This is a genomic window from Nocardia sp. NPDC058518, assembly GCF_042719655.1.
Taxonomy (GTDB): Bacteria; Actinomycetota; Actinomycetes; order Mycobacteriales; family Mycobacteriaceae; genus Nocardia.
This window is the reverse complement of the sequence record NZ_JBHXNJ010000027.1, coordinates 1-57671: the sequence shown is the minus strand read 5'-3', so window position 1 is coordinate 57671 and position 57671 is coordinate 1. Positions and strand designations below refer to the sequence as shown.

50 protein-coding genes (1 of these 50 running past the window's edge) are annotated in these 57671 nt (G+C 66.9%); 19 read left to right on the top strand and 31 right to left on the bottom strand.

Annotated elements, in window-relative coordinates:
- From ACFWPX_RS32385 to clpB, 6 genes are all read right to left on the bottom strand, one after another.
- Positions 1-115, bottom strand: partial view of a beta-ketoacyl-ACP synthase III gene (locus ACFWPX_RS32385; protein ID WP_378922718.1) — the beginning only. It extends 944 nt beyond the left edge of the window; 115 of the gene's 1059 nt are visible here — the first part of the coding sequence; the start codon lies at positions 113-115; the stop codon falls past the left edge of the window.
- Positions 116-184: 69 nt separating this feature from the next.
- Positions 185-748, bottom strand: a complete 564-nt coding sequence (gene pyrE / locus ACFWPX_RS32380) for an orotate phosphoribosyltransferase (protein ID WP_378764439.1) — start codon at positions 746-748, stop codon at positions 185-187.
- Between the two features lie 5 nt (positions 749-753).
- Positions 754-1560, bottom strand: coding sequence for an SDR family NAD(P)-dependent oxidoreductase (locus ACFWPX_RS32375; RefSeq protein ID WP_378931849.1), 807 nt, complete (start codon positions 1558-1560; stop codon positions 754-756).
- Positions 1561-1614: 54 nt separating this feature from the next.
- Positions 1615-2817 carry a hypothetical protein gene (locus ACFWPX_RS32370; protein WP_378931846.1) on the bottom strand — a complete coding sequence of 401 codons (1203 nt, stop codon included), beginning with the start codon at positions 2815-2817 and terminating at the stop codon, positions 1615-1617.
- Between the two features lie 68 nt (positions 2818-2885).
- Positions 2886-3701, bottom strand: a complete 816-nt coding sequence (locus ACFWPX_RS32365) for a DUF5666 domain-containing protein (protein ID WP_378931844.1) — start codon at positions 3699-3701, stop codon at positions 2886-2888.
- Between the two features lie 63 nt (positions 3702-3764).
- The gene (gene clpB / locus ACFWPX_RS32360; RefSeq protein WP_378931841.1) at positions 3765-6341 is read right to left on the bottom strand and encodes an ATP-dependent chaperone ClpB; all 2577 of its coding nucleotides are present in this window, start codon (positions 6339-6341) and stop codon (positions 3765-3767) included.
- Positions 6342-6554: 213 nt separating this feature from the next.
- On the opposite strand from clpB, the gene ACFWPX_RS32355 reads away from it, so the two are divergent.
- The 3 genes from ACFWPX_RS32355 (at position 6555) to ACFWPX_RS32345 (ending at position 9407) form a co-directional block, all read left to right on the top strand.
- On the top strand, positions 6555-7544 hold the full coding sequence (locus ACFWPX_RS32355; RefSeq protein WP_378931839.1) for an NADP-dependent oxidoreductase: 990 nt from the start codon (positions 6555-6557) through the stop codon (positions 7542-7544).
- A gap of 709 nt (positions 7545-8253) precedes the next feature.
- A complete protein-coding gene (locus ACFWPX_RS32350) occupies positions 8254-8967 on the top strand; it encodes a DUF6882 domain-containing protein (protein WP_378931836.1) in 714 nt (237 codons plus the stop codon).
- A 122-nt stretch (positions 8968-9089) separates the two neighbouring features.
- Entirely contained in the window at positions 9090-9407 is a 318-nt protein-coding gene (locus ACFWPX_RS32345; protein WP_378922278.1) for a WXG100 family type VII secretion target, read from the top strand.
- On the opposite strand, the gene ACFWPX_RS32340 is transcribed toward ACFWPX_RS32345, so the two are convergent.
- From ACFWPX_RS32340 to ACFWPX_RS32330, 3 genes are all read right to left on the bottom strand, one after another.
- Positions 9402-10214, bottom strand: a complete 813-nt coding sequence (locus tag ACFWPX_RS32340; protein WP_378931834.1) for a hypothetical protein — start codon at positions 10212-10214, stop codon at positions 9402-9404. The genes ACFWPX_RS32345 and ACFWPX_RS32340 overlap by 6 nt on opposite strands.
- A gap of 221 nt (positions 10215-10435) precedes the next feature.
- Positions 10436-11899 carry a hypothetical protein gene (locus ACFWPX_RS32335; protein WP_378931832.1) on the bottom strand — a complete coding sequence of 488 codons (1464 nt, stop codon included), beginning with the start codon at positions 11897-11899 and terminating at the stop codon, positions 10436-10438.
- A 93-nt stretch (positions 11900-11992) separates the two neighbouring features.
- Positions 11993-12151, bottom strand: a complete 159-nt coding sequence (locus tag ACFWPX_RS32330) for a hypothetical protein (protein ID WP_378931830.1) — start codon at positions 12149-12151, stop codon at positions 11993-11995.
- A gap of 367 nt (positions 12152-12518) precedes the next feature.
- Between ACFWPX_RS32330 and ACFWPX_RS32325 the strand changes: the two genes are divergently transcribed.
- From ACFWPX_RS32325 to ACFWPX_RS32315, 3 genes are read left to right on the top strand one after another with little or no spacing between them, the layout of a single operon-like run.
- Positions 12519-14333 (top strand): hypothetical protein, encoded by a 1815-nt coding sequence (locus ACFWPX_RS32325; RefSeq protein WP_378931828.1) that lies wholly within the window; start codon positions 12519-12521, stop codon positions 14331-14333.
- A gap of 9 nt (positions 14334-14342) precedes the next feature.
- The gene (locus ACFWPX_RS32320; RefSeq protein WP_378922268.1) at positions 14343-14747 is read left to right on the top strand and encodes a hypothetical protein; all 405 of its coding nucleotides are present in this window, start codon (positions 14343-14345) and stop codon (positions 14745-14747) included.
- A gap of 27 nt (positions 14748-14774) precedes the next feature.
- A complete protein-coding gene (locus ACFWPX_RS32315; protein WP_378931826.1) occupies positions 14775-15413 on the top strand; it encodes a hypothetical protein in 639 nt (212 codons plus the stop codon).
- Here ACFWPX_RS32315 and ACFWPX_RS32310 read toward each other — a convergent pair.
- The gene (locus ACFWPX_RS32310; RefSeq protein ID WP_378931824.1) at positions 15410-15670 is read right to left on the bottom strand and encodes a hypothetical protein; all 261 of its coding nucleotides are present in this window, start codon (positions 15668-15670) and stop codon (positions 15410-15412) included. The two genes, ACFWPX_RS32315 and ACFWPX_RS32310, sit on opposite strands and share 4 nt — an antisense overlap.
- A gap of 23 nt (positions 15671-15693) precedes the next feature.
- Between ACFWPX_RS32310 and ACFWPX_RS32305 the strand changes: the two genes are divergently transcribed.
- Both ACFWPX_RS32305 and ACFWPX_RS32300 read left to right on the top strand, forming a co-directional pair.
- Positions 15694-15948, top strand: a complete 255-nt coding sequence (locus ACFWPX_RS32305) for a type II toxin-antitoxin system Phd/YefM family antitoxin (RefSeq protein ID WP_378922262.1) — start codon at positions 15694-15696, stop codon at positions 15946-15948.
- Positions 15941-16348 carry a type II toxin-antitoxin system VapC family toxin gene (locus ACFWPX_RS32300; protein WP_378931822.1) on the top strand — a complete coding sequence of 136 codons (408 nt, stop codon included), beginning with the start codon at positions 15941-15943 and terminating at the stop codon, positions 16346-16348. The genes ACFWPX_RS32305 and ACFWPX_RS32300 overlap by 8 nt, the downstream gene beginning before the upstream one ends.
- Positions 16349-16363: 15 nt before the next feature.
- Here ACFWPX_RS32300 and ACFWPX_RS32295 read toward each other — a convergent pair whose 3' ends face one another.
- Genes ACFWPX_RS32295 through ACFWPX_RS32280 form a run of 4 tightly spaced genes read right to left on the bottom strand, consistent with a single transcriptional unit; the run spans position 16364 to position 19372 of the window.
- Positions 16364-17122, bottom strand: a complete 759-nt coding sequence (locus tag ACFWPX_RS32295; protein WP_378931820.1) for an ESX secretion-associated protein EspG — start codon at positions 17120-17122, stop codon at positions 16364-16366.
- A 33-nt stretch (positions 17123-17155) separates the two neighbouring features.
- Positions 17156-18451 carry a hypothetical protein gene (locus ACFWPX_RS32290; protein WP_378931818.1) on the bottom strand — a complete coding sequence of 432 codons (1296 nt, stop codon included), beginning with the start codon at positions 18449-18451 and terminating at the stop codon, positions 17156-17158.
- Position 18452: 1 nt separating this feature from the next.
- The gene (locus ACFWPX_RS32285; protein ID WP_378931815.1) at positions 18453-18830 is read right to left on the bottom strand and encodes a hypothetical protein; all 378 of its coding nucleotides are present in this window, start codon (positions 18828-18830) and stop codon (positions 18453-18455) included.
- A gap of 17 nt (positions 18831-18847) precedes the next feature.
- Entirely contained in the window at positions 18848-19372 is a 525-nt protein-coding gene (locus ACFWPX_RS32280; RefSeq protein WP_378931813.1) for a DUF3558 domain-containing protein, read from the bottom strand.
- An 88-nt stretch (positions 19373-19460) separates the two neighbouring features.
- On the opposite strand from ACFWPX_RS32280, the gene ACFWPX_RS32275 reads away from it, so the two are divergent.
- Positions 19461-19826, top strand: a complete 366-nt coding sequence (locus ACFWPX_RS32275; protein ID WP_378931810.1) for a hypothetical protein — start codon at positions 19461-19463, stop codon at positions 19824-19826.
- A 7-nt stretch (positions 19827-19833) separates the two neighbouring features.
- Here ACFWPX_RS32275 and ACFWPX_RS32270 read toward each other — a convergent pair whose 3' ends face one another.
- On the bottom strand, positions 19834-20463 hold the full coding sequence (locus ACFWPX_RS32270; RefSeq protein ID WP_378931808.1) for a maleylpyruvate isomerase family mycothiol-dependent enzyme: 630 nt from the start codon (positions 20461-20463) through the stop codon (positions 19834-19836).
- Between the two features lie 74 nt (positions 20464-20537).
- Between ACFWPX_RS32270 and ACFWPX_RS32265 the strand changes: the two genes are divergently transcribed.
- Positions 20538-20972, top strand: coding sequence for a MarR family winged helix-turn-helix transcriptional regulator (locus tag ACFWPX_RS32265; protein ID WP_378922247.1), 435 nt, complete (start codon positions 20538-20540; stop codon positions 20970-20972).
- A 7-nt stretch (positions 20973-20979) separates the two neighbouring features.
- On the opposite strand, the gene ACFWPX_RS32260 is transcribed toward ACFWPX_RS32265, so the two are convergent.
- Both ACFWPX_RS32260 and ACFWPX_RS32255 read right to left on the bottom strand, forming a co-directional pair.
- A complete protein-coding gene (locus ACFWPX_RS32260) occupies positions 20980-21558 on the bottom strand; it encodes a DapH/DapD/GlmU-related protein (protein WP_378931805.1) in 579 nt (192 codons plus the stop codon).
- Positions 21559-21590: 32 nt separating this feature from the next.
- Positions 21591-22454 carry a hypothetical protein gene (locus ACFWPX_RS32255; protein WP_378931802.1) on the bottom strand — a complete coding sequence of 288 codons (864 nt, stop codon included), beginning with the start codon at positions 22452-22454 and terminating at the stop codon, positions 21591-21593.
- A 253-nt stretch (positions 22455-22707) separates the two neighbouring features.
- Between ACFWPX_RS32255 and ACFWPX_RS32250 the strand changes: the two genes are divergently transcribed.
- On the top strand, positions 22708-23865 hold the full coding sequence (locus tag ACFWPX_RS32250) for an FAD-binding oxidoreductase (protein ID WP_378922241.1): 1158 nt from the start codon (positions 22708-22710) through the stop codon (positions 23863-23865).
- Between the two features lie 29 nt (positions 23866-23894).
- Positions 23895-24653 carry an FAD-binding oxidoreductase gene (locus ACFWPX_RS32245; RefSeq protein WP_378931800.1) on the top strand — a complete coding sequence of 253 codons (759 nt, stop codon included), beginning with the start codon at positions 23895-23897 and terminating at the stop codon, positions 24651-24653.
- A gap of 4 nt (positions 24654-24657) precedes the next feature.
- Here the strand turns inward: ACFWPX_RS32245 and eccCb are convergent, their stop codons facing one another.
- From eccCb to ACFWPX_RS32205, 8 genes are all read right to left on the bottom strand, one after another.
- On the bottom strand, positions 24658-28992 hold the full coding sequence (eccCb, locus tag ACFWPX_RS32240) for a type VII secretion protein EccCb (protein WP_378931798.1): 4335 nt from the start codon (positions 28990-28992) through the stop codon (positions 24658-24660).
- A complete protein-coding gene (locus tag ACFWPX_RS32235) occupies positions 28985-29356 on the bottom strand; it encodes a hypothetical protein (RefSeq protein WP_378931796.1) in 372 nt (123 codons plus the stop codon). Before ACFWPX_RS32235 ends, eccCb begins: the two co-directional genes overlap by 8 nt.
- Positions 29357-29504: 148 nt before the next feature.
- Positions 29505-30674, bottom strand: coding sequence for an FAD-binding oxidoreductase (locus ACFWPX_RS32230; protein WP_378931794.1), 1170 nt, complete (start codon positions 30672-30674; stop codon positions 29505-29507).
- A 616-nt stretch (positions 30675-31290) separates the two neighbouring features.
- Positions 31291-31638, bottom strand: coding sequence for a heat shock protein transcriptional repressor HspR (locus tag ACFWPX_RS32225; protein WP_378905048.1), 348 nt, complete (start codon positions 31636-31638; stop codon positions 31291-31293).
- 128 nt (positions 31639-31766) lie between these two features.
- Positions 31767-32960 (bottom strand): molecular chaperone DnaJ, encoded by a 1194-nt coding sequence (gene dnaJ / locus ACFWPX_RS32220; RefSeq protein ID WP_378922224.1) that lies wholly within the window; start codon positions 32958-32960, stop codon positions 31767-31769.
- A 24-nt stretch (positions 32961-32984) separates the two neighbouring features.
- On the bottom strand, positions 32985-33527 hold the full coding sequence (gene grpE / locus ACFWPX_RS32215) for a nucleotide exchange factor GrpE (RefSeq protein WP_378922286.1): 543 nt from the start codon (positions 33525-33527) through the stop codon (positions 32985-32987).
- Between the two features lie 26 nt (positions 33528-33553).
- Positions 33554-35419, bottom strand: a complete 1866-nt coding sequence (gene dnaK / locus ACFWPX_RS32210) for a molecular chaperone DnaK (protein ID WP_378922222.1) — start codon at positions 35417-35419, stop codon at positions 33554-33556.
- A 265-nt stretch (positions 35420-35684) separates the two neighbouring features.
- Positions 35685-36149 (bottom strand): MarR family winged helix-turn-helix transcriptional regulator, encoded by a 465-nt coding sequence (locus tag ACFWPX_RS32205; RefSeq protein ID WP_378931791.1) that lies wholly within the window; start codon positions 36147-36149, stop codon positions 35685-35687.
- A 107-nt stretch (positions 36150-36256) separates the two neighbouring features.
- Here ACFWPX_RS32205 and ACFWPX_RS32200 point away from each other — a divergent pair, with 107 nt between their 5' ends.
- A complete protein-coding gene (locus tag ACFWPX_RS32200) occupies positions 36257-37945 on the top strand; it encodes an MFS transporter (protein ID WP_378931789.1) in 1689 nt (562 codons plus the stop codon).
- A gap of 21 nt (positions 37946-37966) precedes the next feature.
- Entirely contained in the window at positions 37967-38269 is a 303-nt protein-coding gene (locus tag ACFWPX_RS32195) for a hypothetical protein (RefSeq protein WP_378922216.1), read from the top strand.
- A gap of 176 nt (positions 38270-38445) precedes the next feature.
- Here ACFWPX_RS32195 and ACFWPX_RS32190 read toward each other — a convergent pair whose 3' ends face one another.
- From ACFWPX_RS32190 to ACFWPX_RS32165, 6 genes are all read right to left on the bottom strand, one after another.
- On the bottom strand, positions 38446-38733 hold the full coding sequence (locus tag ACFWPX_RS32190; RefSeq protein WP_378922214.1) for a hypothetical protein: 288 nt from the start codon (positions 38731-38733) through the stop codon (positions 38446-38448).
- A 39-nt stretch (positions 38734-38772) separates the two neighbouring features.
- Positions 38773-39984 (bottom strand): LGFP repeat-containing protein, encoded by a 1212-nt coding sequence (locus ACFWPX_RS32185; RefSeq protein WP_378922213.1) that lies wholly within the window; start codon positions 39982-39984, stop codon positions 38773-38775.
- A gap of 67 nt (positions 39985-40051) precedes the next feature.
- Positions 40052-42196 (bottom strand): hypothetical protein, encoded by a 2145-nt coding sequence (locus ACFWPX_RS32180; RefSeq protein ID WP_378931787.1) that lies wholly within the window; start codon positions 42194-42196, stop codon positions 40052-40054.
- 270 nt (positions 42197-42466) lie between these two features.
- Positions 42467-43936, bottom strand: a complete 1470-nt coding sequence (locus ACFWPX_RS32175) for a dynamin family protein (RefSeq protein ID WP_378931885.1) — start codon at positions 43934-43936, stop codon at positions 42467-42469.
- 89 nt (positions 43937-44025) lie between these two features.
- On the bottom strand, positions 44026-45864 hold the full coding sequence (locus ACFWPX_RS32170) for a dynamin family protein (protein WP_378931785.1): 1839 nt from the start codon (positions 45862-45864) through the stop codon (positions 44026-44028).
- Positions 45865-45881: 17 nt separating this feature from the next.
- The gene (locus ACFWPX_RS32165) at positions 45882-48581 is read right to left on the bottom strand and encodes an IniB N-terminal domain-containing protein (protein WP_378931783.1); all 2700 of its coding nucleotides are present in this window, start codon (positions 48579-48581) and stop codon (positions 45882-45884) included.
- Positions 48582-48873: 292 nt separating this feature from the next.
- On the opposite strand from ACFWPX_RS32165, the gene ACFWPX_RS32160 reads away from it, so the two are divergent.
- The 5 genes from ACFWPX_RS32160 to ACFWPX_RS32140 all read left to right on the top strand — a co-directional run bounded on the left by ACFWPX_RS32160 (position 48874) and on the right by ACFWPX_RS32140 (position 57229).
- The gene (locus tag ACFWPX_RS32160) at positions 48874-50688 is read left to right on the top strand and encodes an Hsp70 family protein (RefSeq protein WP_378931781.1); all 1815 of its coding nucleotides are present in this window, start codon (positions 48874-48876) and stop codon (positions 50686-50688) included.
- Entirely contained in the window at positions 50681-53191 is a 2511-nt protein-coding gene (locus tag ACFWPX_RS32155) for a LuxR C-terminal-related transcriptional regulator (RefSeq protein WP_378931778.1), read from the top strand. The genes ACFWPX_RS32160 and ACFWPX_RS32155 overlap by 8 nt, the downstream gene beginning before the upstream one ends.
- 44 nt (positions 53192-53235) lie before the next feature.
- Positions 53236-54336, top strand: a complete 1101-nt coding sequence (locus ACFWPX_RS32150; protein WP_378931776.1) for a hypothetical protein — start codon at positions 53236-53238, stop codon at positions 54334-54336.
- A 118-nt stretch (positions 54337-54454) separates the two neighbouring features.
- On the top strand, positions 54455-55816 hold the full coding sequence (locus ACFWPX_RS32145; RefSeq protein WP_378931773.1) for a S1 family peptidase: 1362 nt from the start codon (positions 54455-54457) through the stop codon (positions 55814-55816).
- Positions 55817-55969: 153 nt separating this feature from the next.
- Positions 55970-57229, top strand: coding sequence for a S1 family peptidase (locus tag ACFWPX_RS32140; RefSeq protein ID WP_378922198.1), 1260 nt, complete (start codon positions 55970-55972; stop codon positions 57227-57229).
- Positions 57230-57671 lie beyond the last annotated feature (442 nt).

Sequence of the window (57671 nt, the reverse complement as noted above, 5' to 3'; positions counted from 1 at the left end):
TCGAGTCGAGGGTCTCGCACACTTCGGCGTTGGTGACGATGCGCTTCGGCCGGTAGGCACCGATCCCGAGCATCGCAACGTTGTCGCGACCTTTGTTAACTGCAATGCTCACCACAGGTGACTCACACGTCCTTCAGACTTTCCGGACAGACCACGTCGTCGTCCGGGTTCGGCGTTGTTCAGGCTAACCCAGGGCGAGATCGTCGAGGCCGAGGATGGATCGATATTCCAGCCCCTCCTCGGCGATCACCTGGTCAGCGCCGGTTTCCCGATCGACAACGGTGGCAACGCCGACCACGATCGCACCGGCATCGCGCAGCGCGCGCACCGCGGTGAGCGGCGAATTGCCGGTCGTGGTGGTGTCCTCGACGACGAGCACGCGCTTGCCGACGATGTTGGGGCCCTCGATCTGGCGCTGCATGCCGTGCGCCTTGGCCGCCTTGCGGACCACGAACGCGTCGATCGGGCGGCCCGGCGCGTGCATCACGGCCATCGCGACCGGGTCGGCGCCCATGGTGAGCCCACCGACGGCGTCGAAGTCCCAGTCGGCGACGAGTTCGCGCAGCAGCGAACCGATCAGCGGGGCGGCCTGGTGGTGCAGGGTCGCGCGACGCAGGTCGACGTAGTAGTCGGCTTCCTTGCCCGAGGACAGCGTCACCTTGCCGTGCACGACCGCGAGCTCGCGCACGAGGGCGGCCAGCTGGTCGCGATCGGCCTTCGTGAGCGCCTGACGTGCTTGGTCGATCATCTAAGTCATGTCCTTCCGCGTGCGTTGAAGAGTCCGCGATTCATGCGGGCCACCAGGGTGCGCGGGATGAAGCCCGCGACCGCGGTGAGCACCTTGTACTGCACGCCGGGCACGCTGATCACCCGGCCGGAGTCCAGATCCTGCAGGCACCCGTCGACGACCTGATCGACGTCGAGCCACAGGCGCTTGGGCAGCGAACTCATCTCGATGCCCGCGCGCTGGTGGAACTCGGTCTGCACGAATCCGGGGCACAGCGCTTGGATGCGGACACCGGTGCCCACTAATCCACCCGCCAAACCCTCCGTGAAGGATACGACGTAGGCCTTGGAGGCCGAGTAGGTCGACCCCCGTCCGGGGATCAACCCGGCCACACTCGCCACATTCACGATCGAACCCGTGCCCGCCGCGACCATCGGCGGCAGGGCCGCCCTGGTGAGCTGCAGGACCGCGGTGACGTTCACGTCGAGCTGGGCTTGCAGCTGCGCGGGCTCGAGCGTCCAGAACTCACCCGAATGCGCGAAACCCGCGTTGTTGAAGAGGAAGTCGATGCCGCTCGCGGCGCGCGCGGCGACGCGGGCACGGTCCTCGTCATCGGCCAGGTCGGCGACGAGGACCTCGGCGGAGGTGGCGAAACGGCGGGCCAGCTCGTCGGCGAGTCCACGCAGCCGTTCCTCGTTCCTGGCGACGAGAACCAGGTCGTAGCCGAGGGCGGCGAGGCGGTGGGCGAAGCCCTGCCCGATGCCGGACGTCGGTCCGGTGATCATGGCGACGGGGCGGTGTACGCCGGGAAGGCGCAGGGGACTAGCGGTCATCGCAGATCGATTCCGGTCGAGGAGGGTGCCGCGATGACTACCACGGCAGGTGGATCATTTCGGTACGGGACCCTGGTACGGACGGAAACCGGGGTGGAACGGTCCGCCCGGCCTGCCCGGTTCCGCGTCGTCGTGCGGTGGCTCGACGCGGGGACGCGGCTCGGGGACGACGGCCAGCGACGGGCGCTTGGGCTGTTCGCCGAGCGGGCGGCGTCCGGGTGCGGGCTGGTCTTCGAACTCGGGGTCGTCGAGATCGGGGTCGTAGTCGGCGGGCAGCGCCGGGGCGCGGCCGCCGATCGGGGCGCGATCCTCGCGGGACAGGCCGCCACGAGCGCCGTCGTCCTGGCGTGCGGCAGCACCGCGAGAGGCATAGCGCTCGTCGTCGTCGATGCCGCCCGCGGCACCACGTCTGTCGTAGGGCTCGTCGGTCTCGGGCTGGCGTGCCGCCGCGCCGCGGGCGGCGTAGGGCTCGTCGTCGGCATCGAGTTCGTCGGGACCGGGGAAGCGGGCGCGACCGCGCTCTTCGACGTCGGCGTATTCCGTCCGGCCCGAAGCGAATTCGCGATCGTCGTCTTCGTCGTCGTACTCGGGGCGGAAGCCGGGCGCGAGATTGGCACTCGACCTCGGCCGCGTGAATTCGTTGGGCTCGGCCACCGGGGGCAGCACGTGCAGCAGGCCCGACAGGCGGAGCACCACGTCGATCGCGGTCTCCCAGTCCTTGGATCCGCTGCCGACGGGAAGCATGCCGAGAGTCCAGTTGCCCTCGCTCCACAGCATCTGCACGGTGTCGGACAGCGACTCGATGAAGCCGACCATCCGCTGATCTACGGCGTGGCGCGCGATCTCCGGATCGGTGGCGAACACCACCCGGTCGCCGATGGCGCCGAGCAGTTCCAGATCATGGTCCTTCGGCGGCGCCGCGGTCTTGAGCCGCATATCGACATCGATCTCGGAGCCGATCTGGCGTCGCACGGCCACCAGCGTGGCCGCGTCCTCCAGGTCGAAGAGCACGAACTTCTCGCCCTTGCGAATGCCGGAGACCACGTCGACCGCCGAGAGGTAGCCGAGCTTGGCCAGCGCGCCACGACGCCACGTCGAGGCGAGCGCCGGCTCCACCGACACGTAGGTATAGCCCTGGGACTTCGCCCACACCTGTCTCGCGTGTCCGGTGCGCTGCCGCTGGACCCGATCGAAATACAGCAGAACTACCGCACCCACGAGTGCGATCGCTGCTAACCCGAACCACATAGCCGTCATCGTCGCCTAGCCTATCCAGCCGTCGCCGTGATTGCCCGGTAGCACCGGGGATTCGACGCGCGGGTCGCTCATCGGGGGCCGCCCGGCAACGCCGTACTGATAATGATCTTGGCGTGGATCGACCCGTCTGGGTTCTTGTCGCCCTGCACCATAACCATGTCGCCGACAGGAAGTTCGCTCGCCTTCGTGCTGGTCAGCGAGATCACCTGGGTGGCATCGTCGATCAGCACCCGCACATCGGATCCGCCGAGGGTGCTCATGGTGATCTCGGTGCCGGTATTGGCGGTGATACTGCCCATGGTGGCGCCGAGATCCTCGCCGCCACCCAGGCCGGGCAAGCCGGGGAGCCCGCTCGTGCTCGGCGGCACGCCCGGCGTGGTCTGTTTCAGTGTCGGCGGGACGACCAGCTGGGTGGTCGTCGGTGCCGAAGCCGTGTTGTCCTCGGAGTCGTTGCCGCTCAGCACGAGCCCGGCCAGCACCCCACCGACCGCGATCAGCGCCAGCACACCCAAGCCGAGCGCGATCCACAAACCGGTGTGGCGTTTGGGCGATTCTTGCTGGTCACCGTCCTGCGGACGCGGTGGATAACCGGGCGGCGGCGCGGCGGGATAGCCCTGGTCATAGCCGGGTGGCGGCGCCTGGTAACCCTGGCCGTAGCCGGGCGGCGCCTGCTGCGGCGGGGGTTGAGCTGCGGGATAGCCGCTTTCGTAGGCACCCCATTGCGCATCGTGCGGTGGCAACGCCTGCGTCGGGTTCGACGGTTGCCCCCACTCGTCGAACGAATCGCCTCCGTACGGCGTGGTCGAGTCGGTGCCCGGCGAACCCAGCCGTTCGGTCGGCGAATCCTCCGGGCGTTGCCCCCACGGATCGTTCGGGTTCGTCATGGGCTCCAGGGTAGGACAGCCCGGTGCGTTTGGGAGGTCCCTACGCACCGGGCTGTGGATAAATCACGGGCTGTGGATAACTTCGCGTTCGACGACGAGCTTGTCGGCGGCGTCGTCCACACTCACCTTCACGGTGTCACCGTCGGCGACCGAACCGGAGAGGAGTTCCTTGGCCAGACTGTCGCCGATGGCCTGCTGGATCAGCCTGCGCAGCGGTCGCGCGCCGTAGGCCGGGTCGTAGCCGCGCACGGCGAGCCACTGCTTGGCCTCGTCGGTGACGTCGAGGGTCAGCCTGCGCTGTGAGAGCCGTTTCTGCAGCTGACGCAGGTTGATGTCGACGATCGACTCCAGTTGCCCGGCATCGAGCGCGTGGAACATCACCACGTCGTCGAGCCGGTTGATGAACTCCGGCTTGAACGCGCGCCGCACCGCCTCCATCACCTGATCGCGGTCGCCACCGGCGCCGAGATTGGAGGTGAGGATGAGGATCGTGTTACGGAAGTCGACCGTGCGACCCTGGCTGTCGGTGAGCCTGCCTTCGTCGAGAACTTGCAACAAAATGTCGAAGACGTCCGGGTGCGCCTTCTCGATCTCGTCGAACAGCACCACCGAATACGGCCGCCTGCGCACCGCCTCGGTGAGCTGGCCGCCCTGGTCGTAGCCGACATATCCGGGCGGCGCGCCGACGAGCCGGGCCACCGAGTGCTTCTCGCTGTACTCACTCATGTCGATGCGCACCATGGCGCGTTCGTCGGCGAACAGGAAGTCGGCGAGAGACTTCGCCAGCTCCGTCTTGCCGACGCCGGTCGGGCCGACGAACAGGAACGAGCCCGTCGGCCGGTTCGGATCGGCGACACCGGCACGCGCCCTGCGCACCGCGTCGGAGACCGCCTGCACCGCCTCTTCCTGCCCGACAACGCGCCCCGCGACCTCGGTTTCCATCCGCAGCAGCTTGGCGGTCTCGCCTTCGAGCATCCGGCCGACCGGCACCCCGGTCCACGCCGAGACAACGTCGGCGATGTCGTCGGGAGTCACCTCCTCGTTGAGCATCACGTCACCGTCGGACGCTGCGGCGCTGGCCTTTTCGGCGTCGGCGAGCTCCTTCTCCAGGTCGGGAATGCGCTTGTAGCGCAGCTCGGCGACCTTGCCGAGGTCACCGTCACGTTCGGCCCGCTCGGACTCCCCGCGCAGCGCCTCCAACTGCTCCTTGAGCCCGCGCGCCGAATCGAGCGCGTTCTTCTCGTTCTGCCAGCGGGTGGTGAGCTGGCTGAGCTTCTCGCGGTCGTCGGCCAATTCCTGGCGCAGCTTCTCCAGCCGCTGCTTGGACGCGGCGTCGGTCTCCTTCTCCAGCGCCACCTCTTCGATCTCGAGGCGTCGCACCGCTCGCTCGATCTGATCGATCTCGACGGGGCGCGAGTCGATTTCCATCCGTAGGCGCGAAGCCGATTCGTCGATCAGGTCGATCGCCTTGTCTGGCAGGAACCGGGAGGTGATGTAGCGGTCCGACAGCGTCGCGGCCGCCACCAGCGCCGAATCGGTGATCCGCACGCCGTGGTGCACCTCGTAGCGTTCCTTGATGCCGCGCAGGATGCCGATGGTGTCGGCCACCGACGGCTCGCCGACCAGCACCTGCTGGAATCGCCGTTCGAGCGCCGCGTCTTTCTCGATGTACTTGCGGTACTCGTCGAGGGTGGTCGCGCCGACCAGGCGCAGCTCGCCGCGGGCCAGCAGCGGCTTGATCATGTTGCCCGCGTCCATCGCCGAGTCGCCGGTGCCGCCCGCGCCGACGATGGTGTGCAGCTCGTCGATGAAGGTGATGATCTCGCCCGCGCTGTTCTTGATGTCGTCGAGCACGGCCTTGAGCCGTTCCTCGAATTCACCCCGATACTTCGCGCCCGCCACCATCGCGCCGAGGTCGAGCGAGACAACCTTCTTGTTGCGCAACGACTCCGGCACATCGCCTTCGATGATGCGCCGGGCCAGACCTTCGACGATGGCGGTCTTGCCGACGCCGGGTTCGCCGATGAGCACCGGGTTGTTCTTGGTGCGCCTGCTCAGAACCTGCACCACGCGCCGGATCTCGGTGTCGCGCCCGATCACCGGGTCGAGTTTGCCCGCGCGGGCCAGGTCGGTGAGGTCTGTGGAGTACTTCTCGAGTGCCTGGTAGCTCGCTTCCGGATCGGCGCTGGTGACCCGGCCACTGCCGCCGCGGACAGCCGTGAACGCGTCGCGCAGGGCCTCCGGGGTGGCGCCGTGCTTACGCAGCAGCTGGGCGACGTCCGAGTCGCCTTCGGCCAACCCGACCAGCAGGTTTTCGGTGGAGACGAACTCGTCGCCGAGCTCGGTGGCGAGCCGCTGGGCAGCGGTCATCGCGGCGAGGACTTCACGGCCCAATTGTGGTGTGGTGGTGGCGCCGGTAGCACGCGGCAGGCGGTCGACGAGGGCACCCGCCTCACGTTCGACTGTCGCCGGATCGACCCCGATGGCCTTGAGTAACGGTGCGGCGATGCCATCGGTTTGATCCAGCAACGCCACCAGCAAGTGCGCCGGACGGATCTCCGGATTGCCCGCCGCCGCGGCGGCCTGAAGGGCGGCGTTGAATGCCGCCTGCGTCTTGGTGGTGGGATTGAACGAGTCCACGAATCTCCCTTGTGTGTGTCCGGTATCGACTTGTTCAACGCTCACAAAGTTGAGTCTGTTCCGCTCAACTCTAAAAATTTTCAGCGGACTTCGAAGCCGCGCTTCACGGTACGCCGCGACACCACCGAAGACGATCAATCACTGCATGTCGAACGGCTATCCGCCTAGGATTGCGGTGCCCGGCTCACCCCCGATGCGGAGGAGTTCACCCCCATGCGCGCGATCGTGGTTCAGAAGTTCGGTGCCACACCCGAGCTCGCCGATGTGCCGGTGCCGGGCGTGGGTCCCGGTGAGGTTCAAGTGGCGCTCGACGCGGCCGGGGTCAACCCGTTCGATCTGAAAATGGCCGACGGCATCCTGGAGGGCAAGATGCCCACCGACTTCCCGATGATCCTCGGCGTCGACGGCGCGGGCACCGTCTCTGCGGTCGGTACCGGTGTCACCAAATTCAAGATCGGCGACAAGGTGGTCGGCAAGTTCCTGACCGCGCCGGCGGGACACGGTAGTTGGGCGCAGTACGCCACCGTCCCCGAGGACGCGACTCTCGTCCCGATCCCCGACGGGGTCACCACGGTGGCCGCCGCGGCGCTGCCCGTCGCCGGCGTGACGGCCCAGGATCTGGTCGACGCCGCGCACATCCAGCCCGGCCAGACGGTGCTGATCGTCGGCGCGACCGGCGGCGTGGGTTCGTTCCTCGTCCAGCTGGCGAACATCGCGGGCGCGCATGTGATCGCCACCGCTCGCACCGATGCCACCGACCAGGTCGCCCGGCTCGGTGCCGCCGAAACCGTCGACTACACCCAGTTCCGCCCCGCCGACCCGAATTTCGTCGATCCGGACCCGGCCACCCGCCAGGACTCGAGCGTCGCCGACGCCGTCCGCTTCACCCACCCCGACGGCATCGATGTGCTCTTCGACTTGATCAGTTCACCGGGAGATTTCGCCACCCACGCCACCCTGGTCCGCCGAGGTGGCCATGCCTACTCGACGACCTGGGCGGCCGACGAAGCGGCGCTGCGCGAACACGACATCACCGGCGGCAACTTCGAGTCCAAGGGGCGCTCAACGGAATTGAGCCGACTGCTGTCCCGGGTCGCCGCCGGTGACGTTGTTGTTCCGGTGCAGATGACCGTGCCACTGGAAGCCGCTCCTGCTGTGCTCGGCCAGGGCAGCGCACGTGGGAAAACCGTTCTCACCATCTGATTCCCGCCCGCCTACAGCATTCACCGGCCCCGAACCTCGGTCGGCGATTCCACCAAGGCTCGCTCCTCACCCGAACGTGCGGTGCTGTCGGCGATAAGGAGCACCCAAGGGTGCCGGTGTCGTAACCATCCCTGCCCGCTTCCCCGCACCGAACCCCGATTTGCGTCCTCGGCCAACACAATTGGCCCCACGCCTGTTTCGGCGTGTGGCAGCGTTGGACCCGGTCGAAGGTGTGCACTCCCGAACCGACCAGGTGCGTACGTGCGAGGCGTACGACGAAGGTGCTCGCAGGAGGCTGGGTGTCAGGGTTGTCTGTCCCTCGGTCGGGCTCTCCGATAACGACCGACAGGAGCGGCCAGCCCAGGAGACGACACAGACAGCCCGTCGTCAGGGTATGGACACACCCCTGGAACGACGAAAGCCCGACGCAGGATGCGCCGAGCCGTTGCATGTAGGATTTCACCCTACGGTGCGAACAGCTGCTGTCTGTTTCGTACCTAGGCCGTTCGGTGAGTTGGCGCTCGCCGGGCGGCCGTTCTTGTTCGTGTGACGCTACACACTCCCACGCACACTAGCAACTAGCGAGTTTCCGCTCTGGCCAGTAACTTCCGCGAGAACCGTGCGACTAGTTCACATCGAGTTCCGGCAGGGCTACGCGGGCGGAAAGATCGTTCCCGCGATCCGATTCGCGCTCGGTACGCTCGCCGTCATGTCTGATGTGACTTTGGCGAACCTGCTCGACGATGCCGCTCTGTATTCCTTCGAGCATCAACTGCATCTCGCCGATATCGCCGGTGATCGTGGGTGGAGTGTCGACTTGGCGGTCGGCCGGTTCACGTTGACCGGGGATCAGCCGATCGAATGCGAGCGGATGCATCTGCTCGGGTCGGCCGCTCCGGGCCCACAGTCCTGGTTGTGGGCGTGGGGTAACCCGGCCGGCTACCCGGATTCGGTCACCGGGCTCGCGCAGTCCGTGCGCGACATCGGAAACCGTTATGGGATCAGTGAAATCGCTGACGTGGAAGTGCCGTTCGCCGTACTTCCCGGTTCGCCCGATCGGGCCGAGGGCGTGGTGAATGTATTCATGGACGCAGCCAAGGCGATCTCCGGGGTGTGGACCGCTTACAGCGGGCCGGTCGGCGGCGGGACCAGGGCCGCGTTTCTGATCGAGCATCCGTCGCTCGTGCTGCCCGCGCCATTCGCGCCGCGCATCGCCCGGGTTATTCAGGAGGGGCTCACCGAGTTTCCTCTCACCGACCGGCGCCGCGCACTCCACGCCTACGCCAATCATCGAGGACTCGGCATCCAGTGGTCCGGCGACCACTCCCGGGCAACGATCACCGGACCTGGCATCACCGGGGAGATCGCCTTCGACGACTTGGCCAGGATGAAGAGCATGGACTTGCAGATGAGCAACGGATAACGCTGTCTCACAGAGCAATGGCTCAGCCTCACGAATGAGACATAGCGCACAATAGGGATCCGCGGCTCGGCCTCGTGCGTCCAACATCTCGACAGCACTGTTGGGCGAAGTTGGGGTTTGCGATGAGTTCGATCAAGGCCGATCCCGATGCGCTGCGTACTACGCAGTCCTCGTTCGACTCGGTCGCTTCGACTCTGTCTGCGGCGTTGACCACCTTGACCGCGGCGTTGGCCGCCGAAGGTGAGTGCTGGGGTGGGGACGAGATCGGGCAGGCGTTCGCGGGCAACTACACACCGGGCGTGGAGCAGGGCAAGACCTCTGTTGGCAATCTCGCGAAGTCGATGACGCAGCTCGGTACGAACATGGTGACTGTCGCGGACAAGTTGGTTGAGCAGGATACGGCCCGTGCGGCTCAGTTGAAGCAGTCGACGGGGTCATAGTCCGTGGGTATCGAGATCCCGGAGTCTTTGCAGTGGGTTGCTAAATACATTCTCGGAGCGGGTGATTGGCCCGAAGGCGATGAGACCGCGATGCGGCGGCTCGCCGATGCGTGGACCACTACGGCGAACACGCTCAACACTGTTGACGAGGATGCGGCGCGGGCGCTGAATTCGGCGTTGTCGGCGTTGTCGGAGGGCGAGACGCACGATGCGATCGCGGCCTATCGCGACAAACTTCTGGCCGGTGACGAGGCGGCGTTCACTGCGATCCGTAAGTGGTGTGAGAAGCAGGCCGAGCTGCTCGAAGACGGTGCCAACGATATCGAGCACACCAAGCTGGTGATCATCGGCACGATGATCGTGGCGGCGGTCGAGATCGGCATCGCGCTGGCGACCGCGTGGACCGGAGTCGGTGCTGCGGCGGGCGTGGCTGCGCGTGTCGCGGCGCAGGTCGCGGTGAAGATCGCGATGAAACAGCTCCTCACCAGGATGATCGCGCGCGGTATCGCCAAAGCGGCCGCGCGGGCCGCGATCCGTGGGGCGGCGTTCGAAGCGCTGGAAGAGGGCGGGATCGACGCGCTCGCCCGGACCATCCAGGTCGCCAAGGGCGATCGCTCGATGGATGACTTCGGTTGGGCCGACCTGGGTTTGGCGACTTTCGGTGGTGCGGTCGGTGGTGCTGTCGGTGGCGGTCTCGGGGACAAGCTGGGCGGTGTCGGCGACAACGTCTCCTCCGGCCTCGGCAAGTTGGCTGCCAAGTCCGCGGCAGGCGCGGCGACCGAACTCGGTGCGGATCTGTCCGCGCAAGTCGCGTCGGCGGGTGCCGCGTCCTTGCTGATGGGTCAGGATTTCAAACTCGATATCGGCGTTGATACGTTCACCAGCGCTGGTGCGGGTGGGCTGCAGAGCGGGTTGGAATCCAGCTCGCAGGGCGGCGGGGACTCTCCGGCGCCGACGGTTCCCGAGTTGGGCGATACAGGTTCGCCTACCAGCCCGGCCGGTACGGAAGATCCGGGTTCGTCTCCGGCTCAGACGAACGGTGGTGCGCCGGGATCGACTTCGCCCGCATCGACGGGTACTCCTGGTTCCACAGCTCCGGCATCTGAGGGCACGCCATCAACACCTAATGGGGACAACGCAACCCAGCCTTCCGGAGCGGGTTCACCTTCCTCTCCTGGCGACAGCTCGCCATCGAACAGCAGTCCGGCCGATACTCCCGGCGATGCGGCACCTACCGGAACGGACACCCCATCCGGGGATGGTTCGCCCAGCCCGAGCTCGCCGGGCGACAGTTCACCCAGCCCCAGCTCACCCGGCGACAACTCGCCTAGTCCCAGCTCACCCGGCGACAACTCGCCTAGTCCCAGCTCACCCGGGGACAGCACGCCCAGCCCCAACTCGCCCAGCGACAGCACGCCCAGTCCCAACTCGCCCAGCGACAACTCACCCAGCCCCAGCTCACCCGGCGACAACACGCCCAGCCCCAACTCGCCCAGCGACAGCACGCCCAGCCCCAACTCGCCCAGCGACAACTCACCCAGCCCCAGCTCACCAGGCAACAGTTCACCAGGCGACAACTCGCCAAGCCCCAGCTCACCAGGCGACAGTTCCCCTACCTCGCCAGGCGACAGCACGCCTAACCCCAGCTCCCCTGGAGAGACCTCCCCCGGCCCGACATCGCCTGCCGACAACGGAAACCCGTCCAGCACAGGTGCACCGGACTCGCCGAGCAACCCCAGCCCGTCGGAGACCAACCCCTCGACACCCGCCGACAACGGAAACCCTTCCAGCACTGGCTCACCGGCTTCACCGAGCAACCCCAGCCCAGCGTCGACCAACCCCTCGGTACCCGCCGACAACGGCACGCCCTCATCGCCGAGCAACACCGGCACCACGAATCCGAACCCAACCGGATCGCCCAACAGCGCAAACCCAAGCACTCCGGGCGACACCTCCAACCCCACCAACCAACCCAGTCCGTCAGCACCCCCCTCGTCCTCGCTCGACCTCCCCCCGGTCGATGCGACACCTACTGATTCGCCCGCAGCCCAACCAAATCCATCGAGCCCGGCCCCCACCCAGGCACCGACCACCAGCGAACAGACGCCGACCAGCAGCAACCCGACTACCTCCACCCCGTCCACGGTCGGGACGACGCCACAACCCACCACCCCGAGTACAACCACGCCAACAGCACCGAACATCCAGTCCCCCAGCGACACCACCCGCCAGCCCCAACAAGCCGAGGCATCGACAACCAGCGCGGCGACCACCGCCACAGCACCCACCGCAACACCGACCACCGCAACACCCACAACACCTCCCAACTCGACACCGTCAACCCCACCCATCAGCGCACCGATCACCCCGGCCACGCACCAGTCGCCGACATCGAACACTCCCCAACCATCCACAACCACCAGGCCGACAGCCCCCACCGCCCAACCGTCCGCCACCCAGCCGACTACCCCGAACAATCCCGGGTTATCCACAGGCCCCACACCCACGCCAAACGCCCCACCATCCGCTACGAATCCGGCAACACCGAACACTCCCCACTCGTCCACAGGCACCAGCCCGACGACTCACACGACACCGCCGTCCACTGCTCGACCGACAACCCCGAGCACCCCGCCGACCAGCCGCACCCCAGCCGCACCGAACACGGCCCCCAACTCGCCGACCCCCACAGCGAACGGAACCCACAGCGAGGTTCCTTCGACCACCACAACTCCCACCGACACGACCCAACCCACGAACCCGACAACTCCCACCAACACCACCCCCGCGACGCCGCCAACAGACCCACTCCTCACCCCCCAAAACCTCGAAGCGGCCAACCAAGCCCGACAAGCCCGCGAATCCCTCCGCCCCATCCAGCCCGCCAATAACCAAGCCCTCCAGGTCAACCCACCCACCGGCCGCCCTTACCAAGCCGCCGACTACCCCAACACGTTCGCCCAGCCGGTCCGAGTAGTCCGCCTAACTATCGCCGTAACCGGCTCTCCCACAACCCTTCCCACCACCCTCGACACCGTCGCCGACAATGCCCAAACAGCCACCGACATCGCCTTCAACCAAGGCCATCAATTCCCCCTCGGCGACTGGCTCATGGTCGACACCGTCCCCACCACCAACCCATCAACAGCCGACCTCACGATCAATGCGGATACCGCCCCCACCCTGACCGACCTCGCCAACACAGTCCGCACCAACCTCGGCCTACCCCCACGCGACAACCCCACCCTCACCCCCGACGACATGCACCGCCTCGGCTCCGACATCTCCCGAGCCGACCTCTCCCGCGCAACAATCCCGTCCTGGGCAGACCAACACGCAACCCCCACAACCCAGCCCGACAACACCGTAACCACCACCCCCGACACAAACACCGACCTCGACACCACTGTCGACCTCGACGCAATCCACAACAACCACGCCGAACAAACCCCAGCCGGCGTCTCCCACCACCGCGGCGACCCCACCATGGGCGACCTCCCCCACCGAGTCCCCGCCGACCCCAACCGCTTCACCGCCGACACCCACATCACCCCCGACGGCCACGCCGTAGTCGGCGGCCAAACCCTCACCCCCGAGCAATACGGCGACCTCCTCCGCCGCTCCGGCTGGGACGGCGTAACCCCCATCCGCCTCCTCGGGTGCGATGCCTCCGCCAACGGCTTCGCCGATCGACTGGCCCAGAACTTGGGTGTGGAAGTACTCGCGCCGACCCATCGCGCATGGACCGACGCCAACGGAAATGTGTTCAGCTCCAGCGCGGTATCCAACCCCGACGGCTCCCGCAGCCCCCGGATACCTCCCGACGGCCAGTGGCAATCACACCACCCCAATGGCACCACCACACCCCACGGTACCGACGCCAACCCGCCCGGAACCACGCCGACGAACACCATCGACGCGGACAGCGCGGTCGACCGCTCACAGCCGACACCGAACACCAATCCCACAGGCCCCGACCCGAATACCCCGACCACCACACCTCCGAGAGTCCCGGAGACACCATTCGGCGACCGCCGCGATGCGGTCCGCGACCGAATCACACCACCTCGGCGAGTGGTCGACGGACCTTTGTACGACCCGCACAATCCCGCGCACGCGAACATACGTGGCACGTTGAGCCCTGACGACTATCCGCTGCCGATACCACCAGGCGACCCGACCCGAGTCGTGCACGGGAAGACGCCGAGCGGCTCGCATTTCACAGACACCTTCTACGGAGATGCCCCGAACCAAACAGTTGTTCGCGACTACCCCCCACGTGCGGTCAAATACGACCAGCGTGGCGGCGGCACGTTCACGGCGCTACGCCATGAACAGCACGTCATCTTTCCGCCCGACGCCGCCGGCAATGTCCGATCGTTCTCGCGATCCCAGGTCGGCGACAACGTGGTCCTCACCGAGTCTCTCAACGGTCGCCATGTCTCGACCGACGGTGTGATCCGCCACGACTTCTCCACCGGCGACAAGGTCAAGCGCAAGGGCGACAGTGCTGAAGGCACGGCAGCGACGAACACAGGCCATGAGGGCGTAGATCCGACGGGTGCAGGGCGGACGTACGATGGCGGGCATGCGTCCAGCTACCGAACCACTCTGGACCGGGGGCTCGTCAACCTCTTCGCACAAGAGAGCCGGTTCAATCAACAACAGTTCCGTGTGCTGGAGAACGCTGTCGCTGACTGGCCCAGGTCGTTTCCCGGCCGAGAGACGCGTATTAGTATTCGGACAGATCCACCTGGTGCAGTCACACCGGACAGAGTCCTCGGCGGGGTGAAGATGATCGACGCCAAAGGCAACGAGTTCACACGGGTTCCTGTCTATTTCAGTAACCATGGCGGGAATACATTCGCACGCAATCAACATGGAATCCAATTCGCCGATTTCAACCGATATAGAAACGATCACTAGGAGGGTTTCATGACCGACATCGACGAGGCCGAGCTCATAACAGGGCTGGTTCAGGCAACCGGAGAGGCCGCCGCACTCGTGTATCCGGATTGGGTGTACGCGGTATCGACGAATGTCCAGACTTCATCAGGAGTCGGCACCTGGGGCGTCATCGCCTACCGGGGCGACGAGGGAATGGATGTGGACCTTTTCGACCATCATGACATCAGCGACCGAGTGTGCATAAATTCAGACAAGCTGTTCTTGGCACAGGGCCAGGAATGGGCGGGGATGAAATGCACGGTCGCGCGATCAGGGAAATTCCGGATCGAGTATTCCTACGACATCGACGAAGCGATCAAGTGGGCTGCCGAGGTCTTCAGTGGACTCACATCGGACGAACGGGTGGAAATCCTTCGACCACAGGAACTGTGATCAGAAGGGACGATTCAGAGGCTATCGATGGGTGAAGTAGCAACCTTGGCCCGCCACATCTGGGATGTGATGGTGGAGAGGGGTTTCGAGCCGGTGCTGCGGCGCGGATCCGAAGACACCAGCCGCTACGAAGACCAAACGGGTGTACCTGCACCGGCGGAGGTCGCCGAGTTGTGGTCGGTACTCGGTGGTCGCGACATCCTGGGGATGTGTCTGGAAGGCGCGCAGTCGGCCGGACGGTGGTGCGCTGCCCGGGCGGATGAGGCCGAATCCAGCGGTCCCGGAGTACCTTACGAGGAGTTGGACGGCTCGACTGACGGCGCGGTTCGCATGGTCTGGTGGGACCGCGGATGGTGCCCACTACACGCATCAGCCGACTGGGCGATCGCAGTCGACTCTCATCCTGGCGCTGCGGGCCATGTCGGGCAGGTTGTGTTCTGTGATTTGGACGTGGACTCCGATCGAGAAGCGGTGTGGGGATCGGTCACGGAGTTCCTTCGTGATGTCCTAGCGGTCGTGTCCTCGGAGGCGCTGATCGTGGAGGACGGACACGGACTGATGGCACACGTCGACAATTGGAACTGCACCATCTTGATGGCGGTGCGGGAACTCGGGCAGGCCCGCCGCGATGGTCGCCCAATCCCGCTACTCGGGTTGGTTGCCTAGGGCCGACCGGTTCGCAACGCAGACACCGACGCCACCAAGCCCGCGCTTTCCAGCGCGTCGAGAACGTCCTCAACGGACTCAGGTGGATCGCGCCGCGAATCGGCGATCTGCTGAACGCACGCCCACATGAGCCGGCCATCGAGCGCGATCTGGTCCAGCACGAACTCGTCGGGGCTCTTAGCCTCCATGTTCCAGTCGGCCAAGGTGTCGGCGGGGGAATCGGAAGATCCGACCACCTTTTCGGCATAGCCATGCATAGCATCGAACGCTATCCTTGGGTATGACCAAGACGATCACACAGGCTGACCTGCGCAACGGCAGTGCGGGCGTGATGGATGCGCTCGAGGCCGGCGACAATTTCATCATCACCCGCAACGGGCATCCGGTCGGAGAACTGCGTCCCATCCGCGCGCAGCGGAACGTGACAACAGCGGACCTCAAGGCGCGGCTCGCGCGCTTCGCCGGAGCCGGGGACGCCGCGGCGGAGCGGGCTGAGATCGATGCGGCGTTCGGCGAGGATCGCCTCGATGACTGAACAGCGACACCCGGTGGGGCTACTCGACACGTGCGTTCTCATCGATCTAGCGAAAATCGACGACGACAGACTTCCGGTGCACTCCCGGATAAGCACCGTCACATTGGCTGAACTGGGCATCGGCATCGCGCTCGCCCAATCACCACAGATACTGGCCTTGCGGACCGAACGGCTACTGGAGATCGAGCACAGCTTCGACGCACTGAACTTTTGCTCGTCAGCGGCTCGGCGATTCACGACGATGGCCAAGCTGGTCGTCGCCGAGGGCCGAAACCCGAAGCCCCGCAAATGCGACTTGATGATCGCGGCAATCGCATCGGTCAACGACCTGCCGCTCTACACGCGCAATCCCGATGATTTCAAGGGGCTTGAGCCCGTGCTCACCCTATTGCCGGTGTGAAGCCGAAGTCGACGATCAGCGGGGGAGGTAGGTGCCGGTGCGGGCCTTGGTGGCTGTGGTGGTGAGGATGGTGGCGAGGGTGGCTTGGATTCGGGGTGGGGTGGTGGGTTTGGCTATGAAGGTGGTTTCGCCGTAGAAGACGTAGCGGCCGTCGCCGGGGATGTCGTGGAGCTGGAAGTCGTCGCGGCCTTCGGTGTGGCGGTTGTCGACGCTGGCGTGGGCGTAGACGCCGATGTGGGTGAGGGTGGTGGTGGGTTTGGCCAGGAAGGATTCGAGTTGTTCGCGGGGGGTGGGGTTCCAGCGGTCGCGGACGTGGGGGCGGGGGGCGGCGAGTTCTGCTGCGGTGACGCGGATTTCGCGACCTTTGCCCGGGGCGACCTTCGGGAGGGTGGAGAGGACGGCGGCGGCCAGGGCGTCGGGGGCGCAGAGGTGCAGGGTGATGTCGCCGGGGTTGGTCTCGTCGCCGGGGGCTTGGACGGCGAGGGAGGCGTAGGTGTCGCGGGTGCCGCCGTGGGCTCGGATGGTTTTGACACCCTTGGCCGCCCCGGCGACTTCGACGCGGGCGTACGGGGCGAGCAGGGCGGCCATGGCGCGGTCGAGATCGCTGTCGAATTCGGCCATCAGGTTCTCGGCAGCCTTGCTGCGCAGGCGCAGGACCTCGGCCTGTGTTTCGACGTCGGTGTGGCGGTGATGCAGGGGGTACGGGAGGACGTCGCGGCCCGCGGCTTCCCATAGGGTGCGGAAATCTAAAGCCGTTAAATGCCAGGTACGCACGGGAGATCTACTCTGTTCCATCAGGATTGGCGACTAGTCGGCGCCGATGACAGGCGGGACCATCTTGGGCAGGGTGTCCAGTCCGGTGAGTTCGTCACCGTTTTCCTGAGTGATGAGGTAGTCGGGGATGCCCTTGGTCGATTCGTCGTCGTTGCCGCCACCCTTGCCCGCACCGGGGCTCATCATGCCGGGCATGCCGGAGCGGCCCGCTGTGCCGGAACCCGCGCCGGTTCCGCGGCCCGCGACGGTGCCGGCAGACGTCGGACTTCCGGGGACCACACCGCCGGGAGTGCCCGCGCCCGGAGTGCCCGCACCCGGGGACCCACCGCCGGGAGAGCCTGCGCCACTTGGCGATCCGGAACCGGGGATGGTTGAGCTCGGGGTGGTCGAGGCGGGGGTGGTCGAGCCCGGATCCGTCGACTGGGGAGTGGTCGATTCGGGGGTGGTCGAATCGTCTGTCGAGTCGTCGGTGTCGTCCGGGTCGGTGGTGGGAGTGGTCGACGCCGGTGTGGTGGCCGGATTCGTCGTGGGCTGGGTGGTGGGCTGGGTTGTCGAACCCTGGTTGGTGGATTGTGTTGTGGTGCCTTTTGTTTCGGGCTCGCCACCGTTGTTTTCGATGGTCTTCGGGATGGGGATCACCGGGACCTTGTTGTCGGACTCGTAAATCACTGGGGCGTAGACGGTTTGGAGGATGCGGACAGCCTCGACGCGTGCGTTCTCGTTCGCGACATCGTCATTGCGCCATCCGCGGCCGGTGAGCAGGGCGCCGACGTTGTCGAGACCGCTGCGGTGCTCGGGTGCATGCGGGACAAGCCGTTTCGTCGGTTCGAGGCCGGTGCGGAGTTCGTCCAGCTTGGTGGCGGTGAGCGCGGCCGCGGTGGTGACCTTCTTGCCCGTGGTGTCGTATGCCGCGACGGTTTGCGCGGCTGCGTTCGCTGCGGAACCTGCCCAGACGTCCGGGGACATGCCGCGGGCGATTTGCTTGCGGAAATCGTCGAGGGAAGTGCTGTTGCGAGTGGAGATTTCGTTCCACGCGCCGATCAGGTCGTTGACCGCGTCGAGATCGATCTTGTCGACCTTCTCACGCAGTTCCGCGACAGTTCCCGGAAAACTGTCGTTCTTCGTCACCACGGTGGGGCGGTAGTCGCCGTCGAAACCGAGGTCGCCTGCCTTTTTCCGGTTGCCGTCTCGCTGCGAGTTGTACTTGTTCTGGATGTCGGCGATTTCGGAGCTGTCGAGTTCGCCGTCGTCGTCGGAGAACGGAGACGTGACGAAATTCTTGAGGCCGCCGAATAGGTCGAGGCCGTTGATACTGTGGAAACCGGTCAAGTCAGCTCACCTGGCCTGCGACGTAATCGAGGGCGTTGGCGTTTTCGATGTCTTTACCTGCGATGCGTTTGAAGGAGATCGCGAAAACTTCGCGAAGCTCTTTCACGGCCTCGATGTCTTTCAGAATGACGTTATCGATCGAGTTATCGTCGCCGGTCGCCTGCAAAAGGAACTTCTTCTCGAGGTCCTTGGCGATCTGGAAGTCACCAAACCCGCTGACCGCCTGAGCGCGGCGTGTGGCGCCGCGGAGCGAATCGAGGTCGGCGATCCGCTTATCGCAGGCCTTGTACATATGGAAGGCCGCATCCTCACTGTTCAGATAGACCTCACCAGAGCGGACCTGCCCCAGCAGTTGCGTATACGGCGACGTTCCTGTCATTTATGTGCCCTCCCCGGTCACTTCGGAAATGTCGGCGCGAGTGTCTCCCCGACCCGTGCCAGAGATACACAGGGGTCAGTCAGCCCGTCCAGGCTCGCGCGGTTCAAGACCTGCAGTTGAACGACGCCCTGACCAACAGGGAACACGACGTCGCAATCGAGCTGCTTCGATGCGCCCTCGACGCGGAACTCACGTCCAGACCTGCCCGCGATCGTGACGTCGCGGAAGTCGACGTTGCCCGGCTTCGTTTCGAACTCGTCCACAGTCTTACTGGTGGAATAGACGGTAATCGCGAATGTCCGCCCTTCCCATCCACAGATCTCCCACCCCGATTGCGGAACCCCCGCGACACCCTTCTCCTCCGTCGCCGGATCCACCCCCACCTCCGTCAACGCAGCATCAGAAATCTCCGTGCACGGATTCCACAGAACCGGCTTAGCCGTAGTCGTCGCCCCCTTCGACGTCGACTCCCCCGAGTCACACCCGACCAGCCCGACAACCGCCAAACCGGCAACCACCATCGCCGTACCTGCGCGTTTCATCCCCACCCCTTCCGGCCGAGTACTGCCTTGACCAGGCACATTAGCACGGACAGCCGTCACAAGCCGGGGCCGCGTAGGTTGTGTGAGCATGAGCGAACTTCGACTTTCGGCGCCGTTCGACGGGCGTGATCCCGAGGGCAAACCGGTGGTGAACCGGTCGGCGGTGGACTCCGATATCCAGGATCGGGTGCTGTCCTACCTCGAGCACGCGCCGGTGATTCTGAGCGCCCGCAGCCACGACACCGACGAGTTCGACCCCAACCAGCGCGACGTGCCGTTGAACTTCCACACCGACGGCGCATTCGTCTGGCCGGGCGCCGTCCCCTATTACCTGCGCAAGTACGGACTGCCGCCCGAGGCCGCGCTGGTCCAGCACATCGTCGGCAAGGGGTTCGAGATCGGGGAGGTCGATGAGGGAGCGCGCCAGGCGGCGGTGCAGAAGGTTGTCGGCTGACCCCGGCTCAGCGGAGGCTGTGCGACAGCGCTTCCACGCCCGGTCCACGCAGGTTCGCCACGGCGACCGATCTGCCGGTCATTGCCAGCAGCAGGTCGAGGATCGGTCCGTGAACCGGAGTACCTGCGCCCGTTGACCATTCGATGTCGTCGGCGGCCAGGTGCAGGCCGCGCAGGTGGCGCTTTGCCCAGAAGGGCCAGCCCATCGTCCAGACCCGTTGTGCGGCAACGGCGGCCGCACGCGGTGCTACGTCGATGGTGCGGCCGAGCGGGCGGGCGATGTCCTGGGCGTGGACGATCACGTCGAAGAAGATGTTGCGGTAGCTGGTCACGGCGGGCAATCGGCGCGACGCCGCGTGCGCGCGGATCTCCCCTGACAGATCGGGACGGCCCGAATAGCGCACCGCGACATCGTGATTCATTCGATGGAAGCGGCCGCCCGCCCGGATTCCCAGCCAAACCATCGTGGCTGGACCGGGCGGCTGCGGTGCCATCGCCAGATGCGCGGCGACATCGCGCACCCGCCAGCCCGCGCACAGCGACGGCGAATCCCATTCGGCCGGGGCGAGGTCGTCGAGTAGGTCGGCGACGGCGCGGCGCTGCTGTTCGATGACCTGCCACTGCTGCTCGCGATCCATGATCGACCTCCGAATAATAGTCAGTCTATCTGACCAATATAGTCAGATAGACTGACCGAAACAAGGAGGAGAGCATGAGCGACGAGCTGAACCTGGGCGTGCTCCTTTTCGTTCCGTACCGGGAGATGGAGCGGCGGGTATTCGCCGCGCTCACCGCGGGCGGTCACGCCGAACTCACCCCCGCCAAGGCCCGCCTGGTCGCCCGGATCGGTCCCGACGGCACCCGCCTCACCGACCTCGCCGCCCAGGCCCAAGTCACCAAACAGACCGCGAGCACCCTCGCCGACCAGCTGGTGCGCGCCGACTACCTCGAACGCGTCCCCGACCCCACCGACGGCCGCGCCCGCCTCCTTCGCCTCACCCCCACCGGCCGCACCGCCGCCGACCTCGCCAACCGCACCGCCGCCGAGGTTCAGTCCGAATGGATCGCCCACCTGGGAAAACGAGCCTCTACAGAACTGCGGAAGACGCTCACCACCCTCCGCGAAATCACCGACCCGTACGTGTGAGGTGCGGCTACCAACTTCGGTGCACGGTCGCCTTGGAGCCGGTTACCAAGCTGTTGGCCGGGACGTCGTCGGCTACGACCGCGCCCGCGGCGATCACCGCGTCGCGGCCGATGCTGACGCCGGGCAGGATCATCGCGCCCGCGCCGATCCACACGCCCTCGGCGACGTCGATCGGCGCGCCGGTGAGGAATCGGCGCCGTTCCGCCGGGTCAACGGGGTGTCCCATGGTGATGAAGGTGGCCTTCGGGCCGACCATCACGCCCTTACCCAACCGGATTCCGGCGTAGTCGAGGAACGTGCAGCCCTGATTGATGAACACCCGTTCGGCGAGGTCCAGGTTCAGGCCGTGGTCGGTGTAGAAGGGCGGGTAGATGGTGAGCCCCGACGGGAGCGGACGGCCGAGGATCTCCTCGAGCAGCGCGGCCTTCCCGGTTTCGTCGTCGAAGGGCAGCAGGTTGAGTCGGGAGGTCAACGCGCTCACCTGCAGAACCCGCTCGTGCATCGCCTGGAAATCGGCCCCGAGAACCCGCTCACCCCTGGCCAGAAGTTCGGGATCGTGAATCAACATGAAATTGTCGCTCGCCATCGGACGATTCTCACCCACCCGAACGACGCTGCTCACCCGGTGCGCAGCATGTCGATCACGCGGCGAGCGGCGGCTTGTGCGGCAGCGTCGACATCGCCAAGCGCGTCAGGACTGGGGAGATCGAGCGTCATCCTGATCTCCACACACATGTTGCTGTCGACAAACGTGAGTTCGTGGATCAGCAGGGACGGCGAACCCTTCATCGGCGAATCGACCGAGACAGCTTCGGTGCCGATCCCGGTCACCGGGGTGCTGGTTCCACCGCGGGCCACCACACCGATACCGCGATCTCGGCGAGTCGCGAATTTCGCGGCGCTGGTTGTGCTCTTGTCGGCGAGCCACACGGTGATGCCGAACATCGGCATCGTGGGAAAGGGGCTTTGGACTACTCCACCCTGATAGTCGGCGTTGCAGGAGAGCTCGCCACCACCGTAGGCGGCGATCGGCGGGGTCTTCTTGTTCGTAGAGAGCTCTTTGAGCTCCCCACCCCACGGCGCCATCGCCGCCGTATCCATCAGGTCGCACGCGCTCGCCACCCGGTCCACCGAATATTGACCGTGCCACGGCTCGGGAGTAGCGCTCGCCGCCGCCGATGTGGTGGCTGGAAGTAGCGGCGGCAACGCTGTCGGCGTCTCCGGCGACGTCGAGCGGAACAGCACGACGGCTCCCACCGCGACCACGGCCACGACGATCGCGGCGATCGCCGCGCCGATCAGCAGACCGTTGTGCGATGACCTGGGCGGATAGCTTTGCCACTGTTGTCCGGGATAGGGACCTTGCGGACCCGCGTACTGCGGCGGATAGCCAGGGGGAGGCGGGGTCGGACCATACTGGTTACCCGGCGGTGCCCAGTGCGCCTGGCCCTTGTCACGGCCCCACGGATCCTGGCTGATCATCGCGCCCCCTCGTTGTCACGTTCGTGATCGCAGCGTAGTCGGCGGAGCGGCGACCCTCCGAACAAGATCACCGACGCGTATCGATGGCCGGGAGATCGTGCTGATCGGAGGCGGGCGGTTTACGATCCGTGCGGCTGGGCAAGGCGTGACGAGCATCCCTGCACCAAGAAGGCAGTTTCGGGGGATACTGAGAAGGGCGCCACCCACGGGTGAGCCACATTGCGGCAATTGCAGAGAAATGGAGCTTGACGACGTGGATGCGCGTTCGCTTGCGCTGGTCCGCGCCGATTTCCGCGGGGTGTCGGAGACACCTGGCGGGTCCGAGCGGCTGATCAGCGCTTTTTACGGTCACCTGTTCGCGCAGGACCCGAGATTGCGTGAGCTGTTTCCGCCTGCCATGGACATGCAGGCCAAGCGGATCACGACGGCGGTACAGTTCGTCCTCGACCATCTCGAGGACTTCGAACGCGCGCAACGCTTCCTCGAGCAACTCGCCCGCGACCATCGCAAGTACGGGGTCGAAGCCGACCACTACGACCTGGCCGGACGCGCGCTGCTCGCGGCGCTGCGCACCTTCCACGGCAACCGCTGGACCAGGGAGCTCGACGAGGGCTGGCGCGACATCACGCTGCTGGTCTCGGCGTCGATGGCCATCGGCGCGAACGAGGACAAGTCGCAGCCGTACTGGGACGCCACCGTGGTGGGTCATCGGCGGGTGCTCGACGATCTGGCGATCGTGCGGTTGCAGGCCGACGGGCCCATTCCGTTCAAGGCCGGCCAGTATGTGCCGGTCGCGGTGCCCCAGCGGCCGAATATGTGGCGATACTTCTCGCCCGCCATCCCCGCGAACCCGTATGGCGAGATCGAATTCCATGTGCGGCGGATCAGTGGTGGCTGGGTGAGTCCGGCGATCGTCAACGACACCAAGGTCGGGGACCGGTGGAAGATCGCCGGGCCGCTCGGTGGGTTGCACGTGGACCGGGAGTCGGGGCGCGATGTGCTGATGATCGGCTCCGGCACGGGGATCGCGCCGTTGCGGGCGCAGCTGATCGAGATGAGTCAGCGTGGGATCAATCCGCGCGTGCACTTCTTCATCGGCGGGCGTTATCCCGGCGACCTCTACGACGTGGACAACATGTGGCAGCTCTCGCAGTCCAATCCGTGGCTGACCGTGGTGCCGGTGTGCGAAGAACACACCAATCCCTGGTGGTACCCCCAGGATTCGGGTGAGACGCCGATGGGCATGCCGCGTCGGCTGGTCGGTAATCTAGGAGCGGTGGTGACCAGCTTCGGCGCGTGGTCGGACCGTCAGATCCAGATCGCGGGGTCGCCGACGATGATCGCCAACACCCGTTACGCGCTCCAGCGGGCCGGTACACCGAGTGAGATCATCGCTGCCGACCCTGTCTGAACCCGCCCGCGACTTCGCGAAAGAGGCTGATGAGCAACGCTTTTCCCGACCCCGCATGGACGGCTACCGTCGTCGGCCACCACCGCTTGCGCCACGACCTCGCCGTGATCCGGCTGATCGGCGATTTCGTGCCGTTCGAGGCCGGGGGTTCGGTGGAGGTGGAGGTGCCGCAGCATCCCGGGGTGCGGCGGCGGTTCTCCCCCGCGCTGCCGCCCTCGCTGGACGGCAAGCTCGAGTTCCATGTGCGGACGGTGCCCGGTGGGTGGTGTTCGAGTTCTATCGTCACCGACACCAAGCCCGGCGATCAGTGGCGAATCAACGCTCCTCATGGTGTTTTCGCGGTTGATCCCGACGCTGTCGAGGTGGTGATGATCACCGGCGGTACCGGCCTGGCGCCGATGCGCGCCCAGATCCTGGACCTGGCCCGCCGCGACACTCCGCCGCGCACCTATCTGTTCTTCGGCGGACGCTCGCCTCGCGATCTCTACGCCAACGACATGCTGTTCCTGCTGGCGGGCGAATTGCCTTGGCTTTCCGTCATTCCGGTAGTCGAAAGCCCGGACGATCCCCCGGTGCGCGATGAATGGCATGAGCAGACCCGCTCCGATGTGGGCTTCGCTCCCGAGGAAATGCTCTACGGCACCCTCGCCGACGTGGCCGCCGCGCACGGACCGTTCACCAAACACCAAGTCCTGGTGTGTGGCTCCCCCGCGATGGTTCGCACCACGGTCGACCGCCTGATCGAATCAGGCACTCCCCCGGCGAACATCATTTCCGAAGGCGCCTGACGGTTCACTGCGGCTCCGGCATATCGGCGATCTGAACCATCTCCTGTCCCCGGGTACGCGATACCAGGATGCCGCGTCCCGGGGGCAGCTTCATCGGCCGGACGTCGCCGGCGATCTTGCCTTCGTCGCGGGGGCCGCTCATCACCAGCGTCTCGACGGATAGGTTCTTCAAAGCGCCGAGGACCGGGTCGTACAGTGCCCGCGACACGCCACCCGTGCGGCGGGCGACGATGAAATGCATTCCGACATCACGGGCCTGCGGAAAGAACTCCACCAGTGGTACGAACGGATTCGCCGCCGAACCGGGGGCGACCAGGTCGTAGTCGTCGACCACAAGATAGATTTCCGGGCCCGACCACCAGCTGCGATCCCGCAATTGCTGCGCGGTGATGTCTGGACTCGGGATTCGCTGGGCCAAGTAGGCGGCCAGCTCCGCAACAGTCGGCACCAAGGTCTGTGATGAGGTCGAATACCCAGCTAGATGTTCGCCTTCGATTGTGTCGAGCATGGTGCGCCGGTAGTCGATCAGCACTATCCGAGCCTCCGACGGACTCGCGTTTTCTACGATGCCGAAGACTATGTTCCGCAACAGTGTGGTCTTGCCGCACTCCGTATCCGCGAACGCCATGAAATGCGGTTCGGTCGCGAAATCCAGGACCAGCGGTTGCAACTCGGATTCGCAGAGACCGACGACCGCCTTCGTCGGGCCCTGCGAGATGCCGTGCTCCGCGGCGACCGCGAGCAACGATTCCCGGCTGAACTCCAGGGGCAACATCCGCACCTCTGGCGCACGGCGCTCCCCGTACACAGCGTCGAGTTCAGCGACAGCCGCGCCCAAACCCTTGGTGAGGGTCGCCGGATCGGCGTCGGAATCCAAGCGGGGCAGGGCAATCAACATGTGCAGGTGGTCGGCGGTTATTCCGCGCCCCGGCCGACCTTCCGGGACTTGTTGCGCGACGCGGTGATTGATTTCCGAATCCGCGGGATGACCCAATCGCAATTCGATCCGGGTACCGACCTGGTCCCGGACCATCGGCCGGATCTCCGTCCATCGCGATGCGCTGATCATCAAGTGGATCCCGTAGGACAGCCCCTGGGTGGCGATGGCATTGATCTGCGGCTCGAGTATTTCGAACTCGTCACCGATCACCCGCCAACCGTCGATGACCAGCACCACATCACCGAATCTGTCCGGCGGCAGCGAATTCCTGGAATCCGCCCCCTCGGATACGACGGATTTTCGTCGCCGATACTCCGACATCGAATCGACACCCAGCTCGGCGAACCACTGCTCGCGTCGGCGGAGCAACGCCGTCAGCTCGGTGATCGTGCGCCGTACGCGATCACCGTCCATGCGACCTGCTACCGAACCCACATGAGGTACCCGCTCCAGCGCCGCGAGGCCGCCGCCGAAATCCAGGCAATAGAACTGCAGCTGCTCCGGATTATGCGTCACCGCCGCGGCCAGCACGATTGTCTGCAAGGTCGTCGACTTGCCCGCTAGCGGACCGCCCACCACGGCGACATGGCCTTTAGCAGCGACGAGATCGATCGTCAGCACATCGCGACGCTGCTGGAAAGGGTTGTCGATGATGCCGATGGGCATCGACAACTGACCGGGCGGATTGTCTGTCGACCGCCAATCCTGTTCCGGTAACAATGAATTCAACGTTGGAGACGGGCCCAACGGAGGCAACCACAGCGGATGTGCCGACCTGCCGTGCCCCTGAATCCGGGACACCACTGCTTCGAGCAGCGTGCGCTGCTCGAAGCTACCGTGGCTCGCACCGGGAGCGACCCGCTCCGACCGGCTCACGTACGCGGACTTGAACCGCACCGGATCGGATGCATCGGTCCTCAGGTAGCCCGAACCCGGATCGCTGGGCAGGTGGTACGCATCGGGGGTCCCGAGGACGGCCCTCGATTCGGCGGCGGAGAAAGTCCGCAGTCCGATCCGATACGACAGATGCGATTCCAGTCCGCGCAGCTTGTTCTCCTCGTACCGGTGCGAGGCCAGCAGCTGGTGCACATGCAGCGAGCGTCCGAGTCGGCCGATCATGATGAACAGGTCGATGAAGTCCGGCTTCTGGGCGAGCAGCTCCGAATACTCGTCGACCACGATCAACAAGGCGGGCAACGGGTCCAACGGCGCACCCGCCGCACGAGCCTTCTCATAATCGTGAACGTTGGCAAAGCGGCCTTCCGTCCGCAGTATCTCCTGCCGACGGTTCATCTCACCGGAGAGCACATGCTTCGTCCGGTCGATGAGGGACAGGTCCTCCTCCACGTTGGCGATGACGGCCGACACATGCGGCAGCGACTCCAGACCGAAAAAGGTTGCGCCGCCTTTGAAGTCGACCAATACCAGATTCAGTGCGTCCGGGGAATGGGTCGCGACCAGGCTGAGGATCAAGGAGCGCAGGAACTCCGACTTCCCCGAACCAGTAGCGCCGATACACAGGCCGTGCGGGCCCATGCCGTTTTCGGCCGACTCCTTGAGATCCAATTCGACGATATCCCCGGTTGCCGTGACCCCGATCGGAACCCGCAACCGATCGCGGCCGTGCCGGGCTCGCCACATCTCGTTGATATCGAATTCCTGACCGGAACCGATGCCGATCAGCTCGGCGAAGTCCACCTCGCCTTCCAGCGGAGACCGGCCGGGGCCGGCGAGCGCGACCTCATACTGGTTTCCGCGCACCAGATCGACCAATTCGGCCGCACCGTCGGAGATTTCCACCGCGCTCAACAATTCCGGCTGCAATTCGCGTAGATCAGGCATGGCGATGCGAAACGGCCGCTCGCCGAAGAGCGCCCAGCCGGGCCCGTCCGGGAGTCGGGCGGCGCGCTCCGGGTGCAATCGCGAATCGGCGGGGCGATGCAGGTGCAATTCGATATGCGCCGACAGCAAGTCGACCAGGTCGTCGGGTGCTTCGTTCCAGTCGCGGGCGGTCACCACCAGATGAACGCCGTACTCCGGGCCGGCGCTCGCGATCTGCTTGATCCGGCCGTCGAATCCGGGGATCTGCTCCCGGAAATCGCCCAGCCGGTCGATGAACAGGAAAACGTCGGGCACCGGGCGGGCCAGCGATGATCGCGCGGCGCGCAAACTCCCCGGTGAATCGATGCCGGTTTCCCGATACAGGCGCTTGCGGTTGCCGATCTCGGCGGCCACCCGATCGAGTACCACCCCGACCTTCTCCAGTTCGTCGTCGCCCACCACGCTCGCGATATGGGGCAACGCGCTCATCGAACCGAGACGGTTGCTGGATTCCAGCACATACAATTTCACCTCATCGGGTGAATGCGTCAGCGCCAATGATCCGGTGAGCGTCCGCAGCAGGGTGCTCTTGCCCGACCCCGCGCGGCCGACGATGAAAAGATTGCGATCCGCGCCCGCGAGGTCCAGCCACACGGTTTCGCCCGGCACGCCGTCAGTCCGTCGCTCCTGTCCGATGGGAACCTTCAATCGGCCGGTGCCCCACCAGTTGGCCGCCCACAGCCCACTGTCCGGCGTCTGTTCGAGCCGCCCGACCAGCGACCCGAGCTGCACTCGATCGCCCACCTCGATGAGGCTGGATTGCCGCCGCCGAACCCGGGCGATATATACCTCGTCTTTGAAAACGCCGTAGTGATTCGGCGTCTGTCTGGTCGTTCGGCTGCGTACGTCCGCGTGCGCGAACGTCCACAGATCGTGGGTGCCGATCAGGCCGCTGCCGTTGTCGGCCTGACCGGTGCCGATTCCCCTCACCAGCGCCGAGGTGAACACCGACAAGGGCGCCGAGCCGCTTTCGGCACGCCCCTCGGCCGCGGTCTCCACCGCGCTGGAGGCGGTCAACACACAGATCCCGTCCCCGGCTGCGAGTTGCTGGGCGACATCGTCGATGGTCGGAGCGGACTTGATCACCTCGGAGCCGAGGAACGCGCCGCTGTAGCAGCAGTCCAGCACGATGATCTTCGCCGCCGCCGCGGATTCTCGGATCAGCTCGCGGATGAACGACGCGGACACCGCCGTACTGCTCAGCAGCTGCGGATCGGTGTTGCCTACGGCCAGATACAGATTCTGGCGGGTGCGCAGACCGTGTCCGGAGAAATAGAACAGGATGACATCGTCGGGTTCAGCGCCACGGAAAACCCGCTCTATGCTGCGCTCGATCTCGGCCTTGGACTCGTTGATCAGCAATTCGGTCGGCCGGAAACCGCCGATCTCGGGGTCGCGCAGTAGTTCCCGGAGCTGCTCGGCGTCCGAGATCGGCGCGTAGAGCCGCGACAAACCGTCGAAGTGGTAGGTGTCGTTCGCTACGAAGAGCGCGATTCGCCGTCCGGTCGGACTACTCATCACGCATGAGGTCACCGAACTGCTCGACGATATCGTCGACCTGGGACAGGTCCGGCCGGACGATGGTCACCTCCCGATCGCCCTTCTTGATCGTGATCGAATCTGCCCTGGTTCGCTCCAGGAACTTGAGGGTGACATCCCGAATCGTCCACACCGCGGTACCGACCGCCCCGCCGGACAGCAACAACTGACCGATCTGCTCGACCGCACCGGATTTCTCGCCGCCTGCGGCGTCTACCGTCAGCCGCCGGACGAGTAGTCCACCGATCTCGGACAGATCGCTCTGTAGCTCGCCGGTGAGTGCGTCCAGCCACTCGGCATCGCGCCGTCCCCCGGAATTGATCACCAGCACAACATCTTCCACAGATCTGCCCTCCCTCGCCGTGTCGATCCCTCGCCGGGCCCACTCTAACCAGGACGATGCGGGCCGTCAGTTCGATTCGCGGTGTTGTGGGTCGGGTGCGCGCTCAGAACAGCTGCGATCGAGCTCGGGCGTCTGCGGGAATGACGAGTCAGAACAAGGGGTCGTGTCTGATCGACTGGGCTTGCGTACCTGCTGCCATCAAGCGGAACTTGGTGGTTTGGACCATCGATGGGGAGCCGACGATTTGGACGTCGCGGTCTGCCCAGGGGCCGTAGCTGGCCACCACCTTGCCGATTTGGCCGGTCATGCGGGGTTCGAGGCCGGGTAGTTCGGGATGGGGCTCGCCGGAATCGTAGTACCACCAGGGGTTTTCGTCACTTTCGGTGACAGGGGTGACGGTGAGCCATTTGTTGGCGATGGCGAGGTGACTCAGGACCTGGAGGTCGTAGAGGTCGCAGGGGTGGTGGCCGCCGACGAACAGGTGGACCTTCGGGTTCACGCGGCGCTGGGCCATCGCCATGATCTGGGCGCGCAGGGGGGCGATGCCGGTGCCGCAGCCGACCATCAGCATCTTGCGCTTGGTGTTGCGTGGCACGCCGAGGCCGCCGAGGGGCGAGCCGAGGCGCCACTGATCGCCGACGGCGGTGTGCGCGACCATGGCGGGGCTCACCCAGCCGCCGAGCACTCCGCGAACGTGGAACTCGATCTCGCCGTTGGCATTGGCCGGGTTCGCGGGCGAGAGATAGCGCCACATGCGCGGGCGCGAGGGGATCTGCACGCTGAGGTACTGGCCTGCGGCGTACTGCATCGGCTCGTCGAGCTGGACCCGAACGATGGAGAGGTTGCGCAGCACCTCGCGATGTTCGACGACGGTGCCCGTCCAGGTAGCCGGAGTGGTCTCCTTGTCGGCGGCGCTGATCATCGCGCCGCTGATGGTGGCCAGGCCCTCATCCCACGCGGTGGCGACCTCGTCGGTCCACATCTCCGCACCGGCGAACAACCGCATCGCCGACTTCAGCGAGTTGGCCACGGCCACATAGTGGGCCGGTTGCACGCCGTACTTTCGATGGTCGCGCCCGAGCTGGGCCAGGAACGGCAGCAGCTTGTCGGGTTCCTCGAGCCGGTCGAGCGCGTAGGAGATCGCCGAGACGAGGCGGTCGCGCTGGGAGTCCATGGCAGCCGGGAAGTAGTCGCGGACACCGGGGTAGTCCGTGAAGAGGATCGAGTAGAACGACCTCGACAGCTTCTCGGGTCCACCGTCTTCCGCAGCAACCGCCTTGAACGTAGTACGGATCAAAGCGATAGTCCGCGAATCCATATGTGTCACAACCTCGTTTCGCCATCGAACGCTAGCCGCGCCGGCGAGTGACGGGCTGGGAGGACACTCGTCAGCAGCCGATGCGAGAAGTCTAGGCGAGGTTTGCCAGCTTAGGAATCGTACTCTTAAACATCACGCATGTAATTCTTGAAATACCAGGCGGTTCCCAGTAGTTTCCCATGAAAACATACCTGAAGACCGTTAATTGCGGGTGAACACCTGCCGATGATTACCCAAAACGCCCGGCATACCAGGCATTTGGACGCCAACGTGCCTGGTAGAGCGACCTTTCCGCTACAACGACAGCCTGCCGCAACGCGACGCGCCGGGCCATGACACGCGGGGTAGGCGTACCGGAGTGGCTGGCCAGGGGCGGCGAATTACGTTCCGACCGACCCCAATTCAGCATCCCAACAGCAAACTTTTGGACGTCCACGGTGATAAATCCGCACCTCAGCGCGCCGCCACGCTACTTCCGATCAGCAAGATCACGAATAAGTGAGTTGCTGGAGAGTCACTGGCCGGTCGCCGGGGGTTGACCGGAGACGAGCGAACCCCCGGCTCGGCGTCCACCACAGTGGATTTCGAACCGGAGGCTCGTCGTACCGAAAACGGCTCAGCGCCGATGCCGTGGCTGCCACACCACGAGCGCGGTACTGCGTGCAGGCGGCGACAGATCGGGCCGGTAGCCCGCCCGCAACCGCTCCAGCTCCGCGCTCATCTCCTCGACGCGCTGCTGCAACGCCTCCACCTGATTGGTGAGTTCGATGATGCGCTTGATGCCGGCGAGATTGACGCCCTCGTCCTGCGACAGGCGCTGCACCTCGCGCAGCACCTCCACATCGCGGGCCGAGTAACGGCGTCCGCCACCCGAGGTCCGTTGCGGGGTGACCAAACCCAGCCGGTCGTAGGTACGCAACGTCTGCGCGTGCATCCCCGCCAGCTGAGCCGCCACCGAGATCATGAAGAACTCGGCACGCGAGGTCGCACCCGAAACAGACTTCGGATCCGGGCTATTTGCGCCTCTCCCTACACCCTCCGTGGTCACGCTGCGCTACCTCCTCCGGGCGCTGAGCTCGATGCGCGGGGACATCAAGCACCCGCCCATCCTGCACGCGGTTCGAAGCCACTGGTCTTCTCCGCCTCCTGATAGCGCTTGAGCGCATCGGTGGCATCGGAGTCGAGCGATTGCGGTACCGCGACCTTCACCGTGACCAGCAGGTCACCGGCGCCGCCTGCCGCACCGCGCTTGGGCACACCACGACCGCGAACCCGCAGGATACGCCCGTCGGCGGTGCCCGCGGGCACCTTCACGCCGACCCGGCCGTCCAGCGTGGGCACGGAAACCGTAGTCCCGAGGACCAATTCGCTGTAGCTCACCGGGAGCACCAGGGTGAGGTCGTCGCCCTGACGGCCGAAGACCTTGTCCTGGCTGACGTGCACCGTGACATACAGATCGCCCGAAGGCGCACCGCGCAGACCCGCCTCGCCCTGACCGGCCAGCCGGATCTTCTGCCCATCGCTGACGCCCGGTGGGATCCGGACGGTGATGGTGCGGGTGCGGTTCTGGATACCGGTGCCCGAGCAGTCGGTGCACGGGTCGTCGATGATCGACCCGGTACCGCGGCAGTCGTCGCAGGGCTCGCTGAAACCGAACGCGCCCTGATTACGGCTGACCACGCCCGCACCGTTGCAGTGCGGGCACACGCGCGGGCTGGTGCCCGGCTTGGCACCGCTGCCGTGACAGGTGGTGCACGGCGAGGGACTTGTCATCCGCAGTGGAACGGTGACGCCCTGGGCGGCCTCGCGGAAACCCAGGGTGGTCTCGGTCTCCACATCGGCACCGCGGCGCGGACGAGCCGCCGCCCGGCCGCCGCCACCCCGGTTGAACAGCCCGCCCAGCAGATCGCCGAGCCCGCCGTCGCCCGCGGTACCGGTGCCACCGGCCTGACCGAAGATGTCACCGATGTTGAAGTCCTGTGAGAAGCCGCCGCCTGCACCGGGGTTGAACCCGCCACCGCCGTAGGCCCGACCGCCACCGCCGCCGCCCGCGAACAGGCGGCGCGTCTCGTCGTACTCCTTGCGCTTGGCCGGATCCGACAGCACCGCGTTGGCTTCGCTGACGGTCTTGAACCGCTCCTCGGCTTTGGTGTCACCCGGGTTGGAATCCGGGTGCAGGTCGCGGGCGAGCTTGCGGTAGGCCTTCTTGATCTCGTCCTGCGAGGCGCCGGAGGAGACACCCAGCTCCTTGTAGAAGTCCTTTTCGATCCACTCCCGTTGGCTCACCGGGCATCTCCTCCTTTCGCGTTCTTATTGACTGTCGACGGCATCCGGATCCGATGCCCCCGCGGCCTCGGCATCGGTTACCCCGACCAACGCGTGCCGAAGCACCCGGTCGCCGAACCGATAGCCCTTGCGCATGACGATACCGATCACCGGGTCGGCGCCCGAACCCTCGTGCTGCACTGCCTCGTGCAGCGTGGGGTCGAACGGGTCACCGGCGGAACCGAATTCGACGAGACCCTGCTTGGTGAGCGCGGTCTCGAGCTTGTCGGCGACGGACTTCAGCGGGCCGGAATCGAGGTCGCCGTGCGACCTCGCCCGATCCAGATCGTCGAGCACCGCGAGCAATTCGGTGACCACCGAGGCCTTGGCGGCATCGATGTTGGCCTGGCGGTCGCGCTCGACCCGGCGGCGGTAGTTCGCGTATTCCGCGGTCAACCGCTGCAGATCGGCCGTGCGCTCGGCCAGCTCGTCGTTCTCCGGCTCGACAACTTCGGCGTCGAGGGCGGAGTCCGCCGGGGCGGCCTCCGCGTTCTCGTCCGCGGTGTCGTCCAGGATGTCGGTGACCAACTCCTGCTCCGAGGAGTTCGCCTCGGTCACTTCTTGTCCGTGTCGACCGGCTCGTCCACGACCTCCGCGTCGACGACCTGGTCGTCATCGGCCTGGCTCGGGCCCGCGCCGTTGCCGGACTGCGCGTCGGCGGCGGCGGAGGCTTCGTAGATCGCCTGGCCCAGCGCCTGCGACTCGGTGGCCAGCTTCTCCACGGCCGACTTCACCGCGGAGATATCGGTGCCCTCCAGCGCCTGCTTGGCCTCGGTGACCGCGTTCTCCACCTTCGCCAGCTGATCGGCGGAGACCTGTGCGCCACCCTCGCTCAGCTTCTGCTCGTTGATGAACTTCTCGGTCTGGTGCACCAGCGACTCGGCCTGGTTGCGGGTCTCGGCCTCCTCACGGCGCGCCTTGTCGTCGGCGGCGTGCGCCTCGGCGTCGGCGACCATGCGGTCGATCTCCTCCTTGGACAGACCGGAGCCGTCCTGGATCTTGATCTTGTTTTCCTTGCCGGTGCCCTTGTCCTTCGCGGTCACGTGCACGATGCCGTTGGCGTCGATGTCGAAGGTGACCTCGATCTGCGGCACACCACGCGGGGCGGGCGGCAGGCCGGTGAGCTCGAAGGAGCCGAGCAGCTTGTTGTGCGAGGCGATCTCGCGCTCGCCCTGGAACACCTGGATCTGCACCGAAGGCTGGTTGTCGTCAGCGGTGGTGAAGGTTTCCGAGCGCTTGGTGGGGATGGTGGTGTTGCGCTCGATGAGCTTGGTCATCACGCCACCCTTGGTCTCGATGCCCAGCGACAGCGGGGTGACATCGAGCAGCAGGACGTCCTTGACCTCACCCTTGAGCACGCCGGCCTGCAGGGCGGCGCCGACGGCGACGACCTCGTCCGGGTTCACGCCCTTGTTGGGCTCACGGCCGCCGGTCAGTTCCTTGACCAGGTCGGACACGGCGGGCATACGGGTGGAGCCACCGACGAGCACGACGTGGTCGATATCGGCCACGTTCAGGCCCGAGTCCTTGATCACGGACTGGAACGGCGCGCGGGTGCGATCCAGCAGATCAGAGGTGATCTTCTGGAACTCCGAGCGGGTGAGCTGCTCGTCGAGGAACAGCGGGTTCTTGTCCGCGTCGACGGTGATGTAGGGCAGGTTGATCGAGGTGGACTGGCCCGAGGACAGTTCGATCTTGGCCTTCTCGGCAGCCTCACGCAGACGCTGCATAGCCATCTTGTCCTTGGTCAGGTCGATGCCCGAGGACGCCTTGAACTTGTCGACCAGCCAGGAGACGACGCGCTCGTCCCAGTCGTCGCCACCGAGGTGGTTGTCACCGGAGGTCGCGCGGACCTCGACGACGCCCTCGCCGATTTCCAGCAGCGAGACGTCGAAGGTACCGCCACCGAGGTCGAAGACCAGGATGGTCTGCTCTTTGTCGCCCTTGTCCAGGCCGTACGCGAGCGCGGCCGCGGTGGGCTCGTTGACGATGCGCAGCACGTTGAGACCGGCGATCTGGCCGGCTTCCTTGGTGGCCTGACGCTGGGCGTCTTCGAAGTAGGCCGGGACGGTGATCACGGCGTCGGTGATCTCCTCGCCCAGGTAGGCCTCGGCGTCGCGCTTCAGCTTCATCAGCGTGCGCGCGGAGATCTCCTGCGGCGTGTACTTCTTGTCGTCGATCTCGACGTTCCAGTCGGTGCCGATGTGGCGCTTGACCGAGCGGATGGTGCGGTCGACGTTGGTGACCGCCTGGTTCTTCGCGGGCTGACCGACGAGAACCTCGCCGTTCTTCGCGAAGGCGACGATCGAGGGGGTGGTGCGCGAGCCTTCCGAGTTCGCGACGACGACCGGCTCGCCGCCTTCGAGCACGGCGACGACGGAGTTCGTGGTCCCGAGGTCGATTCCGACCGCACGAGCCATAGTGGTTTCCTCCTGTTTGACGTTCGGTTATTGCAACGCTGAGCTTTGACAGACTGAGCGTAGTGGGCTCAATCCTGCCTTCGAGATCCACCGTGAGTCAACCCGAAGTTGAGTCAGGTCCGCTCATGTTGTTGATCAGCACAACCAGTAGCTGCGGCGATTCATTCCCGCCACCCGAAAAAACTTCCCGACCCCCGGCCATTCTTGCCACGAGTGCGCTCAACTGCAGCCCCTGATGCTGGATCGTGACGGTCCGGAGAGGGAGCTATCGAGTGAGGCCGGGGTGGATGCCGGGACGAAGGCCGTTGCCTTCGGCGGTTCGGCGCAGGAGATCGAGGAAAAGGGTGCGGTCCTCGGGAGACAGGGGGGACAGGACTTCGGCGTCCAGCTCGGCTACCCGCTGCTCGGCTTCGGCAAGGAGGGCGTGGGCGGCAGGGAGGAGGTGGAGGGCATGCGCTCGGCGATCGCTGGGGTGGCGGCGGCGTTCGACGAGGTTGCGTTTTTCCAGGTCGTCCACCAGGCCGACCATGACGTTGCGGTGGATCTCCAGAGCCTCGCCGAGCTCCTGCTGTGTGCGGCCGTCATGGGCCCTCAGGAGCTTCAGCATGCCGAAGTGACGGGGCTTGATACCGAGCGGCGCCAGCAGATCACCGAAGCGGTAGGCGGTATGGAAGCCCAGTTGGCCGAGGAGGAATCCGGCATGGGTCGACAGCTGCGTCGGGTCGGTCACACCCCTACGATACGCCGATTAACGCACTGTTCGTGATTGCACTCTTGATTGATAATCACTCGAGGTGCATAGTTTGAGAGGACTCCCCTACTCGAAGAGAGACCATCGTGACTACCTCTCCCACTCCCCCCGACGCCGATCCCCGGCGCTGGATCGCCTTCGCGGTGGTCCTGGCCGCCGGCTTCATGGATCTACTCGACGTGACCATCGTCAACGTGGCGGTTCCGAGCATTCGGAACGACCTGCGGGCCGAGTACTCACAGCTCGAATGGATCATCGCCGCATACGTCCTCGCCTTCGCCGCGGTGTTGATCACCGGTGGGCGACTCGGCGACATCTACGGTCGCAAACGCGTATTCCTCACCGGCATGGCCGGTTTCACGATCGCCTCGGCGGCGTGCGGGCTGGCCACTGATCCGACCGTGCTGATCGGGTCCCGTTTCGCGCAGGGCGCGATGGGGGCATTGATGGTGCCGCAGATTCTGGCCATCATTCAGACGACATTTCCGAAAGAGGAGCGGGCCAAGGCAATCGCCGTCTACAGCGGTGTCGGCGGCTCGGCCTCAGCCGTCGGGCTCGCGCTCGGTGGCGTGCTCGTGCAGGCCGATCTGTTCGGGTTGGCCTGGCGGCCGATCTTCTTGGTGAACATCCCGGTCGGCATCGCGGGGTTCATCGCGGCATGGTTCGCGATGAGCGATTCGAAGTCGGCTACGCCGCCTCGGCTGGATCCGGTCGGGATGGTGCTGGCGGTTTCCGCTGTGCTGCTGCTGGTCTACCCGTTGACCGAGGGGCGTCGACTCGACTGGCCCGCTTGGACTTTCGTGATGATGGGGGTAGCTCTCGCGGTATTCGCCGGGTTCCTGCTCTATGAGCGTGCGCTGGCTCGAGCGGGGCGGTCGCCGTTGGTCGACCTCGGGCTGTTCCGATCACGACCGTTCGCGATCGGACTGGGAGCTTGGTTGTTGTTCTGGATCGCCATGGGTGGGTTCTTCCTGGTGTGGACGTTGTTCATGCAGGGCGGACTCGGGTGGTCGCCGTTGCGGGCCGGGCTCACCTCGGCGCTGTTCGCGGTGGGTGCCGGTGTGGGAGCGGGGCTTTCGGTCGGAGTACTGGCTGCCCGGTACGGACGCCGGGTGTTGATGATCGGGGCGCTGGTGAATGCGGCGGGGTTCGCGCTGTACGGCGTGATGGGGGTGCGATACGGGAGCGAGTTCACGTCGTGGCAGATGGCATTGCCGCTGGTGCTCACCGGTGCCGGGTTCGGGATGGTGGTGGCGCCGACGCTCGATCTGCTGCTCGGGCAGGTGCCGGTTCGGGAGGCAGGGTCGGCTTCCGGGCTGTTGAACACGGGGCAGCAGCTGGGAACCGCGCTGGGCGTCGCGTTGGTCGGTGTGCTGTTCTTTACCGCGCTGGACCGGGATTCGGATCTCGGCGTGGCAGCCGTGACGCCGGAGATCCGGGCGGAGCTGGCACTCGAGGGAGTGCCGGTGCAGGTCCAGGATCAGATCGCCGCCGGGTTCGCGGCGTGCGTGCGTGATCGGTCGGCGGAGGATGATCCGACTGTGATGCCCGCCAGCTGTCAGTCGAATCTTGTTGGCGACTCAGCAGTTTCGCGCGCACTCACCGAGGCAGGCGCTGAGGCGAACGCGGTGAACTTCGCTGAGACGTTCCGGTACACGCTGTTCTACGGTGCTGGGATGCTGCTGTTGGTATGCCTCGGATTCTTCGCACTCCCGAAGGAGGCCAAGCTGGAAGAGCGAGTGCTCGATGATGAGCCGCAAATCGTCACGGTATGAAACAGCAAAGGTGGAAAGCGCATGTACACAGTTGATTTGCTTGCCGTCGGACGTGGTCGTGAAGTTGTCGATGCCGCACTCAGCTATGTGGGTGGGCTCGGATTTCGCGTCCTCGGGTCGACCTCTGATGAGCAGGCACTCGAGATCCTCGGGCGGGAGCGGGTTCGCCTGCTGGTGATCGGGGGCGGGGTCGAAGCCGACCCACGGAAGGTGTTGACGGCTGCGGCCGAGGCGGCCGGCACCACCGTTGTCCAGGCGGCGCGGGCCGGGCGCGGGATCGAGCAGTATCTCGCCGATGAGGTCGTGCCGTTGCTGGGTGGGTGAGCGCGGATCGGCGGGGGGGGGCCGGGGGGGGCCCCCCCCAACCGCACCGATTCAGCCGGGGGGGGGGGCGGACTCCGCGCTCCGCGCGGTCTGCCTGGGGGGTGTGGGGGGGGGTGTGGGTGCGCGGGGCGCGGGGCGGCGGCGCGCTGCCCCCCCCCCCGCCGATAGCGACCGATTCACCTGGTGGGGTGGGCAGTCCTGGTGGGGTGGGCAGTGTTGCGGCCCTTCATGGTCAAGCCGATGACCGTCGTCAGGACGGCTCCGACGGCGCCGCCGCCCGCGACCTGACCGAGTATCTGGCCGAAGTCGAGTCCACTACTGGTGGCCGCCTGGATGATTCCGCCCGTGACGCCCCCGCCGACCGCGCCCGCGGCGCTGTTGGTGGCGACATTGAGGCCGGGTTTACCGAAGCCTGCCAGATTGCCTCCGACGACTCCGCCGAGTAGGCCTAGTAGCCATTCCATGGTGCTCTCCTCGCGTGGGAACGGGTGAAGCGTTGGGACCTAACGACGGTGCGGATCACTCTTGTCGTCGGCGCTGCGCTGATTGGCGCCGACCGCGTTGTTCTCGTAGGTAACCGGGATCTCGCCGCTGTGCAGGTCGTCGATGTGGCCCATCGCCGGTGCCGCGGCACGATCCAGCGGTGCTCGCCGGACCTCGTCACCGATCGGGCTGCGCTTCTGCCCGGTGTCCACCTTGCCGATTGTGTTGGGCCGCAACCGTTCCGTCGACTCGGTGACGCGGGGCGCGGCCACCTTCGGCGGGACGGGAGGAGCAGGCTTCGGGGTGACCGGACGGTCGAACCGGGGCGGGGCGGGGGTGGCCGGAGCCGCCGTGAATCCGCGCGCGTGGGCAGGCGAGGTAATGTCGGCCGTCGGACGACGGCGACCGATCATCGCCATGAGGCCACCCGCGAGAGCGGCGATCGCCAATCCGATCGGCAGGGCCCACCATTTATTGATTCCGGGGTCGTCGGCGACTACGGGGGCAGCCGCGGGCGCGGGCGTCGGCACGGGTACGTTTCCTTCCACATTGGGTGCCCCGGCCCGGAATCCGGGCAGGGTTGCCGCGAGCGCGGCAGGCACGGTGGCCAATCCGCCTGCTTCCGACCAGTTGATCTCGGTACCCTCCGGACCGGCGAACTGTCCGGTATCGACTCCCTCGACGCTCACCATGTCGGCGGTGGGGTAGCCGAACGGACCGGCGACATCGCCGCTGGCGCGCCAAGCTCCCAGCACCGGGCCCTTGACCACCCAGGCTTGCGCTCCCTCGTTCCAATAGATCGCGGCCCCACCGGGTGCGGCGAAATCATTGAAACGACCTGCGCCGTCACTGGTAGCGGATTCGTCATTGGTGGGGTACCCGAGCGAACCCTCCGGACCGCCCAGTGCGCGGTATTTGTCACCGATCGCGCCGTACATCACTCTGGCGCCGGTATCGGGCGAGTAATAGATGTATCCACCGGTATAGGCGCGTTCAGCGCCGCCGCTCAGCTCGGTCGCGGCTTCGAGCGGCTGACCGAGGAGCGAACCGGAGCCGCCGAAGGACTCGTATCGGTCGTCGATAGCACTGACCGCATCCTGGCTCGGCTGGGCCAGAACGCTCGGCGCGGGGCCGAGCAGCCCGAACGCGAGCACCGTCATGCCACCGATCGCGAGAATACGGCTGCGTCGATGGTTTTCGGCCCGTTGGCGATAGTGCGCGAGAATACTCATTTTCATAACTCCTCTTCCAGAGTTGCCGCCGCAGCGGTGAAACGCATCTCGAATGCCATCCGCACGCTCAACGGCGATGACGGCGGTCTTTCTTGTCGCTCGGCGGGACGTCCTTCCTCGACTGGCCGGGATCGGCACGGTGCGCTCCGGGCTTCGGCCCATTGCCCGCGATGTTGTCGGCAGGGTGCTCACCGGTCGACCGTTCCACCCATTCCGTGCGCGGTGCCCGATGGCCGTCACCGACATAGATCGCGTGCACGTCCTTGTCCTGCGCCTCCGTCTCGTGGACGAAGGTGGACGTGGTGTCACCGCGGTGCTCGACCACCCGCTCGACCGGACGCTCCACGTACTTGTGCACGATCACCGGCTTCTCGACGACGACCTCGACGATCTTCTCCACCGGCTTCTCGACGACCCGCTCGACCTCCTTGTAGACCGGCCGTTCCACGATCCGTTCGACGATCGTCTCGATGGGATGCTCGACCACCCGCTCCTGCACGATCTCGACGTCCTTGTGGACCACCTTCTCGATCAGAATCGGGGTCTGCACGGTCTTCTCGAACACCTTCTCCACCGGCTTGTCGATCACCTTCTCGGTGATCTTCGGCTGCTCGACGATCTTCTCGACCACCCGATCCACCGGCTTGTCGACCACCTTCTCGATGATGTTGGGCTTCTCGACCACCCGGTTGACCACCTTGTCGACCGGCCGCTCGACGATGTTCTCGACAACATGCGGCTTCTCGACGACGGTCTCGACGATGCGGTCGACGACCTTCTCGACCACCTTCTCCACGATGTTGGGCTTCTCCACCGTCTTGGCGACCGGGCGGTCGACCGGCTTCTCGACGACCTTCTCGATGATGTTGGGCTTCTCGACGATCCGGGAAACCGGCCGATCGACCAGCTTCTCGATGATGTTCTCGATCAGGTTGACCTTCTCGACCACCTTCTGCACGATGCGGTCGACCGGCTTCTCCACGACCTTCTCGACGACGTTCGGCTTCTCGACCACCTTCTCGACCACGCGATCGACCGGCTTCTCCACGACCTTCTCGATCACGTTCGGCTTCTCGACCACCTTCTCGACCACGCGATCGACCGGCTTCTCCACCACCTTCTCGATCACGTTCGGCTTCTCGACAACCTTCTCCACGACACGATCGACGATCTTCTCGACCGGCTTCTCAACGATGCGCTCCACGATCACTTCGCGCGGCACCTCGACGATCTTGACCACCGGCTTCTCGACGACCACCTCGACGATCCGCTCGACCGGCTTCTCCACGGTCTTGTAGACGATCTTCTCGACCGGAACCTCGATGATCTTCTCGACGATCTTCTCCACCGGCTTCTCGACGATCGTCTCGATGATCTTGTCCACGGGCTTCTCTACGACCCGTTCGACGATCCGCTGGACCGGTACCTCGACGACCTTGTCGACGACCGAGACCACCGGCTTCTCGACCAGACGTGGGACCTTGACCGGCTTGTCGACCACGTTGTCGCGAATATCGATGATCAGATTCTCGACCAGGCGCTGCACCTCGGTGGGCCGGGTCTGCACCTTGTCGACGACGCTGACGACCAGCTTCTCCACCAGTCGCTGCACGTCGACGGGCTTGTCGGTGATCTGGTCGACGATGTTGACCACGGGGTGCTCGACATTGCGCCGCACGTCGACCGGCTTGTCGGTGACCTTGTCGACGATGTTGACGATCGGGTGCTCGACGAGACGGTGCACATCGATGGGCGTGTCGACGACGTCGTCGACGACGTTGACCACCGGCCGTTCGATGCGGCGTGGCACCCGTACCGGCATGTCGACGACCTCGTCGACGATTTGCACGGCCGGCCGCTCTACCAGGCGGTTGATGGTCACCGGCTTGTCGACGACCTCGTCGTGCACCGAGACGACCGGATGTTCGACCAGCCGATTGACGGTGACGGGTTTGTCGACGACGTCGTCGTGCACCGAGACGACGGGGTGCTCCACCAGGCGGTTGACTGTCACAGGCCGGTCGACCACGTTGTCGACGGTATCGACAACCAGACGTTCGATCAGTCGCTCCATCGTGACCGGCCGGTCCACCACGGTCTCCACTGGCTGCTCGACCAGCCGCTGCACGGTGTAAGGGTGGTCTACGACGTTATCCGTCACGTTCAGCGGCTGATTCTTCGGCTGCTGCGGTCGATTATCGAAATTAGCCATGACGCCTCCGAGGTGAATTCGTCGCGAGATATCTCAACGACGGTCAAGAAGGGTGCTACCTGACGATTCCGGTGAACGATGCATCGCATTCCAGCCTCCCACCATGCCAAACGGAATGTAAGGCGGGTCACCGACACGTATAGAATTCCTTTTGATAACTTCTTGGCAAATATGCGTGTCGGTCCCGGTGGGAACATCTGCGGCAGAATACACACAAATTCGGCGTATCGAATAACAATTCCACAACTCACATAGAATTGATATTCGCTATTAACCGCGGAATTCGGCCAGAATTCCTTCCGCACTGCGGGCGGCGGCGCGACAGGCCGTGGCGGTGGCTTGATCGGCGAGTGGGTGGGCGGCTCGCGTTCGCCAAGTACGGACAGCGGCGAAGGCTGTGGCACGCACGGAGTCGGGGGCGGCCTCGGCGGGCAGGCCCAGGCGTAGATGCGCGGCCACGCCCGCACCACCGAGAATGCGGTGCAGGTCGGCCAATACCGTTGGGGGCAGGGGTAATTCGTCGGTGCGCAAGCGGCCGAGCAGCCGGAGTTCGGTGAAACCGTGTACGTCGGCGAGCCGGGCCCGCACGCGGGGACGCAGGCGATCGGCTTCGGTGCCGGGGTAGGCAGCCAGGATCCGGTCCAGGGTGCTCAGCGCCGAATGCGCCTTCAACTCCTCGGCGCGCTGGCCGAATTGGACCTCCAGGACCGAACGCAATTCCTCGATGCCACTGCGGGCCGCCAATTCCGCTGCCAGCGAGGAGGAATCGCGGACACCGAGCCGAATCAGCATGGTGGCCATGCGAATACCGAACAGGCCGAAGCGATCCGCCAGCTGCGCACGCAGTTCCGGGGCGACCGGCAGCGGAATATCGGCGCGGGCGAATCGGTCCGCCGAGAGCAACGCGATCCCGAGGTCCTCCGCGGGCACCGTGGCAAGGGCCTCGAACGCCGCGAACTCCGGCTGCCGCAGCGTCGATGCGGCGAACGCGAGCAAGCCCGCCACCGGAATCACCGCCTGGCACAGGCCGGTTCGTTCCAGCTCACCGGCGAACCGGGCGGCGACATCGCGGGCCGAATGCAGCGCGTCGATGCGGCCCGAACCGATCTCGTCGGCGCGCGAGACCACCCCGATCACGCCGAGCGGCCCCGCACCACCGGCGCCCGCGCCGATCTGCTCGAGAAAGCGCACGTCGGCGGCATCGAGACGGCGCAGCAGATAGACGACGGCGTCGGCACCCGACACCGAGATCGCCGAGGCATCGGCACGCGAATCATCCTCGGCAGCAGCGGGAGTGAGCAGTCGCGCGGTGCGCAGCGACACCTCACGCGACAGCGACGACGTGCCGGGGGTGTCGATGATCGTGGTCTGCGACAACGCCTCCGACGGCCAGCCGACCTCGAGATGGTCCACCTCGCGCGGGCCGCGCGCATCCCAGCGCAGACCGTTCAGGTCGAAGGTGAGTCCGTGCGCGCCGCTACCGCGTCGCACGATCACATTCGCGCGCGAGCCGTCGGCCGCGTGGGCGGTGACCGTGGGGGTGGCGCCGTCGCGGTACCAGGTGACGACGCGGGTGCACTCGGTGGCGTCGGTCGGGGCGACCGCCTGACCGACCAGCGCGTTCAGCAACGTCGACTTGCCCGCCTTGATCGAACCGGCCAGCGCGACGCGCAACGGCTCACGCAGGCGGTATTCGCATTCGGCGAGCAGCGTGCGCGCGTACTCGTCGCGGCCGAACATCCGCGCCGCCGCGCCGATCAGCTCGTGCGCTTCGGCCAGGATCGGTGGTGTGGTCCGGTCGCCGGGCGCGGCGGTGTCGAAACGGTGGGTCACCCAGATACCGTACCGTCGGCCCGTCTCGAGTCGATCTGCATCGATTCCGCGTAACGGCGCAGCTCGGCGACCGCGTGCAGCTGACGTTCCAGCACGACGGTGCGCTCGGCGCGGTGCGTGGCCGCCATCGCCGCCGCGTCCTGTGCCGCGCGCAGCGAAGCGTCGATCGAGCGCAGGCTGCGCTCGGCCACTCCGGCGAAATGGTCGCGCAACGCACGGTGGATGCGGTGCAGGCGGTCCTTGGTGTCCTTGGCCGCCTGGAACGCGATGTCGTCGAGGAACCGGCGCACCTCGCCGTTGGCCTCGATGCGGCGGCGCGCCAGCCGGGCCGACTTGTCGTCGCGATAGGCCTTGCCCCCGACGATCAGACCCGCGCCGAGGGAGATCGGGTTCAGCATGGCCAGACCGGCGAAAGTCGTGGCCAGACCGATCATGAGCACGCCGCCGTAGGAGCCGCGCATACCGACCAGCACCTTGCTCGTGAAGCCGATATCCGGCTCGAGATCGGCCAGCGAACCCGAGCTGACCAGGCCGTTCTCATCGTCCATCCCGGCGTGCACCTCCGGCAGATCGACCGCGCCGACCTCGTGGAAGTGGCCCGCGATCCGTTCGGCGAGCAGTTCCGCTCTGTGGTGGGTGAGCAGCAGGTTGTCGCCGAGCGCGGTGTCGACGGTGCCGGTGAGCCATTCGGTGATCGCGCCCCAATGCCGGCCGGGGTCGTTCTCGTCGATCCACTCCTGGCCGGTGCGGGCGATGCCGCGCAGGCGATCGCGCAGGTCGTGGTCGACGTCGCCGACCAGGTCGGTGATGCCATCGGTGAGGGTCTGCTGCCAGCTCGCGGTCCGTCGTTGCAGGTCCTCGGCGGCGGCGCGGGCCGACTGCAGCTCGTTGACCGCGGCCGTGCCGCTTGCCGGATCGCGCAGCGCCACCAGCTCGCTGCCCAGCACCAGCGCCAGATGCTCTGCCGCCGAATGCAATTCGCGAGCCACGGCCTGCTGTGTGGCCGCCTGATCGCGGGCGACGACCCGATCGCGCAGGAAACCGAACAGCACGCCGAACCCGGACTCCTTGCCCAGCTCCGCGTCCTGCAGTCGCAGGGCGTGCGCGCGCAGCAGCGCCGACACCGGGATCAGGGTGACATCGGTTTCCGCGCGCAGCAGATGGGCGCGGTCGGCCTCGAGTACCTGGCGCCAGTGCGGATACAGGTCGGTCTTGGTGAGCAGGACCGCGACCGCGGGACACATTTCGCGGATCTGCCGGACGAAGGTGAGCTCTGGTTCGGTGAGCTCGGTGGAGGCGTCGGAGAGTACGAGCACCGCGTCGGCGGCTGCGGCGAGGCTGAGAACACCTGCGGTGCACGCACTTCCGTGTCCGCCGACGCCGGGGGTATCGATCAGGACGATGCCGTCGGCCAGCAGCTGGCTGGGGAGTTCGGCCTCGATCCGGACGAGGTGTCTGCCCTGCGCCAGCGGGCTGCGGGTATCGATGTCGCCGATCGCGTCGAACGGGATCTCCACCCGCGATTCGTCGGTGCCCGGCGCGGTGAGCACCAGGTACGCCCGCTGCTGTTCGCCGTAGGACAGCTGTAGGGGGAGCACGGTGGTCGCGTCGTCGCCGACCCGGCACACGTCCAGTCCGAGCAGCGCGTTCACGAACCGGCTCTTGCCCTGACCGAGCTGCCCGGTGACGACGATCCGGTGCCGCGGGTCGCGCACCCGCTCGGCCACCTTCTCCAGGCGTCCGACCAGGTCATCGCGGCCCGCGGCGTGGGCCGCCGCGACGGTGTCGGACAACACCGTCGTCAGCGGCACCGCGTTCGGTGCGAGAATCGCCATCGCAGCGCCCGTTTCGCTCAGTGGAACAGTCCGTCGGTGTGCACGTCGGCACCGGTCTCGGTGACGGTACTCGATTCACCGAAGAGCGACGCCTCGGCACCACCGAGGCCGGAACCGTGCAGGCCGGAACCGAACGCGCTGGATACGTCGACCGCGGACCAGGTGTCGGCCGCGGTCGTGACCGCGCCCTGGGTGGTCGCGCCGACCGTGCCGGACGCGTCGACCTGAGTGGTCGAAGTCGCGGTGGTCTGGCCGGTGAGGTTGCCGGTCGCGGCGGTGCTGCCCTGCGCGGAACCGTCGAAGGCGGAGGCGAGGCCGCCCGCCACCTGGGTACCGCCCGCAGCCGCGCCCGACAGTCCTGCGCCGAGTCCGGTCTCGAGGCCGGTTTCGAGGCCTGTTCCGGCCTGGGCACCACCGGTCAGGTCGACACCACCGGTCAGGTCGGCGCCGGTCGTCACGGCGCCGGTCAACCCTGTCTGCGCACCGCCGACAGCGGAACCCGCGAGTCCGGCGCCGACATCCGCAGCACCGTTCAGACCCACCTGTGCACCACCGGCCGCCGATCCGGCCAGGCCGGCACCGGTCTCGGCGAGCCCGCCCAGACCTGCCTGCGCGCCACCGGCCAGACCGACACCGGATTCGACGGCACCGGTCAACCCTGTCTGCGCGCCACCGGCCAGACCGACACCGGTCTCGACGGCACCGGTCAACCCTGCTTGGGCACCCGAGGTGACCGAGCCCGCGACGTCGGTGCCGAAAGTGGCGGCGGTCTCGAGATCGCCTTGCAGGCCGGTGGTCAGACCGATGCCCGTCGTGGTGGACACAGCTGACTCCAAGCCTGTCGTGACCTGCGCGGCGCCACCGCCGGTGACCAGTCCGTCGACACCGAACCCGGCACCCGACTCGCCGCTCGCCCCACCGGTGAAGCCACCGATCAGCCCGGTACCCGCCGAGGCGGCACCGCCGAACCCGGTCTCCAGGCCGGTGCCGAGGTCCCCACCTGCCCCGACCACACCATCGATGCCGGTGATCGCCGTAGTGGTCGCGGCCGCACCGAGCCCACCCGCAGCCTGCGCCCCCACGTTCGCCACCGCCCCGAGACCACCGTTGACGCCTGCCCCCAGTCCACCGGCCACGCTGGTCGCACCGCCGAGCCCGGCCTCGAGACCACCGCCGAGCCCAGCAGCGACATCGCCACCCGCCCCGACCGCACCATCCAAGCCACCGGCGACATCGCCACCCACGCCGACCGCACCGTCGAGAGCACCACCGAGACCAGCACCCGCATCGACCGCACCCGACAGAACACCACCAAGACCAGCACCCGCACCGGCCGCACCCGACAGAACACCACCAAGACCGACACCGGCACCAGCCGCGCCGCCAAGGGCAGCGTCCAAGCCGGTCTCGAGATTTGCGCCCGCACCCGCCGCGCCGGTCAACGCACCGCCGAGACCAGCACCGATGCCCCCGCCAGCGCCGACCGCGCCACTCAACGCACCGTCAAGGCCCGCACCGAGATCAGCGCCCGCACCCGCCGCGCCACCGAGGGCAGCGTCCAAGCCGGTCTCGAGATTTGCGCCCGCACCCGCCGCGCCGGTCAACGCACCGCCGAGACCAGCACCGATATCCGCACCAGCGCCGACCGCGCCACTCAACGCACCGTCAAGGCCCGCACCGAGACCGGCGCCAGCACCTGCCGCGCCATTCAGTACGCCACCGAGGCCGGCGGTCACATCTCCACCCGCGCCAACCGCACCGCCCAAAGCACCACCGAGATCGGCACCCGCGCCGACCCCACCATTGAAGGCACCACCGAGGCCGGCGGCCAGGTCTCCACCCAGGCCAACCGCACCGTTCAAGGCACCACCGAGATCGCCACCCACGCCGACCGCACCATTGAGGGCACCGCCGAGATCGGCAGCGAGATCGCCACCAGCGCCGACGGCACCATTCAGGGCACCACCCAGATCGGCAGCAAGATCGCCACCTGCACCGACGGCACCATTGAGGGCACCACCCAGGCCGACAGCAAGATCCCCACCTGCACCGACCGCGCCGTTCACGGCACCACCGAGGCCGGCGGCCAGGTTTCCACCCACGCCGACCGCGCCGTTCAGGGCACCGCCGAGGCCGGCAGCAAGATCGCCGCCCACGCCGACCGCACCGTTCAAGGCACCGTTGAGACCTGCGCCGAGGTTCGCGCCGAGGTTGGCCGCGCTGTCGATCGCGCCGGTCAGGCCGAGGCCCGCGCCGAGGGCGCCGGTCAGACCGGCGGACAGGTCGGCGCCGAGATCGGCGTTCACATCCACGTTCGCGCCGGTGACGGCGTTCAGAGCGACGTCGAGGCCTGCCCCCACCTGCGCGGCGGCATCGGCGACAACCGAGGTTACGGCGCCGAGGCCGACATCGAGGCCGAGGTCGACGTCGCTGTCGACGGCCGCGGCCGCCGTGACGGCGGCGGCAGCTGTCGCCGTGGAGGCGAGGGCCGCGCTCGTGCTCGCCGCGGCGCCTGCCGCCACGATCGCCTGCAACTGGGAGCCGCCGCTGACCAGCGCGGATTCCGCCACCATCGGGGCGACCGCGGAGATATCCTCCGGGGTAACCGCCAGGCCTGCCTCAGCGAGCGCATAGCAAGGATTGGCGCAGTAATTGGCCGCGGCCTCCGGGTCGCGCAGCAGATTGAGGATGAACTCCAGAATCGCGTTAGGTGTCATCGAGATCAGCTCCTCCAGATCATGGGCGGTGGTGCCGGATCTGTTTGTCGTTGGAATGTCTTTCACGCTAGGTGGGTTCGTCGTTACAGGTAATGGGGCGAATACCTAGTTCACGCCGGGGTGCCCCATTAGGGGCCCACCGCCGATTAGGGGAATTTCCCCGTACTTGCCCCATCGCAGGTAACAGCTGCTCCCTAGCAACCGACAGATCGAGTGGGACGCCCGCCATCGGCGATCTCGCTGCACACAAGCGTTACCGGTCCACCGGAAGTCCTGCGAACGGGGTTGTCACATGACAGAGCGTCAGGCGCTCGGCATCACTGTCGGAGCGGTGAATTCGGTCGCCGTGGCTACGACAGCCGACGGCGCCGATGCCACGGTTCTCACACACCGCAGCGCGCTGTCGCTCGGCACCGACGGATCGGTGAGCTTCGCCGACACGACGCGACATCATCGCGCAGTGGTCGTCGAGGACTACTTGTCCAGAGTCGGCGATCCGGTAGATCTGCTGGCAGAGGACGGTTCCACCCACGACGCAGCCGATCTGGTCGCCGCCGCGACCCGCGCGCTGATCGACGAACTTTCCGGCACCGCCACCGAATCCACCGACGCGCCGACCACCGTCGCGTGCTGCCCGGCATGGTGGCCGGAACAGACGGTCGAGGCCGCCAGGTCCGCGCTCGCGCGCTGGGGCCTGCCCGAGGTGACACTGGTACCCGAGCCGCTGGCCGCGGTGCGCCGATACGAGATCGAGCACGGACCGCTCGACGACGGCGCGCTGGTCGTCTACGACCTCGGCGCGAGCGGCTTGACGGTGACGGTCCTGCGCACCGGCGAGCAGGCCGGATTGCTCGGCACCCCGGCGCACAGCACCGCGATCGCCGGTTCGGAATTCGACCTGCTGACCATGCGCTACGTGCTGGCAAATGTTCTGGATGGAAATGATATCGATCCATTCGATCCCGTTGTCGAAGAAGAATTGTCGGCACTGCGGGAACGCTGCAGAATTGCGAAAGAAGAGCTCTCCAGAATTACCGCGACGGCGATTCCCGTCGGCATGCTCAACCCTTCCATCCACACCGAACAGGTCCGGCTGACCCGGGGCGAGCTCGAAGATCTGCTGCGTCCGATCCTGCTCGACTCGATGAGCCTGCTCCAGGACGCGGTGCGCCGCGCCGGACTCACCCTCGGAGATGTCAGCCGGGTGCTCCTCACCGGTGGCGGTGGCGCGATTCCCCTTGTCGCCGAGCTGATCTCCACCGAATTCGGCCTGCCGGTGATCGCCTGCGCCGACCCGGCGACCTGTGCGGCACACGGCGCGGCCGAGATCGCCCTCGACGTCGCCGCGATCAGCGTGCCCACCGTGGCCATCCCGGTAGTGCGGGTGGCACCGGCGCCGGCGGCCGTGGCACCAGCCGTCGCGGAACTCGCGCTGCCTCCGTCGGAGCCGGTACGAACCAAGATGTTCACGGCCAAACGCTCGGCGATCGTCGCGGCGGCGGCCCTGACCATGGCCGCGCTGGCCACCGGCACCCTCGCTCTCGGTGGCACCACACAGTTCTCACCCACCGGACCCGCCGCGACCACCGGCGCCCCATCGGTCCCCGGCGCACCCTCCTCGACCAGCGCGGGCGGCACGGCCGGGACCGCGAACGCCACGAACTCCGTGGTCACCGACCCGGCCAAGCCCAGCACGACCGGCGCCGCGGTGCCGTCGGGTGCGATCCCGGTCGGCACGACCGATGCCGGGGCTCCCGGCAGCACACCCGGGGCGGGAACTTCGGCACCCGCCGCCGGAACACCCGCCGTTGGAGCACCGGCCGACGGAACACCGGCGACCGCAGGTCAGCCAGGTCCCGCCGCGCAGGAACCGCCCGCTGGGCAGGCCCCGGCGCCCGCGCCGGCCCCTGCCCCCGCACCAGCACCCGCGCCGGCTCCGGCCCCCGCACCGGCCCCGGCTCCCGCTCCCGCACCGACCCGGCCGCAAGTTCCCACCATCAAGGTCGATCCCGGCGGTCTGCTCGACGGTGTGGGCGGCGCGGTCGACGAGACCATCGAATCTGGCACGCAGCTGCCGGGCCGGGTCCTCGGAGGAAACGGTGGCTGAGATCGCCCACGAGACCTTCCCCCACGCCCGAACAGTTTTCCGCGATCTCGACACCGCCGCCCAGCAGACAGTGCTGCTGTTGATCCGCGGCCGGGCCGGAACCGGAAAATCGTTCCTGCTCAACGCTGTTCGCGCGCATCTGCGTGGCCGCGGCATTCCGGTCGTCGAATCCGCCGACAATGTCGAGAACCGGGTTCCCGACCGGGCGGTGCTCGTCGCCGACAATGTCCACCGCTACAGCGATGCCGAGCTTCGCGCACTCTGCGCGGCAATCGAAACCGGACAGCGCTCCGTCGTACTGACCACCCAGCCGCGCCCACACGATCCCCGGTTGCGCGCGCTGGCCGACGCCGTGGCGCGCAACGGCCGTACGGTGGATCTGCGGGCCCTCGGTAGTGCCCACATCACCGCGTTCGCCAGGGAACTCGGCGTGGCCGTGTCACAGCCGCTCGCGTCGCACATCCATCAGCTCACTGCGGGAATTCCCGGCGGTGTCGTCGCGGCGCTGGTCGGTGCCCGCGCGGCCACGCTCGAGACCTGCGAGTCAGCGGTCGACGAAGCTGTCACCGGCTGGACCAGGTCGCTGCTGGAAGCGGTCGAACCCGAACTGCTCGAGACGCTGGTCATCGCGGCGACCGGAACCGGTTTGGACGCCACGGAACTCACCGAGGTGCTCGGGGTCGACACCGCCACCGCGCACGAGCTGATCGACCGTGCCAGGGCGGGCGCGCTGGTCACCGATGCCGACCTCCTCCTCTCGCCCGCCGTCGGTCCGCTGCGGACGCTGCTCGGCGATCGCCGCTATGTCGATGTGCAGCGCAGGCTGCTCACCGCGCGCCTCGACGCCGGCCTGCTGCGCGATCGCACGGCGCTGATCCTGGCCGAGTCGGGTGTCGTCGACGCCCGGCTCGCCGAGTTCCTCTGCCGCACAGCCGAGAAGTCGGACCAGGCGGCTCGCTGCTACGCGGCAGCGGCCGCGGCGGGCGCCCCGGTCGAGTCGATCGCGGTGCGCTGGGCCGAGGCCGCCGCGCACGCGGGTGACACCGACACCGCGCTACGCCTGGCCGAACCGCTGCTGACCGCGGAGAACATCGCACGCACCGAACTCGTCGCCGCGGTGCGAATCTGCGCGGGCGTGCTCACCCGCCGGGGACTGGTGAGCCGGGCTGCCGGACTGTACAACTGGCTCGGACCCGAGCGAATCGGCGCCGACTGGGCGCCCGCGGTCATGGTCCTCACCCTGGCCGGTGAACAGGCCGCCGCCGCGCGCATGTCCGAATCCGCGCAACACTGGCCACCGACCGAGGCCGACGCGGGTGCCCGGCTGATCGCGGGCGCGCTCGACGAATCGCTCGACCCGCACGGAACCGGCACGGCCGCGGCGATTTCCGCACTGATCCAAGCGGGCAACACCGACACCGGCGACGATCGGTATCTGCCCTGCTCGGCAGTCTCGATCGCCACCCTGCTCTGCCTCGGCAGCGGCGAGCCCCGCCGCGCCGGTGACGCGCTGCGTCGAGCCGCCGGCATGGGCGGTGGCCGACAGCTGCCGGTGCTGACCGCCTGGACCGCGCTGCTCGGCGGCGACGAACGCCGCGCCGCGAGCACCCTCGCCGAGATCGACATCCCCGCCCTCGCGCCACGCGATCAACTCCTCGCCCACGCCCTCACCGTCGGCCTGGCCCGCCGCGGCGGTGATCACGCGGCCCTGGCTCGCGCGTGGCAAGCGGCCTGCCCACTGTTCGACGAGCTGGAAGCCGACCTGCTGAGCCTGTTGCCGATCGGCGAACTGTGGCTGGCAGGCGTGCGCCTGCGCGATGTGCGCCGGATCGAGCCGCTCGTCGACGCCGCAAGGGCGCTGGTTCGCAAGCTGGGCCGCGCACCTGCCTGGTCCAATTCCTTCCACTGGTACGGGGTGCAGGCCGCACTGGCCGACGAGTCGCCGAGCTCGCTCATGCCGCACGCCCACGCGCTGAAGACGGCGGCGGAAGCGGGCGACCGGCAGGCGGGCGTGCTGGCCGACGCCGGGCGCACCTGGGTGCTCGTGCTGCGCGGGCAGGTCGTCGCGGCCGATGTGCAGGCCGCGGTGTCGGCACTGGCCGAACTCGGACTCACCTGGGACGCCGCCCGCCTGGCCAGCGAGGCCGCCCTCGCGGCGGGCGATTCCACGACCGCCACCGCCTTGCTCAAACTCGCGCGTTCGGTGCGCACGCAAGCCCACCCGGTCGAGCCGCCGCGCCCGACCACCCAACCGCTGCCACAGGCACCCGCCGGGCCGACGCCGCTGACCAGCGAGGCAGGCACGCTCAGCGACCGCGAACGCGAGGTGGCCGAGCTGGTCCTGCTCGGTCTGACCTACCGCGAGATCGGCGCGAGGCTGTACATTTCCGCGAAGACCGTGGAGCATCACGTCGCGCGAATCCGACGTCGACTAGGCGCGCGCTCACGATCGGAATTACTGTCAATGCTGCGCGCGATGGGACACGGCCAATTGCTGGTGTGACTCGCGCGGACGATGTCGACGCCGAGATGAGGGGTGTTCCGCCGATGGCCACTGGGGTCGGCCTGCGTATCGCCGATGACGAATGCATCGCCGCGGTGGTCACCGAGGACGGCACGGTTCAGGTCATCGAGCGTGCTTCGGTCCTGCACATGTCCGACGACGGTGACGCCGCCCTCGGCGGACCCGCTCCCACCGGGCACGCCCACTCGATCGCCGGATTCGTGCGCGCGATCGGCGACCCGGCCGGTGTCGATGTCGACGGCGGCGAGGCCTACCGCGCCGAAGACCTCCTCGCGACGGCCATGTTCTGCCTGATCGATCTCACCACCGAGCACCTCAGCGGTCCCGCCGAGTTCTACGCGACCCACCCCGCGGGCTGGTCGCCCGAGGTCGTGCGCGGCGTGCGCGAGGCACTGGACTATCTGGGATTGAAGTCGGTGGCCCTGCTCGGCGAGGACGAACTGCCCCAGCCCACCGACGGCGCCGATCCGGGCAAGACCTTCGCCAATGCCGCCGCCCAGGCCGCGCTGGTCGCTGTGCTGGCGACCCCGGCGGGCGCGACACCGCCCGACCCGATCGTCACCGAGAACGCCACGGTCGCCACCGATGTGATGCCCGCGCTGCAACCGCCCGCGGTGACCGCGCAGGCCTATTCGGCGGCGCTGCCGGTCTCACCCCTGCCGACGAAGGCGATGGCGCCCATCGCACCCGCGTCGATCGCTGAGCCCGCGGTGGTGCCCGCCGCGAAACCCGCCCCGAGCAAAACCCCCTTCCTGATCGCCGCCGCCGCGCTGATCGGCCTGCTGCTCGGCGGTGTCGCGGTCTCGGTGCTGATCCGCGATCCCGAGACGGTCACGCCACCGGCGATTTCCGATGCCCGCCCGGATACGCTGCCCCCCAGCTCGGCACCCGTGCCGCCCCCTCCGGCGCCGGTCGTCGAATCGACCACGCCCCCGCCGGTCACCACCACCGTCGAGCCGGAACCGACCACCACCACCGAGGCGCCACCGACGACCACCCCGGAACCGACGACCACCCCGCCGACGACCACGCCGAGCCCCACCACCACCCGCCCTCGGTCGCCCTTCGGGACCTACCCACCTGGCTATCTCCCCGCGCCGCTGACGATCCCGGGTCAGCGCTGAATCCAGCAGCCGGACGGTAACCGCGCCAGCTGGGCGAGTGTGCCTTAGAGTGATGCGCTGACCGACATGATCGCCGCCGGCGGTGTTCTCGGTCACTGGTTGTCGACGAAGGGATTTCATGCGCAAGTTGGTGGCGCGTCGCGCCGCGGTCAAGGCAGCCTCCGCCGGGTTCGCCGCGACTGTTCTACTCGCACCCCTGCTCGGATCCGGTATCGCGTCGTCGGAACCACCTGCGCCACTACAACTCTCAGCCGATGCGTTGCCCGGAGAACTGGTGACCGCGCTCTCGCGTGATCTCGGGATGACCCCCGCCCAGTACCTCGATCGCGCCGCGCGCGCCCAGCAACTGCGCGACTACGCGAACGACTTCCGCGCCACGAACCCCGACACCTTCGCCGGTGCCTGGCTCACGCCGGAGGGCAAGGCCGTCGTCGCCACCACCGATGCCGAGGCGGGCAAGCTCGTCACCGCCGCCGGCTACCAGACCCACCTCGCGCCGATCTCGGCCGGTGGTCTGGAAGGCGCGCTGATCCAGCTGAGTCAGTGGATCGCGAGCCTGCCGCCCGCGATCTCCGCGCCGATCAGCTCGATCGCGATCGACGCGCTCAACAGCCAGCTGGTGCTCAACGTGGCCAACACCGGCACCGGCCACATGCTCAACCTGCCGACCCTGATCGCCACCATCAAGGTGGTGCTCTCGCCCGGCGGCGGCGGTCCGGTGGAGTACAAGCCGATGGGCGGCGACACCTACATCACCGCGAAGAAGAGCCTGCACGACGCCGACCTGCGCGGCGTCGATGTCTGCTCGTTCGGTTTCAACAGCACCGACGCCGCGGGCAACGCGCTCAATATCTCCGCGGGCCACTGCAATCCGAACGTCGACAGCGGCGGCTCTGCCGCGGTCTACGTACCGAACGTGCGCGATATCCCCAACAGTCCCGAGGTCGGCTCGTTCACCCACTCGGTGCTCGGCGGCGCCGCCTCGCTGGACTACTCGGTGATCAAGCTCAACGAGCGCGCGGTGAACGCGGGCATGAACCAGCCTCGGGTGCGCGGCGCCGAAGGCACCACGCTGACGCTCACCGGCACCGCCGAACCCGTCACCGGCGCGCCGGTCTGCAAGACCGGCCAGTCCTCGACCTTCACCTGTGGTTTCGTCTCGGCCGACCACGTGGAGACCCAGCTGTTCACCGAGGCCGGCGTCAGCAAGACGATCCGCGGCTTCGCCAGTACCGCCTGCACCCTGGGCGGCGACAGCGGCGGCGCCATCGTGTCCGGCACGCTCGCTCTCGGCATCACCAGCGGCTCGAACGCCTCGGCCGCGCCCAACTGCACCGAAGCCAACACCCAGCTCGCCCCCTACGGCGGCACCGCCTCGCTCGGCATCCCGATCCGGCCCATCCTGGCCGATATCGAGGCGAGTTCCGGCGGCGGCGTCGGCAGCGGAATCATGGTGCGCACCAAGTCCAACGCGGGCTGAGCGGGACAAATCACCGACCGGACCGGGTGAGCGAAATCTCTTGCCCGGTCCGAGTAGGCATAAGTCGCTCGAGCCCATATAGTTCGGATCATGCTCCTGCCACGTATGGGTCGTACCCCGTCCGCGCGAAGCTCGAGAAGAGCTCGGAAATCCATGATCGCCGCTTCGGCGGCGTTTCTGCTGTTCGGCCCCACGATGGCGGTTGCCGATGCGCAGCCCGCGCCCGTAGACCTGCCCGCCCAGCTCATCGAGGCGGTCACCCGGGATCTGAAGATCTCGCCCGACGAGTACCTGCGCCGCGCCGAAGTCGCGCAGCAGGTCGCCGCGTTCTCCACCACCGCGCAGCGTCAGTTCCCGCAGGTCTTCGCCGGTTCCTGGCTGAGTGACCAGGGCAACGCCGTGGTCGCGCTGTCGCAGGGCCCCGGCACCGACCAGGCCCGTGAAGCCGCGCAGTCGGCCGGTTTCGAGGTCCGCAACGTCGCCAAGAGCGAGTCCACCCTGCGCGGCGAGAAGACCGCCTTCGAGAACTGGCTCGCCGCCGCACCGCCGGAGATCTCCGCGCTGGTGCGTGGCGTCGTCGTCGACACCGTGAACAACTCGATCGCGGTCCGCGTGCAGCAGGCCGGTCTGCCGCTGCCCAGCTTCATCGACCCGTCCCGCGTCATCGTCACCGCTCCGCCGGTGGCGGGCGAGCGGATCGAACTGTCCGCCACCCCCGTCGCCGGTGACGGCAACGGCGCGCTGGCAGGCGGCGACGGCTACGCCTCCGTGATCGGCCGCAGCTCGCTGCGCTGCTCGCTCGGCTTCAACGGCACCGACCGCTCTGGCAACGTCATCAACATCTCGGCGGGCCACTGCAACCCCGACATCGAGGCCGCGGGCACCGGCAACGCCGCCGCCGTGTACGAGGTCAACGGCGACCGTGCGGGCGCCCAGCTTGGCACCTTCCAGAAGTCGGTGCTCGGCGAGCAGGACTACTCGATCATCCGGGTCAACGACAACGCGCGCGCCCGCTTCGAGAACAACCTGGTCCGCGTCCCCGGCAACGCCCCCATCGCCGTCGACGGTGTGGCCATCCCCGTGGTCGGCGCCCCCGTCTGCAAGTCCGGTGCCCGCACCGGCTTCAGCTGCGGCGTGATCAACGGCATCGACCAGACCGTCCAGGTCGGCGACCGTCAGCTCACCCAGAGCTTCTCGGCCAACATCTGCGCCCTCCCCGGCGACTCCGGCGGCGCCATCGTCACCGGCCGCCTCGCCCTCGGCATCTCCAGCGCGTCCTCGGTCGCCGACTTCCCCATCTGCGAGATCCCGAACATCATCGGCGCCATCACCGGCGACACCCCCCAGCTGTTCGCCCAGCCCCTGACCGTCGTCCTCTCGGACAACCCCGGTCTGTCGGTCCGCACCAACTGATCAACACCATGTAGGCACAGAGCAGCCCCAAAAAGGCCGGTAGCACTCCCGCTACCGGCCTTTTGGCTTGTCCGCCTGCTTGTCCGCCTCCCCGAGACTTCAGCGTGTCGTCCGGTAGCTCGACTGTTAGCTCTCGGACTTACGTTATGTACGTAGCGGCTGGGAAGTGGTTGGGGAGTTACCCATGTCCTCGAGTGATCAGTCGGTTGCGCCGCCCGCTCAACCTCCCTGCCACGCCGCACACCCCGAGCCCGGCGTGCTACCGCACTACCAGCCACACCCCACTAACAAGGTCCACCGCCCTACCGCACTTCCAACCACCCCGCGCACCCCAGCTCCGCCCTACCGCACTTCCAACCACCCCGTGCACCCCAGCTCCGCCATGACCGCACTCCCAACCCCCACCCGCGACCCCTAGGGAGCGGCGGCCCCGAAATGGCAG

Excerpts from the sequence above, each read along its gene's own strand:
- ACFWPX_RS32160 (WP_378931781.1), top strand. The coding sequence starts at position 48,874 with ATGACAGAGCGTCAGGCGCTCGGCATCACTGTCGGAGCGGTGAATTCG.
- ACFWPX_RS32270 (WP_378931808.1), bottom strand. The coding sequence starts at position 20,463 with ATGGATCGCGAGCAGCAGTGGCAGGTCATCGAACAGCAGCGCCGCGCC.
- ACFWPX_RS32370 (WP_378931846.1), bottom strand. The coding sequence starts at position 2,817 with ATGACGGCTATGTGGTTCGGGTTAGCAGCGATCGCACTCGTGGGTGCG.
- pyrE (WP_378764439.1), bottom strand. The coding sequence starts at position 748 with ATGATCGACCAAGCACGTCAGGCGCTCACGAAGGCCGATCGCGACCAG.
- ACFWPX_RS32140 (WP_378922198.1), top strand. The coding sequence starts at position 55,970 with ATGATCGCCGCTTCGGCGGCGTTTCTGCTGTTCGGCCCCACGATGGCG.
- ACFWPX_RS32175 (WP_378931885.1), bottom strand. The coding sequence starts at position 43,936 with ATGTTCGGCCGCGACGAGTACGCGCGCACGCTGCTCGCCGAATGCGAA.
- ACFWPX_RS32170 (WP_378931785.1), bottom strand. The coding sequence starts at position 45,864 with ATGGCGATTCTCGCACCGAACGCGGTGCCGCTGACGACGGTGTTGTCC.
- ACFWPX_RS32280 (WP_378931813.1), bottom strand. The coding sequence starts at position 19,372 with ATGAAACGCGCAGGTACGGCGATGGTGGTTGCCGGTTTGGCGGTTGTC.
- ACFWPX_RS32320 (WP_378922268.1), top strand. The coding sequence starts at position 14,343 with ATGACCGACATCGACGAGGCCGAGCTCATAACAGGGCTGGTTCAGGCA.
- dnaK (WP_378922222.1), bottom strand. The coding sequence starts at position 35,419 with ATGGCTCGTGCGGTCGGAATCGACCTCGGGACCACGAACTCCGTCGTC.
- ACFWPX_RS32145 (WP_378931773.1), top strand. The coding sequence starts at position 54,455 with ATGCGCAAGTTGGTGGCGCGTCGCGCCGCGGTCAAGGCAGCCTCCGCC.
- ACFWPX_RS32195 (WP_378922216.1), top strand. The coding sequence starts at position 37,967 with ATGTACACAGTTGATTTGCTTGCCGTCGGACGTGGTCGTGAAGTTGTC.
- ACFWPX_RS32350 (WP_378931836.1), top strand. The coding sequence starts at position 8,254 with ATGTCTGATGTGACTTTGGCGAACCTGCTCGACGATGCCGCTCTGTAT.
- ACFWPX_RS32375 (WP_378931849.1), bottom strand. The coding sequence starts at position 1,560 with ATGACCGCTAGTCCCCTGCGCCTTCCCGGCGTACACCGCCCCGTCGCC.
- ACFWPX_RS32300 (WP_378931822.1), top strand. The coding sequence starts at position 15,941 with ATGACTGAACAGCGACACCCGGTGGGGCTACTCGACACGTGCGTTCTC.
- ACFWPX_RS32230 (WP_378931794.1), bottom strand. The coding sequence starts at position 30,674 with ATGGATTCGCGGACTATCGCTTTGATCCGTACTACGTTCAAGGCGGTT.
- ACFWPX_RS32180 (WP_378931787.1), bottom strand. The coding sequence starts at position 42,196 with ATGGCTAATTTCGATAATCGACCGCAGCAGCCGAAGAATCAGCCGCTG.
- ACFWPX_RS32265 (WP_378922247.1), top strand. The coding sequence starts at position 20,538 with ATGAGCGACGAGCTGAACCTGGGCGTGCTCCTTTTCGTTCCGTACCGG.
- ACFWPX_RS32345 (WP_378922278.1), top strand. The coding sequence starts at position 9,090 with ATGAGTTCGATCAAGGCCGATCCCGATGCGCTGCGTACTACGCAGTCC.
- ACFWPX_RS32225 (WP_378905048.1), bottom strand. The coding sequence starts at position 31,638 with ATGATCTCGGTGGCGGCTCAGCTGGCGGGGATGCACGCGCAGACGTTG.
- ACFWPX_RS32275 (WP_378931810.1), top strand. The coding sequence starts at position 19,461 with ATGAGCGAACTTCGACTTTCGGCGCCGTTCGACGGGCGTGATCCCGAG.
- ACFWPX_RS32260 (WP_378931805.1), bottom strand. The coding sequence starts at position 21,558 with ATGGCGAGCGACAATTTCATGTTGATTCACGATCCCGAACTTCTGGCC.
- ACFWPX_RS32165 (WP_378931783.1), bottom strand. The coding sequence starts at position 48,581 with ATGACACCTAACGCGATTCTGGAGTTCATCCTCAATCTGCTGCGCGAC.
- ACFWPX_RS32365 (WP_378931844.1), bottom strand. The coding sequence starts at position 3,701 with ATGACGAACCCGAACGATCCGTGGGGGCAACGCCCGGAGGATTCGCCG.
- ACFWPX_RS32310 (WP_378931824.1), bottom strand. The coding sequence starts at position 15,670 with ATGCATGGCTATGCCGAAAAGGTGGTCGGATCTTCCGATTCCCCCGCC.
- ACFWPX_RS32245 (WP_378931800.1), top strand. The coding sequence starts at position 23,895 with ATGAGCAACGCTTTTCCCGACCCCGCATGGACGGCTACCGTCGTCGGC.
- ACFWPX_RS32285 (WP_378931815.1), bottom strand. The coding sequence starts at position 18,830 with ATGACAGGAACGTCGCCGTATACGCAACTGCTGGGGCAGGTCCGCTCT.
- ACFWPX_RS32255 (WP_378931802.1), bottom strand. The coding sequence starts at position 22,454 with ATGATCAGCCAGGATCCGTGGGGCCGTGACAAGGGCCAGGCGCACTGG.
- ACFWPX_RS32355 (WP_378931839.1), top strand. The coding sequence starts at position 6,555 with ATGCGCGCGATCGTGGTTCAGAAGTTCGGTGCCACACCCGAGCTCGCC.
- ACFWPX_RS32185 (WP_378922213.1), bottom strand. The coding sequence starts at position 39,984 with ATGAGTATTCTCGCGCACTATCGCCAACGGGCCGAAAACCATCGACGC.
- eccCb (WP_378931798.1), bottom strand. The coding sequence starts at position 28,992 with ATGAGTAGTCCGACCGGACGGCGAATCGCGCTCTTCGTAGCGAACGAC.
- ACFWPX_RS32325 (WP_378931828.1), top strand. The coding sequence starts at position 12,519 with ATGGTCGACACCGTCCCCACCACCAACCCATCAACAGCCGACCTCACG.
- ACFWPX_RS32315 (WP_378931826.1), top strand. The coding sequence starts at position 14,775 with ATGGGTGAAGTAGCAACCTTGGCCCGCCACATCTGGGATGTGATGGTG.
- ACFWPX_RS32190 (WP_378922214.1), bottom strand. The coding sequence starts at position 38,733 with ATGGAATGGCTACTAGGCCTACTCGGCGGAGTCGTCGGAGGCAATCTG.
- ACFWPX_RS32305 (WP_378922262.1), top strand. The coding sequence starts at position 15,694 with ATGACCAAGACGATCACACAGGCTGACCTGCGCAACGGCAGTGCGGGC.
- ACFWPX_RS32150 (WP_378931776.1), top strand. The coding sequence starts at position 53,236 with ATGGCCACTGGGGTCGGCCTGCGTATCGCCGATGACGAATGCATCGCC.